Annotated in this window: 46 protein-coding genes; 30 read left to right on the top strand and 16 right to left on the bottom strand. The window is 66.3% G+C overall.

Annotated elements, in window-relative coordinates; all coding sequences use genetic code 11:
* Positions 1-92 precede the first annotated feature (92 nt).
* The 4 genes from ACFQS7_RS26905 to ACFQS7_RS26890 form a co-directional block, all read right to left on the bottom strand.
* Positions 93-1,103 carry a radical SAM protein gene (locus ACFQS7_RS26905; RefSeq protein WP_380070234.1) on the bottom strand — a complete coding sequence of 337 codons (1,011 nt, stop codon included), beginning with the start codon at positions 1,101-1,103 and terminating at the stop codon, positions 93-95.
* A 1-nt stretch (position 1,104) separates the two neighbouring features.
* Positions 1,105-2,160: a spore photoproduct lyase family protein gene (locus ACFQS7_RS26900; protein ID WP_380070233.1), complete on the bottom strand. Its 1,056-nt coding sequence runs from the start codon at positions 2,158-2,160 to the stop codon at positions 1,105-1,107.
* 175 nt (positions 2,161-2,335) lie between these two features.
* Entirely contained in the window at positions 2,336-3,418 is a 1,083-nt protein-coding gene (gene rsgA, locus ACFQS7_RS26895) for a ribosome small subunit-dependent GTPase A (protein WP_380070232.1), read from the bottom strand.
* A 1,038-nt stretch (positions 3,419-4,456) separates the two neighbouring features.
* On the bottom strand, positions 4,457-5,713 hold the full coding sequence (locus tag ACFQS7_RS26890; RefSeq protein WP_380070231.1) for a serine hydrolase domain-containing protein: 1,257 nt from the start codon (positions 5,711-5,713) through the stop codon (positions 4,457-4,459).
* Between the two features lie 504 nt (positions 5,714-6,217).
* On the opposite strand from ACFQS7_RS26890, the gene ACFQS7_RS26885 reads away from it, so the two are divergent.
* The 4 genes from ACFQS7_RS26885 (at position 6,218) to ACFQS7_RS26870 (ending at position 10,441) form a co-directional block, all read left to right on the top strand.
* Positions 6,218-7,099 carry an alpha/beta fold hydrolase gene (locus ACFQS7_RS26885; RefSeq protein ID WP_380070230.1) on the top strand — a complete coding sequence of 294 codons (882 nt, stop codon included), beginning with the start codon at positions 6,218-6,220 and terminating at the stop codon, positions 7,097-7,099.
* A gap of 167 nt (positions 7,100-7,266) precedes the next feature.
* Positions 7,267-8,025, top strand: a complete 759-nt coding sequence (locus tag ACFQS7_RS26880) for an SDR family oxidoreductase (protein WP_380070229.1) — start codon at positions 7,267-7,269, stop codon at positions 8,023-8,025.
* A gap of 239 nt (positions 8,026-8,264) precedes the next feature.
* On the top strand, positions 8,265-9,290 hold the full coding sequence (locus ACFQS7_RS26875) for a hypothetical protein (RefSeq protein WP_380070228.1): 1,026 nt from the start codon (positions 8,265-8,267) through the stop codon (positions 9,288-9,290).
* A gap of 248 nt (positions 9,291-9,538) precedes the next feature.
* Positions 9,539-10,441 carry a DMT family transporter gene (locus tag ACFQS7_RS26870; RefSeq protein WP_380070227.1) on the top strand — a complete coding sequence of 301 codons (903 nt, stop codon included), beginning with the start codon at positions 9,539-9,541 and terminating at the stop codon, positions 10,439-10,441.
* 49 nt (positions 10,442-10,490) lie between these two features.
* Here the strand turns inward: ACFQS7_RS26870 and dinB are convergent, their stop codons facing one another.
* From dinB to ACFQS7_RS26850, 4 genes are all read right to left on the bottom strand, one after another.
* The gene (dinB, locus tag ACFQS7_RS26865) at positions 10,491-11,531 is read right to left on the bottom strand and encodes a DNA polymerase IV (protein ID WP_380070238.1); all 1,041 of its coding nucleotides are present in this window, start codon (positions 11,529-11,531) and stop codon (positions 10,491-10,493) included.
* Between the two features lie 112 nt (positions 11,532-11,643).
* Complete coding sequence (locus ACFQS7_RS26860) at positions 11,644-12,309, bottom strand: SOS response-associated peptidase (RefSeq protein ID WP_380070237.1); 666 nt, start codon at positions 12,307-12,309, stop codon at positions 11,644-11,646.
* 94 nt (positions 12,310-12,403) lie between these two features.
* Positions 12,404-15,709, bottom strand: a complete 3,306-nt coding sequence (locus tag ACFQS7_RS26855; protein ID WP_380070226.1) for an error-prone DNA polymerase — start codon at positions 15,707-15,709, stop codon at positions 12,404-12,406.
* Between the two features lie 13 nt (positions 15,710-15,722).
* Positions 15,723-15,986 carry a hypothetical protein gene (locus tag ACFQS7_RS26850; RefSeq protein ID WP_380070225.1) on the bottom strand — a complete coding sequence of 88 codons (264 nt, stop codon included), beginning with the start codon at positions 15,984-15,986 and terminating at the stop codon, positions 15,723-15,725.
* Positions 15,987-16,177: 191 nt separating this feature from the next.
* Between ACFQS7_RS26850 and ACFQS7_RS26845 the strand changes: the two genes are divergently transcribed.
* From ACFQS7_RS26845 to ACFQS7_RS26825, 5 genes are all read left to right on the top strand, one after another.
* Positions 16,178-17,170: a Bug family tripartite tricarboxylate transporter substrate binding protein gene (locus ACFQS7_RS26845; RefSeq protein WP_380070224.1), complete on the top strand. Its 993-nt coding sequence runs from the start codon at positions 16,178-16,180 to the stop codon at positions 17,168-17,170.
* Positions 17,171-17,232: 62 nt separating this feature from the next.
* Positions 17,233-17,529: a hypothetical protein gene (locus ACFQS7_RS26840; protein WP_380070223.1), complete on the top strand. Its 297-nt coding sequence runs from the start codon at positions 17,233-17,235 to the stop codon at positions 17,527-17,529.
* Between the two features lie 210 nt (positions 17,530-17,739).
* Entirely contained in the window at positions 17,740-18,708 is a 969-nt protein-coding gene (locus ACFQS7_RS26835; protein WP_380070222.1) for a RimK family alpha-L-glutamate ligase, read from the top strand.
* Between the two features lie 321 nt (positions 18,709-19,029).
* Positions 19,030-19,434 (top strand): hypothetical protein, encoded by a 405-nt coding sequence (locus tag ACFQS7_RS26830; RefSeq protein WP_380070221.1) that lies wholly within the window; start codon positions 19,030-19,032, stop codon positions 19,432-19,434.
* A 279-nt stretch (positions 19,435-19,713) separates the two neighbouring features.
* On the top strand, positions 19,714-20,055 hold the full coding sequence (locus ACFQS7_RS26825; protein WP_380070220.1) for a hypothetical protein: 342 nt from the start codon (positions 19,714-19,716) through the stop codon (positions 20,053-20,055).
* Between the two features lie 93 nt (positions 20,056-20,148).
* On the opposite strand, the gene ACFQS7_RS26820 is transcribed toward ACFQS7_RS26825, so the two are convergent.
* Positions 20,149-21,006 carry a KilA-N domain-containing protein gene (locus tag ACFQS7_RS26820; protein WP_380070219.1) on the bottom strand — a complete coding sequence of 286 codons (858 nt, stop codon included), beginning with the start codon at positions 21,004-21,006 and terminating at the stop codon, positions 20,149-20,151.
* Positions 21,007-22,187: 1,181 nt separating this feature from the next.
* Between ACFQS7_RS26820 and ACFQS7_RS26815 the strand changes: the two genes are divergently transcribed.
* The 3 genes from ACFQS7_RS26815 to ACFQS7_RS26805 all read left to right on the top strand — a co-directional run bounded on the left by ACFQS7_RS26815 (position 22,188) and on the right by ACFQS7_RS26805 (position 25,449).
* Entirely contained in the window at positions 22,188-22,391 is a 204-nt protein-coding gene (locus ACFQS7_RS26815) for a helix-turn-helix domain-containing protein (RefSeq protein ID WP_380070218.1), read from the top strand.
* A gap of 107 nt (positions 22,392-22,498) precedes the next feature.
* Positions 22,499-24,304, top strand: a complete 1,806-nt coding sequence (locus ACFQS7_RS26810) for a tyrosine-type recombinase/integrase (RefSeq protein WP_380070217.1) — start codon at positions 22,499-22,501, stop codon at positions 24,302-24,304.
* A 14-nt stretch (positions 24,305-24,318) separates the two neighbouring features.
* Positions 24,319-25,449: a hypothetical protein gene (locus ACFQS7_RS26805; protein ID WP_380070216.1), complete on the top strand. Its 1,131-nt coding sequence runs from the start codon at positions 24,319-24,321 to the stop codon at positions 25,447-25,449.
* A 228-nt stretch (positions 25,450-25,677) separates the two neighbouring features.
* On the opposite strand, the gene ACFQS7_RS26800 is transcribed toward ACFQS7_RS26805, so the two are convergent.
* On the bottom strand, positions 25,678-26,025 hold the full coding sequence (locus ACFQS7_RS26800; protein WP_380070215.1) for a hypothetical protein: 348 nt from the start codon (positions 26,023-26,025) through the stop codon (positions 25,678-25,680).
* A gap of 77 nt (positions 26,026-26,102) precedes the next feature.
* On the opposite strand from ACFQS7_RS26800, the gene ACFQS7_RS26795 reads away from it, so the two are divergent.
* The 6 genes from ACFQS7_RS26795 to ACFQS7_RS26770 all read left to right on the top strand — a co-directional run bounded on the left by ACFQS7_RS26795 (position 26,103) and on the right by ACFQS7_RS26770 (position 29,073).
* On the top strand, positions 26,103-26,345 hold the full coding sequence (locus ACFQS7_RS26795; protein ID WP_380070214.1) for a helix-turn-helix domain-containing protein: 243 nt from the start codon (positions 26,103-26,105) through the stop codon (positions 26,343-26,345).
* A gap of 323 nt (positions 26,346-26,668) precedes the next feature.
* Positions 26,669-27,283: a hypothetical protein gene (locus tag ACFQS7_RS26790; RefSeq protein ID WP_380070213.1), complete on the top strand. Its 615-nt coding sequence runs from the start codon at positions 26,669-26,671 to the stop codon at positions 27,281-27,283.
* A 26-nt stretch (positions 27,284-27,309) separates the two neighbouring features.
* Positions 27,310-27,378: a hypothetical protein gene (locus ACFQS7_RS26785; protein ID WP_380070236.1), complete on the top strand. Its 69-nt coding sequence runs from the start codon at positions 27,310-27,312 to the stop codon at positions 27,376-27,378.
* A gap of 406 nt (positions 27,379-27,784) precedes the next feature.
* Positions 27,785-28,252, top strand: coding sequence for a hypothetical protein (locus ACFQS7_RS26780; RefSeq protein ID WP_380070212.1), 468 nt, complete (start codon positions 27,785-27,787; stop codon positions 28,250-28,252).
* Positions 28,249-28,692 (top strand): DUF2846 domain-containing protein, encoded by a 444-nt coding sequence (locus tag ACFQS7_RS26775; protein WP_380070211.1) that lies wholly within the window; start codon positions 28,249-28,251, stop codon positions 28,690-28,692. Before ACFQS7_RS26780 ends, ACFQS7_RS26775 begins: the two co-directional genes overlap by 4 nt.
* 105 nt (positions 28,693-28,797) lie before the next feature.
* Positions 28,798-29,073 (top strand): hypothetical protein, encoded by a 276-nt coding sequence (locus ACFQS7_RS26770; protein WP_380070210.1) that lies wholly within the window; start codon positions 28,798-28,800, stop codon positions 29,071-29,073.
* Between the two features lie 95 nt (positions 29,074-29,168).
* Here the strand turns inward: ACFQS7_RS26770 and ACFQS7_RS26765 are convergent, their stop codons facing one another.
* A complete protein-coding gene (locus tag ACFQS7_RS26765) occupies positions 29,169-29,858 on the bottom strand; it encodes a recombinase family protein (RefSeq protein WP_380070209.1) in 690 nt (229 codons plus the stop codon).
* Between the two features lie 330 nt (positions 29,859-30,188).
* Here ACFQS7_RS26765 and ACFQS7_RS26760 point away from each other — a divergent pair, with 330 nt between their 5' ends.
* Positions 30,189-31,697, top strand: a complete 1,509-nt coding sequence (locus ACFQS7_RS26760) for a P-loop NTPase fold protein (RefSeq protein ID WP_380070208.1) — start codon at positions 30,189-30,191, stop codon at positions 31,695-31,697.
* A gap of 37 nt (positions 31,698-31,734) precedes the next feature.
* On the opposite strand, the gene ACFQS7_RS26755 is transcribed toward ACFQS7_RS26760, so the two are convergent.
* A complete protein-coding gene (locus ACFQS7_RS26755; protein ID WP_380070207.1) occupies positions 31,735-34,575 on the bottom strand; it encodes a WD40 repeat domain-containing protein in 2,841 nt (946 codons plus the stop codon).
* Positions 34,576-34,765: 190 nt separating this feature from the next.
* Here ACFQS7_RS26755 and ACFQS7_RS26750 point away from each other — a divergent pair, with 190 nt between their 5' ends.
* From ACFQS7_RS26750 to ACFQS7_RS26740, 3 genes are read left to right on the top strand one after another with little or no spacing between them, the layout of a single operon-like run.
* Positions 34,766-35,671 (top strand): hypothetical protein, encoded by a 906-nt coding sequence (locus ACFQS7_RS26750; protein WP_380070206.1) that lies wholly within the window; start codon positions 34,766-34,768, stop codon positions 35,669-35,671.
* Complete coding sequence (locus ACFQS7_RS26745; protein ID WP_380070205.1) at positions 35,661-36,749, top strand: AAA family ATPase; 1,089 nt, start codon at positions 35,661-35,663, stop codon at positions 36,747-36,749. Before ACFQS7_RS26750 ends, ACFQS7_RS26745 begins: the two co-directional genes overlap by 11 nt.
* Positions 36,750-36,759: 10 nt before the next feature.
* Positions 36,760-38,979: a serine protease gene (locus ACFQS7_RS26740; RefSeq protein ID WP_380070204.1), complete on the top strand. Its 2,220-nt coding sequence runs from the start codon at positions 36,760-36,762 to the stop codon at positions 38,977-38,979.
* A gap of 103 nt (positions 38,980-39,082) precedes the next feature.
* Here the strand turns inward: ACFQS7_RS26740 and ACFQS7_RS26735 are convergent, their stop codons facing one another.
* Entirely contained in the window at positions 39,083-39,685 is a 603-nt protein-coding gene (locus ACFQS7_RS26735; protein ID WP_380070203.1) for a tyrosine-type recombinase/integrase, read from the bottom strand.
* A 547-nt stretch (positions 39,686-40,232) separates the two neighbouring features.
* Here ACFQS7_RS26735 and ACFQS7_RS26730 point away from each other — a divergent pair.
* The 3 genes from ACFQS7_RS26730 (at position 40,233) to ACFQS7_RS26720 (ending at position 42,039) form a co-directional block, all read left to right on the top strand.
* Positions 40,233-40,979, top strand: coding sequence for a hypothetical protein (locus ACFQS7_RS26730; protein WP_380070202.1), 747 nt, complete (start codon positions 40,233-40,235; stop codon positions 40,977-40,979).
* A gap of 73 nt (positions 40,980-41,052) precedes the next feature.
* Entirely contained in the window at positions 41,053-41,499 is a 447-nt protein-coding gene (locus tag ACFQS7_RS26725; RefSeq protein WP_380070200.1) for a hypothetical protein, read from the top strand.
* A 204-nt stretch (positions 41,500-41,703) separates the two neighbouring features.
* Positions 41,704-42,039, top strand: a complete 336-nt coding sequence (locus ACFQS7_RS26720) for an H-NS family nucleoid-associated regulatory protein (RefSeq protein WP_380070199.1) — start codon at positions 41,704-41,706, stop codon at positions 42,037-42,039.
* A 345-nt stretch (positions 42,040-42,384) separates the two neighbouring features.
* Here ACFQS7_RS26720 and ACFQS7_RS26715 read toward each other — a convergent pair whose 3' ends face one another.
* Entirely contained in the window at positions 42,385-43,815 is a 1,431-nt protein-coding gene (locus tag ACFQS7_RS26715) for an IS1182 family transposase (RefSeq protein WP_380070198.1), read from the bottom strand.
* Positions 43,816-44,084: 269 nt separating this feature from the next.
* Between ACFQS7_RS26715 and ACFQS7_RS26710 the strand changes: the two genes are divergently transcribed.
* Positions 44,085-46,070, top strand: coding sequence for an AAA family ATPase (locus tag ACFQS7_RS26710; RefSeq protein WP_380070197.1), 1,986 nt, complete (start codon positions 44,085-44,087; stop codon positions 46,068-46,070).
* On the opposite strand, the gene ACFQS7_RS26705 is transcribed toward ACFQS7_RS26710, so the two are convergent.
* Positions 46,059-46,721: a recombinase family protein gene (locus ACFQS7_RS26705; protein ID WP_380070196.1), complete on the bottom strand. Its 663-nt coding sequence runs from the start codon at positions 46,719-46,721 to the stop codon at positions 46,059-46,061. The genes ACFQS7_RS26710 and ACFQS7_RS26705 overlap by 12 nt on opposite strands.
* A 198-nt stretch (positions 46,722-46,919) precedes the next feature.
* Between ACFQS7_RS26705 and ACFQS7_RS26700 the strand changes: the two genes are divergently transcribed.
* The 3 genes from ACFQS7_RS26700 to ACFQS7_RS26690 all read left to right on the top strand — a co-directional run bounded on the left by ACFQS7_RS26700 (position 46,920) and on the right by ACFQS7_RS26690 (position 48,175).
* Entirely contained in the window at positions 46,920-47,210 is a 291-nt protein-coding gene (locus ACFQS7_RS26700) for a type II toxin-antitoxin system ParD family antitoxin (protein WP_380070195.1), read from the top strand.
* On the top strand, positions 47,200-47,514 hold the full coding sequence (locus tag ACFQS7_RS26695) for a type II toxin-antitoxin system RelE/ParE family toxin (protein ID WP_380070194.1): 315 nt from the start codon (positions 47,200-47,202) through the stop codon (positions 47,512-47,514). The genes ACFQS7_RS26700 and ACFQS7_RS26695 overlap by 11 nt, the downstream gene beginning before the upstream one ends.
* 298 nt (positions 47,515-47,812) lie before the next feature.
* Complete coding sequence (locus tag ACFQS7_RS26690; protein ID WP_380070235.1) at positions 47,813-48,175, top strand: GFA family protein; 363 nt, start codon at positions 47,813-47,815, stop codon at positions 48,173-48,175.
* Between the two features lie 193 nt (positions 48,176-48,368).
* Here ACFQS7_RS26690 and ACFQS7_RS26685 read toward each other — a convergent pair whose 3' ends face one another.
* On the bottom strand, positions 48,369-49,007 hold the full coding sequence (locus ACFQS7_RS26685) for an SRPBCC family protein (RefSeq protein WP_380070193.1): 639 nt from the start codon (positions 49,005-49,007) through the stop codon (positions 48,369-48,371).
* Between the two features lie 162 nt (positions 49,008-49,169).
* Here ACFQS7_RS26685 and ACFQS7_RS26680 point away from each other — a divergent pair, with 162 nt between their 5' ends.
* Positions 49,170-49,817 carry a TetR/AcrR family transcriptional regulator gene (locus tag ACFQS7_RS26680; protein WP_380070192.1) on the top strand — a complete coding sequence of 216 codons (648 nt, stop codon included), beginning with the start codon at positions 49,170-49,172 and terminating at the stop codon, positions 49,815-49,817.
* Positions 49,818-50,381: the final 564 nt, after the last annotated feature.

The raw sequence follows: 50,381 nt of genomic DNA, 5'->3' as shown, positions 1-50,381 counted from the left end.
TCGACGCCGGTGATGATCTCCATCCCGCACCCCACCCGCTGCCCTTAACGGCGCTCGAAAGAACGCCCGTAAGATCAGAAGGCAGGTTCAGACTAATCCCGGTAGGCGGCCCTCTGCGGATGGGTACGGAAGACGTACTTGGCCGAGCCGAACTTGGTGAGCTTTCGGCTACGCTGCGCCGGGTCCATCTCCAGGCCGCTGCCGGGATACCAGCTCTGGAGCACCTCCCGTGAGCCCTCGGTGAAGCGGTGGGTGATGAGTTCCACCGTCAGGTCGAGGTCCGGCGCGCCGTCCAGGGCGGCGGCGCAATCAGCCAGCAGGGCGTCGTAGGCCTCCCGCCAGTCCGGCAGGTTTAGGATGGGCGCGATGGTGAGGCCGATGCGGTAGCCCGCCATGGCGGCCTGCCGCATGGCGTGCAGCCGGTTCCGCACGCGCGGCGCCCCGCCCTCGAAGCCCTCCGCCCCGCGCGCATTGACGGAGAAGCGGATGCGCGTTCGGCGGTTATGCGGCAGGTCCAACAGGGTGCCGATGGCATCGTACTTCGTGGTGAAGCGGAGCTGCGCCTCCACCTCCCAAGCGCCGAAGAAGCGGATCGTCTCGGCCAGGCTGCCGGTGATGTGCTCGATGCCCAAGGGATCGGTGTAGCAGGAGCCCTCGAAGGTCGTGCCCTCCGCCGCGCGGGCGGCATTGCGAGAGGTGACCTGACCCTGGCCCAGTAACGGCGGCAGGCTGGCCAGGATCTCGGGCAGGTTGGCATAGGCACGGATGATCGGCGGGCCGGCGAGGGAGCCTGCGAGGTAGCAGTAGGCGCAATGGGCCGGGCAGCCCTCGGCCAGGTCGAAGCGCCAATCGGCGCTGGGCGGGATGGGCTGCGGCTTGCGGCGGCTGGCGGAGGCGACGACGACGGCCATGGTCGTCTTGGCGTCGCGGTAGGTATCGGGCAGGCCGGTCAGGCGGTCGGCCTTCAGCCGCACCACCTCCGCCCCGAGCACCGCGGCCCGCTCCGCCATGGTCGCGCCTTGCGGCCAGGAGAGGGTAGAGGGGGTGATGAGCAGGCGCTTTGGCTTCCAGAGCGGGTGGGCGCGGGCGGGGGCCTCCAGCACGTCAGAAGGCATAGCGCACCCGACAGTAGGGCATGCGGGCGGCCAGCAAGTCCTTGAAGCGCTGCAGCCAGCGGCGCTTCCAGCCGGTGCGGTAGCGCAGGTTCACGCCGCCGCTCTCGGAGACCTTCTCCTCCTGGATGTCCAGGCGCCAGAGCAGCTCCTCCGCCTTCGGGTGCCAGGCGAGGTTGATCTCGTGCAGATCCTTGTTGTGGGTGAGCATGATGATCTCGGCTGCGAGCTGATCCTTCACGGCGGCAGGCAGGATGTCGTCCAGCTCCTCGAACAGCGCGCTCCATTCCGCTTCCCACCCCTCACGCAGCACGACGGGGGAGAAGTTCACATGAACCTCGTAGCCGGCGCTGTGGAGGTCCGGGATAGCGGCGATGCGCTCCGCCACGGGGGAGGTGCGGACATCCAGCAGCTTCGCCAAAGCGGGCGGCATGAGGGACATGCGGATGCGCGTGCGGCCACGGGGATCGTAGGCCAGCAGATCCGGGTTCACCCATTTCGTCGCGAAGCTGCCCTTCGCGTTCGGCAGGGTGCGAAACAGCGAGACGAGGTCCCGCACGTTGTCTGAAATCGCAGCATCGACGGAAAGATCGCCGTTCTCGCCGAGGTCGTAGACCCAGGACTGCGGGTCCACCTGATTCGGCACCGTCTTCGGACCTTGTCGTGCGGCGTGGCGGGCGGTGGCGGCCAGGATCGCTTCGATGTTGACGAAGACGCTGATGGGGTTCGCATGTCCCTTGCGCCTGGCGACGTAGCAATAGGCGCAGGCCATGGCGCAGCCGTTGGAGGAGGAGGGCGCGATGAAGTCCGCGCTCCGCCCGTTGGGGCGGAAGGTCAGGCCTTTTTTCACGCCAAGCACCAAGGCCTGCCGCTTGGCGGCCAGGTAGTCGCCGGGATCGCCGTCCCGCAGTTCCGGGATGCGCCAATGGGAGGCGACCGGGATGCGCTCGGCCTGCGGAAAGCGGGCGAGGATCTCCCGCCCGCGGGCGTGCTCCTCAACGGCGGGTTCGAGGTAGATGCGGGCGATGTCGAGCGGGAGGGTGGTCATCCACGCGGGATGTGGGAGCGCTGCCCCGGCTTCCCAGGGGGCGGGTCAGATTCCAGGCAGCATCATGCTCGGCTTCCCGCCCCGATCGGGTGGGCGCATCGCGGTCAGTCATGCTGGCCGGACGCGGAATGGCGGGTCTCAATCAGATTCGATCATAGCGGCTTTGCGCCCGTGTTCAGGAGCGCGGATCTCGCAGATCTTTCTTCGTCGACCGGTACGCCCTCTGCAGCGCAGTCAGGCGACGGCGTTCAACCTCCTCCGCCGTCCGGTCTTTCGTCAGCTCCAACGCCGCCAGTTCCCGGCTCAGCTTCTGAAAATGCGCCCAGCGGTCGGCGTCGAGGAGGCCCCTGTCGAGCGCGTCGCGTACCGCACAGCCCGGTTCGGTGGTGTGCCCGCAGTCGCGAAAGCGGCAATCCTGGGCCAGGCGCTCGATGTCATCGAAGACCGTGCTGAGACCCGCATCAGCGTCGATCAGGCCCACTTCACGTATGCCGGGCGTGTCAAGGATCAGCCCTCCGCTTGGCAGCAGGACGAGTTGGCGATAGCTGGTGGTGTGGCGCCCTCGGGCATCCCCGGCGCGGATGTCCTGGGTCGCCATCCGCTCCTCACCCAACAGGGCATTGACCAGCGTGGATTTCCCGACGCCGGAGGAGCCGATCAGCACACAGGTCTCGCCCGGCAGGATGTGATCCATCAAGCCGCCGAGGCCAAGGCCTTGTCGCGCCGAGACGATGACCACCGAGCAGCCCGCCGCCAAGGTCGCTATCTCGGCGGCCTGGCCCTCCGGTTGCTCGCACAGATCGGCCTTGGTCAGCACCACCACCGGCCGTGCTCCGCTCTGCCAGGCAGCAGCGAGGAAGCGCTCGAGCCGACGCGGATTAAGATCGGCGTTCATCGAGGTGACGACGAAGACGACGTCGATGTTGGCGGCGACGACCTGCAGTGTCTGCACGCTGTCGGCCGCTCGACGCACGAAGGCTGTGCGACGAGGCAGGACAGCATGGATGATGGCTGTGCCCTCGGCCGCGTTCGCCGACAAAGCAACCCAGTCGCCGGCGGCCGGATGGCCTGCCTCCCGGGCTTCGTGGCGCAGGCGTCCGGAGAGCCTGGCGCTCAGGCTGCCGACATCCGTGACTACCAGATCAGCCTGGCGCCGCTGGACGATGATACGCCCGGGGAGGTAGCCGGCGCGCGCATGCGGCTCGAATGCCAGCCTCCACGCATCGGACCAGCCATACTGTTCGATCAAAAGCGACACTCTCGCATGGGATGGGACTCTGGCAGCGGCCGGGCGGCAAACCGACCCTCTGGACCGTGGCGCGGTAGGCCATTAGCCCAACATTACGCGGGTCATCGTCTATTGCGCCGACGATCACGCGCCGCCATGCCTTGCCGGGGGATTGGCGTCGTCCCGCTGGACAATAGCCCCGTTCGTCGCCTCATCATAATCACTCGTGGCGCTATTCAGGACCAGCGACAAGCCTTTTGCGGCCTTGCGGCTGGCCTTGGTCCGCCACGGTGGGCCTGTCCGGCATCTTCTCCAATCGTCCGGGTTCGAGCAGCCCCTGATCAAGGTCGAGGACCGAGCAGCCCCCGCAGTATGTCCTGCGCGCCACCCTGACTACCGCGCAGCATACCACCGAGCGCCCTGCCCAGGGCACCACCGGTGTCCCCGGCTAAGCCTCCCTGGGGTCGCTGGAAGCGGATCGCGTCCTGCGGCCCGTATGCGATAGCAGTTGCCTCAGCACGGGCCCTGCGGCCCTCCTCCTCGGCGCGCAGCGGCACGCCATCAGCCGTTAGGCAGACACGTACCGGACGGCCCCTGGGCGGCTTCGTCGCTGTCTCCAGACGCCAGACGGTGCATGGCAGGCCCGCGACACGGTCCACCCCTTCACGGGATGCGCGAGCGCCGGCCAGCGCGCGCTCACCCGCCTGAGCCCGGGCAGCAAGTTCGGGCAGGTCGAGCACGAGGCCGGTGCCATCATCCGCGGCAAAGGCGCGAGCGGCACGCAGATTTACCACCACCCATGCACCAGCCGGCAAGGGAACTCCACTCAGAGAGGCAGGCGTACCAGCGGGCAGGTCGGCCCGCAGCGCACGTAGATCAACGGACCACGCCAAGCGTGCGCTGGTAGGCTGGTTGCCGTTCTCCACCCGGTAAGTGACAGTTACGTCTCGGGTCGGCGGAAAGGGCGGCCGCTGCTGCGCCACCGCAGCAAGCGCGGCGAAGCTCGCCACGACCAGGATGGCGAAAGGCACAGCACGGTGCCAGGAGGTCCGCATGCCCGCCGTCCCGCTAGTCGATGATCGCTTGGTAAACGAGGGCGTTCACGAACTGCCTGTAGCGCCGCCGCTGCAGGCCCCGCGTCTGCGCCATGAACACCACAGCCAGCTGCTCCTGCGGGTCGGCCCACCAGTGCGTTCCATATGCCCCGTTCCAGTAGAAATCCCCGGAGCTGCCCATGAGGCTGCCTGCCCGCTCGCGCACGGCAACCGTCAACCCGAAGGCATAGCCATCCGAGAGTAGGTCGACAGCGGAGATGCGGTTCTCGATCCCGGATGTCAGGCGATTCGCTCGCATCATCTCCACGATCTTGCGACCGAGCACACGGGTTTCACCGAGTGATCCTCCATCCAGCAGCATCTGGACAAAGCGGAGGTAATCGGCAGCGGTGGAGGCAAGACCCGCACCGCCGCATTCGAAGCGTAGCGCCTTGCCGCGGTCCGGGACCGTCTGCATCGCGTCAGTGTCAGGGTCGCGCGCCAGTGGACGGGCGAGGCGTTCTAGTTTGCCAAGCGGCACCTGGAAGCCGGTGTCGGTCATGCCAAGCGGGCGGAACAGCCGCTGCTCCAGGAAGCCGCCGAGCTCCTGGCCCGCGATGGCCTCAACCACCAATCCGAGCACGTCGATCGACAGACCGTAATCCCAGACCGTCCCGGGCTGGAACAACAGCGGAGCGGCCGCCAGCCGATCCAGGAACTCTGTAATATCGAGGCTGGCCCCTGCGGCGTCCGAAGAGACGGGGTAGAGCCGGTGCACCGCCGTCGTGCCTCTCCCGCCATACGTGAGACCGGACGTGTGGCGCATCAGGTCTTCGATCGTGATCGAACGCTCTGCCGCCACGGTCTCCACCGGGCCGTGTCCGGACAGAACCGACTCGCTCAGCACCGCGACCCGCCTGGCTCCTAGTTGCGGCAAGTAGCGCTCCCCCGGATCGGCGAGCCCGAGCCGGCCCTCCTCCAGCAGCATCAGCGCGGCAGCACCCACGATGGGTTTGGTCATCGAGGCAATCGCAAAGATCGCGTTCAGCGGCATTGGGATGCTTTGGTCGGCATCGAGGTAACCAACGGCTTCGTGGAATACGAGATGCCCACGCCGCGCGACGGCGAGGACGGCTCCTGGAAGCCGCCTCGCTTCAGCTTCAGCACGCAACACGGGGATGATGCGGGCGACGCGTTCGGATGAGATGCCCACTGCTTCCGGAGCAGCGCGACGGAGAGCGCCCTCGTTGGGCAAGCTGGCCGCCTGACCGTCCTCAGAGGATGCTGCCATGTCGCCTCCTGCAGTGTCAGTTGCCGGCGCGGACCTGCCGCTGTGTCGCTAACTCCGCACAAGGGAGCACGTGGCCAGGTCAGCCGCAAACTCCCCGCATCCAAACTGAGTGACAGAAGTCCGGAAAACATCCGGCCCGACCCAAGCACTTCTCCAAGCAGGAGAGATGATCCGCTCCGATGCCCCGTATCTGGTCGTACACTGCGTGCCCAAGCGGGAAGTTGCCGGACAGAAGCTGCCACGCGGCCCAGGCAAGGACGATCCAGCGCAGAGTGTTGCTGGCGATGCGGTTCGGCTGGCCATCGGATCCTCCCCGCAGGGACTTGGAGGGAGGCAGCGGATCGACTGGACCGACCCGATACTCCCCAGGATGGCCCGAATGAGCTGGTTGTTGCATTATGGCGAGGGTTGGCCGCAAGGCAAAATAGCGCAACGGTGCCGTCGAGGAGCGGCACCTGCGGCGCGTCCGGGTAGACGCCCAGACCAGGACCGGAGACTGCCACGATGGACATGGAACCAGCCGGCCCCACCTCGCACGTCTATTTCTCGCAGCGGCTCCGCTTGCACTACGTGGACTGGGGCAATCCAGATGCCCCGCCGCTGCTCCTCGTCCATGGTGGGCGGGACCATTGCCGTAACTGGGACTGGGTCGCCGGGGCGATGCGACGAGATTGGCACGTCATCGCGCTCGACCTCCGTGGGCATGGCGACAGCCAGTGGTCCCCTGACGGCAACTACTCCATGGCGGCCTACATCTATGACCTCGCTCAGCTCATTCACCAGCAGGAACTGGCTCCTGTGACCATCGTGGCGCACTCGCTGGGCGGGAACATCGCGCTGCGCTACGCTGGCATCTACTCTGAAGCAGTGCGGAAGCTGGTCGCAATCGAAGGTCTGGGACCGGCGCCGGATGTGGCAGCGAAGCGTGCCGAGCGGCCTATCGATGATCGTATGCGGGCCTGGATCGAGGAGCAGCGCTCGCTCGCGGGCCGGATGCCGCGCCGCTACACGTCGGTGGACGAGGCCCTCCGGCGCATGCAGGAGGAGAACAGGCATCTGAGCACCGATCAGGCCAGGCACCTGACCCGGCACGGGGTCAACCAAAACGAAGACGGCACCTACAGCTGGAAATTCGACAACTACGTCCGCTCGCAGCCGCCCTACGACATGACACGGACTGACCTCGAGCATCTTTGGGGCCGCGTCACGTGCCCGACGCTCCTCGTGTATGGCGACGAGAGCTGGGCATCGAACCCCTCGCGGGATGGCCGGGCCCGCCACTTCCGGAACGCCAGGGTCGTATCGTTCGAGCGCGCCGGGCACTGGGTCCACCACGACAGGCTTGAAGCCTTCGTCACCGAGGTCAGCGGCTTCCTTGGCCCTTGACGGCTTGCGGTGTGACTGCCGGTTGGAGCCGGGCTCCAACTCAAATCGGCTTTGCCGCCTTCCGCGCAACTCGCTTTGACACAGGTCATGTGACGCACGCCTGCCCCGTTGATCGCCGGGCCCGACCAGTTCCTAATGGAAAGCTCCAGCATCGGGATTACAATTCCATGGACGCCTCGCTAGGAGACAAGGTGGCCTGGGTCACCGGCGCGGGTTCCGGCATTGGCCAAGCTGCTGCGCTTGCTCTGGCCAAAGCAGGTGCGACGCTGGTCCTGAGCGGCCGGCGCGAGGCGCCCCTCGAAGCGACCGCGTCCGCAATCCGCGAGGCTGGCGGCTCCGCTACCGTATCGCCGGCCGATGTCGCCGATCCGGCGGCGGTCACTGCCGTTGCTGGTCGGATCGAGGCTGAGCTTGGCCGGTGCGACATCCTAGTCAACAGTGCCGGCCTCAACATCCGCCGGCGGAGCTGGGCCGAGGTCGATGCGACAGGCTTCGCCTCCGTGCTGGCGGCTGACCTCGCAGGACCGTTTCACACGACGGCCGCCGTTCTGCCGATGATGCGTGCCAGGCGGGACGGGCTCATCGTCCAAGTCGCCTCCTGGGCTGGTCGCCATGTTCTCCGCATGCCTGGGCCGGCCTACACGGCCGCCAAGCACGGTCTGGTGGCGCTCAGCGAAAGCATCAATCTCGAGGAATGCACCAACGGCATCAGGTCTTGCTGCATCTGCCCCGCCGATGTCGCCACGCCCATTCTCGATGCGCGGCCTGTCCCTGTTCCAGCGGAGGAGAGAGCGAGGATGCTGCAGGTCGATGATCTCGCCGCCGCGGTTCTGTTCGTGGCGCGCATGCCGGCGCGCGTTTGCGTCAACGAAATCCTCGTCAGCCCAACCTGGAACCGCTTCTACACTGGGGCGCAGACGCCCTAGCGGATCAGGCTGGGACGGCACTCAGCCATGCACCGTTCAAAGCCTATGGACGACGGATGCCGCGAGCATAGGACGGTGATTGACATGGAGAACCGCCATCAGACAAATCCGATCAGAAGGTTCTCAGGCACGGCCATCGGGGATCCGTATAGCTGAATTCAATGATGAAGTGCATAGACCGGCGGCGTCGTGCGAGTATGCGGGTGAGCAGGTCCACATTGCGGGGAGGCCCAAAGAAGATGTTGACGGCTGCATCTTCACGAAGCCTCGCCTGGGTGGTGCTTGGATTAGTATCACTCGTTGTCCTCGGCACAGCCGCGCATGCCTATGGACAAGTTCCTTCAGTCGAGCCGCCCCACCCCGTTCGACACAAGATAGGAGCCTTCATCACGGATCTGCATGGCTTCGATCTGAGCCGCGGCACCTTCGGCGCTAATTTTTGGATCTGGGCTGTTGGACCCAATTCGGCGCGCGCGCTGCAGACCATGGAATTTCCGAATGCCGACACGATCGCGGTGCGGCTCGAGAGCACGATGCCACGTGGTGATGTGAGCTGGAGCCAACGGAAGCTGACCGGCACCTTCCACCATCAATGGGATCTCGGAAATTATCCGTTTGACCGGCACGCGCTGGCGATCATCTTTGAGGAGGGAATCGAAGAGGAGCCCGCTGTCTCGTACGAAGCCGATGCAGCAAACTCAGGCTTTGGCCTGGAGGAAGCGGTTGAAGGCTGGCGCATCCGCTCCATGCGTATCGAGGTAGAATCCGCTACCTACGCGACCAACTTCGGCGATCCTGCGACTTCCGGCTCTGCAAGCCGATTTGGCCGACTTCGAGCAGTGCTCGAACTGGAGCGATCAGACTGGACGGGCTTCGCCAAGCTGACAGCAGCGCTTTACGCAGGCTTCCTGATCTGCCTTATCGGTTGCCTCGTGCCGGTGAATGCTACGACTTTCGCGCCGCGGGTCACCCTGCTCGTCGCGTCCCTCTTCGCCATGGTGATCAACATGCGGTCGGCGAGCGCCGCACTCGGCAGCGAACATGGCCTCACACTCATCGACAAGCTCCATGTTGCCGGTCTAGCCTACGTAGTTGCGATTGCGGCAGCGACGGTACTGGTCAGGCTACGGGTCGAGCACGCCGATCGGGGAGAAGGCGATCGCTATAAATTGGCACGGCTAGATCATCGGTCTTGTATTGTCCCTGCTGTGATCTTCATCGTGCTGAACGTAGCACTGCTGCTGCAAGCCGCGATTGAGCGGTAGATTGGGCCGATACCGTCAGGCAGCTCGAGGTGCCTGAGCTTGCAATGCTTCGGCGTCGAGGTGATGTCCTGCAGACTTTGCATGCAGCACTATCGGACCGCCGCAGGCGATGGACCAGGGGCGCCGGCCCGCCTACACCTTTGGTACCACTCCTGCCTGGCATGACCGCGCCGGGGTGCCTCCTTTCTCCTGGTGGCTGTGATGGAACATCCGCGCAAACTCTCCAGCCGGCAATGCGAGCGCGCCGCGTGACCTGGCCGCTGCTGCTCATTGTCTGGCTCTGCTGGGGCTTCAGCTATCCCTTTATGGCCTGGACGCTGGAGGCGGTAGACCTGATCACCGCCCGCCTGCTGGCCAATGCCGGTGCCGGAACCCTGCTTCTGCTGCTCTGTCTGCGTGCGCCGGGTCGGCGTATCCTGCCGCACCGCGAGGAGTGGCGCGGCGTGCTCGCGCTCAGCCTGCTGATCATGGTCGTCTTCCCCTTCGCGCTGATCGCCGGCGTGATGCTGGTCGGGCCGGGGCAGGCTGCCATCCTGAACTACACCATGCCGCTCTGGGCCTCGCTGCTCGCGGTGCCGGTGCTGGGCGAGCGCCTGGACCGCCGCATCCTGATGGCACTTGGCCTTGGGCTCGCTGCCGTGCTGCTGATCCTAGCAGGCACCATGGGGACCGAGGGTCCGAACGGCTTCGGTGTGGCGTTGGGCCTCATGGCGGGCGCTACCTTCGGCGCCGGCACGGTGCTCAGCAAGAAGCTGCGCTTCCGCAGCCCCGTGTTGCTCATCACGACCTGGCAGCTGCTGCTGGGAACGCCGCCGGCGTTCGTGGTGTGGCTGCTGCTGCACGATCACACTTATCTGCACTCGGCAGCGGGGCGCGGGTGGTTCGGCCTTTTCTATATGGTCGTCTTCGCCAATGCGCTTGCCTACGCCGCATGGTTCCCCGTGGTGGGACGGCTGAAGGCCAGCGTAGCCAGCCTCTCGCTGCTGGTGGTGCCCTGTCTCGGTGTCGCCAGCAGCGCGCTACTCGTACAGCGCGAGATTGGTCCGTTCGACGTGGCGGCCCTGGTCTGCGTACTGGGCGCAATCGCTCTCGTAGTCCGGCGGCCTACAGCACCGCTGGCAACGGAGGAGAAACATCGGCAAACCGGCTGAGACGCATGGGATCGTCAACCATGCCCATCTACAGCAGTGCTCTCGATCGCTACACCAATAACCGGAACTGTGCGTCGGTCTCAGCTGAGCTTTCATTGAGAGCGGAAAGCGTGACGCCAAGGAGCCGGATCCCTCTCGGGACCGGAAACAGCGGCTCGAGCAGCGCGAGGCTCACCTGTTCCAACTCGCCATGGCTGGAGACCGGTGCAATGCCCGTCCTGCTCCTCGTGACTTGGCTGAAGTCGGCGTACTTGACCTTCAGCGTCACCGTCCGGCCGCGAATATCGGCACCCTCGCAGTATCGCCAAACCTTCTCGATGATCGGCTGCAGCGCCGCGCCTGCGGCGTCCAGGGTGGCCAGGTCAGTGGCAAAGGTGTTCTCCGCGCCGACGGATTTGCGGATGCGATCCGCCCGAACCGGGCGTTCGTCGACGCCGCGGGCGATCCAGTAATAGTAGGCGCCGGCCTTGCCGAAGTGCCGCTGCAGGAACGCCATGTCCTGCGCCCGCAGGTCGAGGCCATTGTGGATCCCGAGCTGGTTCATCCGGGCCGAGGTGGCCGGGCCGATGCCGTGGAACTTGCCGACCGGCAGGGCTTCGACGAAGGCCGGTCCCATCCGCGGCGTGATAACGAATAGCCCGTCGGGCTTGCGGTGGTCGGAGGCCAGTTTGGCCAGGAACTTGTTGTAGGAAATCCCGGCCGAGGCGGTCAGCGCCGTCGCGGCCTTGATGCTGGCCCGGATGCGCTGCGCGATCTCGGTCGCGGAGGCGATGCCCTGCAGGTTCTCGGTGACGTCGAGATAGGCCTCGTCCAGCGAGAGGGGCTCGATCAGGGCCGTGTGTTCGGCAAAGATCGTGCGGATCTGCAACGACGCTGCCTTGTAGACATCGAAGCGCGGCGGCACGAAGACCAGCTCGGGACATTTCCGCCGAGCGGTGACCGAGGGCATGGCCGAATGTACGCCGAACTTGCGTGCCTCGTAGCTCGCGGCGGCCACCACACCCCGCTCGCGCGAGCCGCCGACCGCGACCGGTCTGCCGCGCAGCTCCGGATGGTCCCGTTGCTCGACCGAGGCGTAGAACGCGTCCATGTCGATGTGGATAATCTTGCGTATTGGCGGAGCATCGGTCGTGGTGATGGGGCTCTCAGCCGCGCCGGCTATCGTCTCCTGGTCGGGATCGGCATCGGACAAGGTCGCACCATCAGGACGCGGCTGGCGCCCCGTCCTGCTTCTCGCCGCGGGCCACGATGACCAGCGAAGCGTCCGGCAGCGGCCGTTGCAGCGCGAGGGCTTCCTCCGTGGGGGCGTTCATCCACACGTCGATCTCCTCCGGCGTGGTCAAGATGACCGGCATGGCTTTCGGATGGATGACGCCGACCTCGCGGTTCGGGTCGGTCGTCAGGAAGGCAAAGAGGTCGTTCGTCGTCTCCCCCTCCTTGATCTTCCGCACCGAGCTCCAGCGTGTCCAGATGCCGGCAAAGCAGGCCAGCGGCCGGCTCTCGTCGAAGGCGAACCAGACCGGCGGACGCGTGCCGTCGGGAAGGACCTCGTGCTCGGAGAAGCTGGTGAAGGGCACGACGCAGCGGTGCTCGACGCCGAGCCAGCGGCGCCAGTGCGGCGACTTGACGTTGCGGACATTGGTGACGCCCGGGTCGGACTTCTTACCCTTCAGCGCGAAGGCGGGCGAGGGCATGCCCCAGCGGGCCCTGGTCAGCTCGCGGCCGTCGGGCTGGTTGCGGACGATCGGCGCGGCATAGTCCGGGAAGACCCCGGGCAGCGGCGGCAGGTTGCCGGTCCGGTCGCTCATGGCGCGTGCCAGTTCGCGGATGGCCTGCTGACCCTTGGTGATGCTGTAGAGGTTGCACATGGGCTGTGGCACGCCCTCCCGGGCTGGCGGTGCGAGGGTGACGAGGATTGGGCCGGCGGCGGTAGGCGGCAAGATGGCCCAACTCCGCCGATCATCAGCGGAAATCCCGGCTGCCCGGCAGCTTGGGCGGCCGACTGCCGGGCTCGGGGCGCCGCACCTCGTCGGCCCGGCCGAGCGTCTTCTCCGTCCAGCCCTGGTCCGTGGTGTTGCCGTCGATCTCGGCCAGCCGGCTGAGCAGGTCGGAGCGGTCGATCAGCCGCTCGACGATGAGGTGGGTGATCGGCACCTCGGCCTGCTCCACCTCGCGCTCCACCCGGCCCTCGGCAACCAGCAGGCGCCCCGAGACCAGCGCCGCGCGGTCGCGCGCCGCGATCCGCTCGAAGACGACGAGGTTGGCCACCCCGTGCTCGTCCTCGACGGTGAGGAAGACCACCCCCTTGGCCGAGCCCGGGCGTTGGCGGATCAGCACCAGCCCGGGCAGGCGCAGCTTTGTTCCGGCGCGCTGGGCATTCAACTGTCGGGTGTCTTGGCAGCCCAGCGCCTCCAGCCGCGGCCGCAGCAGCGCCAGCGGGTGGCGCCGCAGGGTCAGGCCGGTGGCCAGGTAGTCCTCGACCACCGCCTCGCCCTCGGTCGGGTCCGGCAGGGTGACGGCCGGCTCCGGCACCAGCGGCGCCTGCGCCGCCATGGCGGCCGCCTCGGTCCCGGCGGCGACGGCGAAGAGCGGCAGGTCCTGCGGCCCGTTCGCCACGCCGCGGGCATCCCACCCAGCCCGGCGGCGGCTGGGCCCTGTGCCGGCGAAGGCGTCCGCCCCGGCCAGCGCCTCGAGCGCCTGCCGCCCCACCCCGGCCCGCCACGCGGCCTCCTCGACCGAGGTGAAGGGCGCCCCGTTACGGGCCCGCCGGGCCGCCAGGATGGCCCGCGCCTCGGCCTCCGGGAGACCTGCCACCAGCCGCAGCCCGAGCCGGAGGGCAAGGCCGCCGGCGCTGGCTGGCTGCGGCTCCAGCGTGCTGTCCCAGTCGCTGGCGTTGACCTCGATCGCCAAGATGGCCACGCCGTGCTCGCGGGCGTCACGGACGATTTGTGCCGGGGCATAGAAGCCCATCGGTTGGCTGTTCAGCAGAGCGCAGGCAAAGACCGCCGGGTGGTGGCACTTTACCCAGGCCGAGGCATAGACCAGGTGGGCGAAGCTTGCGGCATGGCTTTCCGGAAAGCCGTAGCCGCCGAAGCCCTCGATCTGCTGGAACACCCGCATGGCGAAGCCGCGCTGATAGCCCCGCCGGACCATGCCCTCGACCAGCCGTTCCTGGTGGCGGGTGACGCCGCCCGAGAGCTTGAAGGTGGCCATGGCCCGGCGCAGCTGGTCGGCCTCCTCCGGGGTGAAGCCGGCGGCAACGATCGCCAGCCGCATCGCCTGCTCCTGGAACAGCGGCACGCCAAGGGTCTTGCCCAGAACCCGCTCCAGCTCGTCCGGCGGGCCGTGCTCGGGCGCGGGGGAGGGATAGCGCACCGGCTCCTGGCCCCATTTGCGCCGGAGATAGGGATGGACCATGTCGCCCTGGATCGGCCCGGGCCGGACGATCGCCACCTCGATGACCAGGTCGTAGAAGCGCTCCGGGCGCAGCCGGGGCAGCATGTTCATCTGCGCCCGGCTCTCGACCTGGAAGACGCCGAGGCTGTCGGCCCGGCGCAGCATGGCATAGGTCGCCGGGCAGTCGCGCGGCAGGCTGGCCAGGTCGTGCTCGAGCCGGTGGTGCCGGCGCAGCAGGTCGAAGGCCCGCCGCAGGCAGGACAGCATCCCGAGGCCCAGCACATCGACCTTGAGGATGCCGAGCGCGTCGATGTCGTCCTTATCCCATTCGAGAACGGTTCGCCCCTCCATGGCCGCATTGGTCACCACGGCGAGCTCGACCAGCGGCCCGCGGGTGATGACAAAGCCGCCGACATGGGTGGCGGCATGGCGGGGGAAGTCGAGGATCTCCTCGGTGAGTTCCAGCGCCATGGCCAGGTGGGGGTCGGCGGTATCGAGCCCCTCGGCCGCGGCGAGCGCCGACAGCCCCATCTCGTGCCCCGGGCCCCAGCTGCCCTTGGCCAGCCGTGCCGTGACGTCCTCGGAGAGGCTCATCGCCTTGCCGACCTCGCGGACGGCGCTGCGGGTGCGGTAGCGGATGACGGTGGCGCAGATCGCCGCCCGCTCCCGGCCGTAGCGGTCATAGAGGTGCTGGATCACCTCCTCGCGGCGCTCGTGCTCGAAGTCGATGTCGATATCGGGCGGCTCGCCCCGGCTGGCCGAGACGAAGCGCTCGAACAGCAAATCGTGCTTGGCCGGATCGACCGCGGTGATGCCCAGCACATAGCAGACCGCCGAGTTGGCGGCCGAGCCGCGGCCCTGGCAGAGGATACCGTGGTCCCGCGCAAAGCGGACGATCTCGTGCACGGTGAGGAAGTACGGCGCGTAGCCGAGCTCGGCGATCAGCCGCAGCTCATGGGCGATCCGCTCGGCGATGCCGGGCGGCGTGCCACGCGGCCAGCGCGCGGCCTGGGCCGCGGCGACCCGGCCGGCCAGCGTCTCCTGCGGCGAGCGCCCGGGCTCGAGTACCTCGTCGGGATATTCGTAGCGCAGCTGGTCGAGCGAGAAGCCGCCGCTGGCCTCGAGCGCCGCCAGGCTGTTGGCCAGCGCCTCCGGATGGTCCGCGAAGAGCCTGGCCATCTCGGCGGCCGGCTTGAGATGGCGCTCGGCATTGGCCTCGGCCGCGTAGCCGAGTGCGTCGACAGTGGTGCGCAGCCGGATGGCGGTGAGCACGTCGGCGAGGCGGCGGCGGTCGGGGTGGTGGTAGCGGACATCGCCGGTGGCGAGCAGCCGCGTGCCCGTCTGCGCCGCCAACCTGGTCAGGACATCGAGCCGGTGCCGGTCATCGCCGCGGAAGGTGCAGGCGGCAGCCAGAAGGAGGGGCAGGGCGAGTCGGTCGCGCAGCGCCGCGGCGTCCCGGCGCAGCTGGGCCACATCGACGGCATCGGCCCGGGCCGGCGGGATCGCCGCCAGCACCCAGCCTTCGGCGGCGGCGAGCAGGGCCTTCCGGCTGATCCGGCACTCGCCCTTGGGCGCATGCATGCGGCCGCGGGAGAGCAGGGCGGTCAGCCGGCCATAGGCGACGCGGCTGCCGGGCCAGGCGAGCCACTCGGAGCCGTCGTCAAGCCGGAGGCGGCAGCCGACCCGGAAGGTCAGCCCCACCGCCTTGGCCGCGACATGGCCGCGGACCACGCCGGCGAGGCTGTTCAGGTCGCAGATCCCGAGCCCGGCCAGGCCGAGGGCCTTGGCGGTCTGCACCAGCTCCTCCGGGTGCGAGGCGCCATCGAGGAAGCTGAAGTTGGACCGGGCGGACAGCTCGGCGAAGGCAGCCACGCGGGCCGGCGGGTCAGGTGCTGTGCGGCGGGCGGGGCGGGCGCTTGAGCACCACGAACCGAGCTCGCTCGAGCTGGGCCACGAGTTGCTCGGCCAGCAGGCTGGCGGCCATTTCCCAGGCGGCGCCGCGCCGTGGCCGGCCGCGCTCGTCGAACCGCAGGCCATAGGCCAGGGCGGCGGCGAGCTCCGCCTGCTCGACCGGCAGCAGGGGGCCGGTCAGCGGGGCGGGCGCCTCGGCGGCGGTATCGGGCGGTTCGGGCGCGGGCGATTCGGGCATGGGCCGACGATGCTAGGGCATCATGAACGAATCAAGAACAGAATCGCTGTCCAGCATGCCAGATCATGGGTCAGGTTATCGCGTTGCGGTCAGCGAGCAGCCTGGTTTGGGGCGGCCGCGGGCATGAGGTTGGCACATGGCCGAGGCCCACCCCATCATGCCCTGCAAGAACACGATTTAGGGGAAACGTCATGTGGCATGCCGAGGCGCGTATTGGGCGCCGCCGCCTGCTCATCGCAACCGCCGCGCTGGCGCCCACTGCCACGCGCGCGCAAGACACCGGCGACTGGCCGAACCGGCCGGTCCGCCTCGTCGTGCCTTTCCCGCCCGGCGGGCCGACCGACATCATCGCCCGCCTCTACGCCCAGACGCTCGGTCCTGTCCTGAAGCAAACCGTAGTTGTGGAGAACCGGGCCGGTGGCTCTGGCGTCACCGGCACGGACTACGTGCTGAAGTCCGCTGCGGATGGCTACACCTTCGGCATCATCGACGGCGGCTCGCTCACCATCCTGCCGCACACCCAGCCCAAGATGCCCTACCGTGTGCCGGAGGACGTGACACCGATCTCCGTCGTCACCCGCGTGCCGGAGGCGCTGGTGGCGCACCCGAGCCTTGGCGTGAAGAGCTTGCCGGAACTACTGGAGCTGGCGAAGCGCCAGCCCGGCAGGCTCAACATCGGCACCGCGGGCGCGGCGGGGATCAGCCACCTGACGGCTCTGGTCTTCCGTGCCCAGACAGGCGCGGCGGTGGAGGTCGTGCCCTATCGCGGCGCCGCGCCGGCGGTGACGGACCTGGTCGCGGGGCAGGTTCAGCTGCTCTTTGCCGACTTGCCGCCGCTGCTGCCGCACATCAAGGCCGGATCCATGACCACCCTGGCGCTCGCCGCGCGGCAGCGCAGTCCGACGCTGCCGGATGTGCCGACCACCGGCGAATTCGGCTTTCCGAAGCTGCTGGCGGAGAACTGGTACTGCGCCGTCGCGCCGCGTGGCCTGCCCGCGCCGGTCGCGGCACGGTTCTCAGCCGCGTTGAAGGAAGCAAGCCAAGCGCCCGGAGTGAAGAACGAGCTCGCCGCGCAGGGTGCCGAGGCGGCCTGGACCTCACCAGAAGAGATGCTCGCCCTGATGCGGGAGGATTCGGAGGCTTGGCGGCAGGTGGTCGTGACCTCGGGGGTGAAATCGGAGTAGCTCGCCTGCGGTGGTTTGTACCACAAAGGGCGGTCAAGAGCAGCGGGCCAGGAGGGTAGCGCATGACAATACCCGAAGGGCAGGAAGTCGGAGGCCGGCTGGAACGGGCGCTGGAGGCCTTTCAGAAGGCGCAGGGCCTGCTGCTGACCGCGCATCGAAGGCTGAAAGAGCTATCGGCCGCCGAGGTCGAGCGCTTCTGGGCGGCACAGGGCAGCCGTATTGAGAAGCAGCTGCACGCCACCGCAGCCGAGGCCGTCGCGGCCTTCCAGGCCTTTTCTGCTGCCGGGCTGGTTGCCAGTGCCAATGACCGCCACCTGATCAACGAAGCACAGCGGCATCTCGCCGACAGCGACCGGTGACATAGACCACGTCAGCGGCGGTCCACCGCAGGCCGTCACTGACGTCAGCCGGGTGTCCGAGTTGCCTCGGCATGAGGTTGTCCTGCAGAGCGCGCCCCTCCTCTGCCGCGAGGTCTGCCCGTAGCGCCGGAACTGGTCGCCACGGGCGGCTTTCAACATGTTCCGCGAATCCGAATGCCACCCCTGCGATCCGAGGACTGGTCCAGCGCCATGCACCGCATCCATGTCATCCACGAGAACCCGGACTGGTTGCCGCCCCTCGCCGAAGCATTCGCGCGACGTGGCCTGCCCTGGACGGAATGGAACCTCTCCGGCGGCGTCTTCGATCTCGCCGCCCCACCACCCGAGGGGGTCTTCTACAACCGCATGAGCGCCTCCTCGCACACGCGGGGCCACCGCTACGCTGCCGAGCTCACCGCCGGGGTCCTGGCCTGGCTCACGCGCCATGGCCGCCGCGTGGTGAACGGCCCCCGCGCCCTCGACCTGGAGATCAGCAAGGTGCGGCAGTATGCGGCGCTCGAAGTGGCCGGTGTCGCTGTGCCACGCACGGTGCTGGTGCTCGGCGAACCCGAGCGCATCCTCGCCGCGGCGCGCGAGCATTTCGCTGGTGGTCCACTGATCCTCAAGCCCAACCGTGGTGGCAAGGGTCTAGGTGTGCGGCTATTCCCGGATTTGGATGCGCTGGAGGTCTACCTGCACGCTCTCCCGGATGACGAACATCCTGCCGATGGGCTCTGGCTCCTCCAGGAATATGTGCGTGCCGAGCGGCCGGTCATCACGCGGGCGGAGTTCGTCGGCAGCCGCTTTCTCTATGCTGTCGAGGTGGACACCTCGGCGGGCTTCGAACTGTGCCCGGCTGATGTCTGTGCCGTGGACGTCGGACCGAGCCCGGCGGAGATCTCGGCACCTCGGTTCCGCGTGCTCGAAGACGGCATTGACGCTGGGCTGCGTAGCAGGCTGGAGGGTTTCCTGTCGGCCAACGGTACCGAGGTGGCCGGCATTGAGTTCATCCGCGGAAGCGATGGGCGGCGGCTGGTCTACGACGTCAACACCAATACGAACTACAACCCTGAGGCGGAAGCCAAGGCCGGTTTGGCCGGAAGCGACCGATCGGGTCCCGGTGCCATCGCGGCCTTCCTCGGCGCTGAACTGGCCGCCTCGACGACGCGGGCCGCGTAGGCGGTTGCCAACGCGGCTTCCTGGAATGGAGTGCTGCCCTACGGCGAGAACGACGTCTCATTCTGATCGCTCGGGACCTTGAGGGTGCCGTCCCTCAGGTCGCCCGGATCAGTAACGGCCGCAGGGCCGTGGTGTTGGAGTACTCGGCCTGAATGCGGACCGTGACCGGCGCGGGAGGGGCGAACATGACACGCTTGGGCAGCGGCATGGTGGGCCAGCCGAAGATGAGGCGAACCTGGTGCCGGACGGCAGGTGTAAGCACGACCCGCGGTGACGCGCTGCGCATCGCCTCGTGAGGATTGCGCCGTGGTCAGTCCCGGTATGCTGCAGAACCCAGCGGTCAGGACGTGGCTCGGCGGCATCGAGCCGGCCTGGACCCTCCTGGGTCAGGCAAGCTTCGATGCCTTGCGTCGGCCGCCATCGCCGACGGCCGGCCCGGTTCGGCTTGCCGCCGATCTGACATGGGATGAACTTCAGCAATCTGCCGCCGCCTCGAACGCCCTGGTTCTCCTGTGCAGCGCCTCGATGGGAGCCGGACTGCAACTTACGGCCACGGGGAACCTGTCGCGCAGCGTCGTGGCAGAGATGGTCGACCGCTTCACCTGGCCCGGGTTCGACAAGGCCGACGCCTTCCGCTTCCACAAGGTGATCAACGAGCCCGACTTCCTACCCGTCTTCTTCCTGCGCCACCTCGCTCAGTGTCCGTCCGGGAACAATTTGGCGTAGATCAAGCGCTTAACGAAGCAGCGCAGTGGCGGCCACCGTTCCCTCAATCCAACTCTGGCCTGCGTTGGACGGTTTTCGATATAAAAATGTGGGCCTACAAGCCCCTGGATCTGGGCCATTTGTTCCCGGACGGACACTCAGGCGGCCGGGCTTCTCCGAAAGACCCGTGGGCATCTCAAGACCACACCGCGCGGCCGAGCCCTGCTCGAGGCACCGCAGCTTTCGGCGCTGCAGGCTATCCTCTTCCACGTCGCGCTGTGGCATCTCGATCTGGGCTATTTGAGCCGAGGCGCGCACGGTCATTGGCCGCAGCAGGACGCGGGCATCGTTCTCTGGTCGTTGTCGGTGGCCGCGAGCGAGTGGCAAGCGCCGGACCGCCTGACCCGCCTCTGTACGATCCCTATCAACGGCGTGCTGAATACGCCGTGGGACACGGCCTCCTTTGCGATGGAGGCCAGGATCCTGCGGCCGCTGCTGTGGTTCGGCCTTCTCGAGCACAGGCAGGAGGAGATCGAGGGAAGCCGCTTCGGGATGCGCCACTTCTATCGCAAGACAGGGCTGTTCGACCGCTTTCTCGCCTTCGACGTCCAGCTCGAGGCGGCACCAGCGCTGCGCCACTGACATGGCGCCCGGAAACGCGAAAAGCCCCATGACCTCGGTCTGAGGTCATGGGGCTCTTGCGTTCCCTCCAGTCGGGAGGGCAGCGGATGGCGGCTAGTCCGGCGTGTTGCCGGCGCGGGCTCGCTCCTGCCGGCGGCGCTCGAATACGGCGCCCTGGAAGGCGCGGAACTCTGGCATTCGCAGGAAGCGCACGAGGTAGCCGCCATAGGTCAGCTCGGCATGGCAGGCCAGGCAGATCAACCATCCATGCTCCGGCTTGTTCAGGCCGCGATGGAAGAAGTGGTCGAACGCGGCGCCAGGGGCTGGCTGGCCGGTCGGGGTGAGGACGGGTTCGCGGTGGCAGCAGGGGCACTGGCCGTCGAAGGGCTCGGCGGCCGCCGCCTTGACGATGATGGTCCGGGTCAGGGGCGTGAACTCCAGCCGGCCGCCCAGCATGATCTCCTGGGTCGAGAGAACCAGGAACATCAGGTCCGCCGCATGCCGCTCGGCGTCATCGAGCCGGCGGTGCAGGTCGCGGAACTGCTGGGTGAGGTGCAGCCGCAGCGGATCGGGGTCCGTCGCGGGCGGGCCGGCATGCCACGCCAGGGCGGCGCGGACGACGGTGTTGCACCAGAGATGGAAGTCCGGCGACAGGTAGCGGGCATAGGACAGCGCGAGCTGCCAATGCGCCCAGGTGCCGCCGTTGCGGCCACGCAGCGTGGCGACGAAACCATCGGGGTCGAGGCGGATAATGTCCTCCAGGAGGACATTATCGCTGGCCGGCTCTTCGAGCGCGGCCCAGTGCGTCCCGGCATGCGCGCGAAAACGCATGGTCTCCTCGAGGAACAGCCATTTGGCCGGCCGGCGGTACTCCGGACAGCCTGCTGCCCGCCACATGTCGGTCAGGTTCAGCATGGTGCCGCGGAGGCGGATGGGCCTGCCCTGGTAGCTGAGGGTGCTGGTGGGGGTCATGGTGATCTCCAACAGGGTTTCGGCCTTGCTCAAGGGGCCGCTGCGGTCGGCTTGGAGCTGCCGAGACGGTCGGAGGAGGTTTGGGCAGGCGTTCAGCTTGGCGGTCTGCGAGGGGTCGCCAGGCTGGTGTGGCTCGCTGGTGATGCCAGGTCGGTTGCCACTGGGCGGCGCCACGGGGCGCCGTCCGAACGCCGCGGTGCTGTCCCGCTTGGGGGCAACGCCGCACACGGCGGGCCAGACATGATGGCCAACGGTCCGCCGTGATGTCGGGCGCGGCCACGGCTGCGCCGGCGTCGCGTCGGGCACGGCGCGCCGGCACATCGGCCTGTGGGATCGAGGGGTGCCGGAAAGGTCTCGTCGTCGCCCCACCGTGCCACCGCTGGCAGGGTCAGGGTTCGCAGAAGCGGCCGGCTCAGTGCCGGATGCGCGGTGCCGGGCGCCGGCTGCGTCGCTGAGGACGCTGCGGACACCCGCCCAGGGGCGAGGACGAAGCGGACGAGAGACGACTGGCCCGTTCCCTGGGTCCGGGCAGGGACGGTGCGGGATGGATGCCGGGCATCGTCGCTGATGCCCGGGCGAAGTCCTGCGTTCGGCCGGCTTTGGCTCGACCCTCTGGGGAGGTGGACTGCGGTGCTGTTCAGGGGAGCGGGGCTGCCGGCGGGACCGTGCCTCTCGTCCAACATAAATGGGGATGGCACGTCGGATTTTCAATACGTATTCAACACAAAAAGCCTGCACAGGCTCGATCAGCTGGTAGATAGAAATCGCTGGTAGAATCGCAGCGGTCAGTATCTGTTGTCCCCGCGATGGAGAGTGGCCGAACAGGCCTCGCTGTCATCCCCGCTCGTGAAGCAGCTTCCAACGGACGCTGCGTGCTGGACCTGAGCAAGCCAGCCTCCCGGTAGCCTCGCGCTGCCGGGCCACCCCGTCCATCGCCGCTGGGGTGCGGCGCTGCTGCCCGACGTCGTCGGGCATACGTAGGCGTACGTCCATGCTCCAAAGTACGACCACGCAGCCAGCGGCTGCGTTTTTTCCCTTGCTCGCCCGCAAGGCCGACCGCGGTCGGTTGACACTCCTCCCACCCGGTGCCTTCGCGCGTCTCTCAACGACGCCGAACCTGCAGGCGTGTGTCGCCGCCACCTCACAGCATGCGGCCTCCATCGTCACGGCGGAGCTGTCGCATGCGCACGGATGACAACCGCCTGTTCACCGTCGCCGAAGCCTGCACCTGGCTCGGCATCAGCGACCGTACCTTCCGCCGTCTCCGGCAGAAAGGCGTCCTGCAAGCCGCCAAGATCGGCGGCTCGGTGCGGATCCGCGAGTCCGAGCTGCTTCGATTGGTCGCTGATCCAGTCAGCGAAGATGCAGAGGAGTCAATGCCTTGAGCCGGGTCCCCGCAACCGCCGCACCGCTCTTGCCAGTAGTCAACCCTGATACGGTCTCACGAACGCCGGTCGTGACCGGCGCTGACCGCCCAAACCCCGAGGCCATCATGAACGCGATTCCCGAGTGCGTTGCAAACCTGTCGAACCCATCCGCGTCCTTCCGCGTGAAGCTCACCTTCGCCGACCTCATCGTCGTCGTGCGCGGATCCACCACGCTGACCGAGACGCAGAAGCGCGACCTGATCTCCGACCTGGAGGCGGCGGCGCAGATACTCGGGCTGCTGACCAGCGCCGTGCCCTGCGACGTCGTCTGGCTGAACCAGCACCTGTTCCGGAAATCGGCCGCGGCCTGCGGCAAGTCGAACTACCGCTTCCGCAATATCCTGTCGTCGGTGCGCAAGGCCTTGCGCCTCGTCGGCCTCCACCAGCCGCGCCGCTGTGGCGAGAGTGAGCTCACCCCCGAATGGATCGAACTGCTGGACGCGGCCACGTTCCAGCCGCAGCGGGCTGGGCTGCGACGCCTGTTCCGCTACTGCGCCGTCCGCGGGCTCCCGCGGTCCGCGCTGACCAACTTGGTGTTCGAGGCGTTTCTCGACGAGGAAGGCGCGACGCGGCTCTCGGCCAGCACAACCCGGCGCGGTGCCGCGGTGGCCCGCGCCTGCAATCGAGTTATCGCCAGCAGTCCGCGTTTCAGCGATTGCCAGCCACTGCAGGCGCCGCGGCGACGGCAACCCTATACCTTCTCCCTTAAGCATTTCCCGGACCTCCAGGCCGAGGAGGCGGTCTTCCAGGAGTGGCTGAGCCCGAGCCAGGGCAAGAGCCTGTTCAAGGCAAAGGGCAGCAAGCGCCGGGCACGACCGGCCACCGTCAAGGCACGCTGCTTCGCGGTGCGGCAGATGGCGGCCGCCCTGGTCCATATGGGGCATGACCCGACGGCCATCACCAGCTTCGCCTACCTCGTCGAGCATGCCAGTGACATCCTCGACTTCTTCGACGCGCGCGCCCGGGCCAAGCTGCCCGAAGAGGAACGCGCGGAGGCCGAGATCGTCGGCGGCCAGCTCGCGGTGATCGCCGAAACCCTCTTCATCATCGGGGCGCACTTCCTCGGGCTGACCGGCGAGCCGCTCGAGCAGCTTCGGGCCATGCGCAAGCTGGCGCAGCCGCGTCGCAAGGTCGGACTCACCGGCAAGGTGCGCGAGCGGCTGCTGCGGCTGATCCAACCCTACAACCGCAGCCGCCTGCTGCTGTTGCCGGAGGAGGTGGAGAAGGCTGCCCGCAAAGCCGACAGGACCGACACGGCGATGGCGCGTCGGTTCATGCTCGCGGTGGCCATCCTGATACTGCTGGTTTGTCCGCTGCGGATGAAGAACCTGGCTGGCCTCCGCCTCGACCAGCACCTGCAGCGCCTCGGCCCGGGCGGTCGGTGGATCACCCACATCGTCATCGCCGGCACCAAGATGAAGGGCCATGCCGACCTGGAGTGGCCGGTGCCGCCCGCGGCCGCCAGGCTGCTGGACACCTGGATCCGCGTCTGGCGCCCCCTGATGGCCGGCGAGACTGGCGGCAGCCCCTATCTCTTCCCGGCCTTTGGTAAGGCTGACTCCAAGAGCCAGGCCGCCCTCGCCGAGGGCATCAAAAAGCTCATCAGGCGTGAGATCGATCTCGAGGTGCACCCGCACCTGATGCGGCACTTCGCGGCCTGGCGGCACCTGAACCGGCACCCCGGCCAGTACGAGATCGTCCGGCGCGCCCTGGGCCACGCCTCGGTCGAGACCACCATCGCAACCTACTGCGGCCTGGAGGCGGAGAACGCGGCGCGGCTCTTCCATGGTGGGCTGGAGGACGACACGACCGAGGCGCGGCGCCTGGTCCGCGCCAAGCAGCGCGGCAAGGCCGCGGCGCAGCGGCGCTGAGAGGGGGACGATCCATGCCACGCATCATCGACCCGCGCCGCAGCTGCCTCGACCCGGAGGACTGGCCCGAGCCCGACCGGCAGGCCCTGGCGGCGGCAATGCGGGCCCGCCGAGGACGTTTCTCGGCGCGCGGCTTTGTCGCGCGCCTCAAGGTCCCGAGCCTCGAGAAGGCGTTCGAGGGCTATGGCCGCTATCTTGGCTTCCTGCTGTACCACGGCTGGCTCGACCCAAATGCCCTGCCGCTCGCGCGGGTAAGCGAGGAGAGGGCAGCGGCCTACTTCGACGAGCTCGTCGCACTCGGCAATGCCGACTACACCATCGTCGGTCGGTTCCAGGAGCTGCAGACAACCCTGCGCATCCTGGTGCCTGGCGCTCAGGTCGACTGGCTGAGCCGCCCGGGCGGCATCCCGCTGCGGCACCGCCTCGCTATGGAGAAGCGCCACTTCCAGGTGCACCACAGCGCCACCCTCTACGCCTGGGGGCGGGAGATGATGGAGCGCGCCCTGACCCTCCCAGGGCCCTGTCGGCGGCGGGTCATGCTGCGCGACGGCCTGCTGATCGCCCTGTTGGCCGCATCGGGCCCGCGCCTCGGCTCGGTCAAGCTGATGCAGCTCGGCCAGCACATCCGCTTCGACGGAGAGGAGTGGTGGATGTCGCTCGACGTCCCTGATATCAAGACCGACGAGCCGCATCGGGTCCCGCTGCCCGCCAGCCTCACGCCCTGGTTGGCGCGCTACGTCGAGGTCGAGCGGCGCGAGTTGCTGGACGGCCAGGTCAACGATGCGATGTGGGTGAACTGGGGTGGTGCGGCGCTCGGCGAAGCCGGCATCGAGAAGCGCATCCGCTGGTGGTCGGCCAAGCGCTTCGGGGCGGAGCACGCCTTCGGGGTGCACCGCTTCCGGCACTGTATCGGCACCACGGCGCCACTCATGGCACCCGACACGCCGGGGATCGGCGCCACGGTGCTCGGCATCGGTGGCCGGGTGCACGAGAAGCACTATGATCGTGGCGAGCGCGCCGCGGCGGGTGCCGACTATCTCGCGGGGCTGGATGCCGACCTCGAGGAGGCCCGGGCCTACTTGCGGAGTATGGAAGGGCGTCCGCCGTCTGATACCGATGAGGATGGATCCTCCGAACCGTCGTAGGCCATGTGCGAGGGGTGGCGTGCGCCACCCCCCGACCGTGCCCAGCAACATTGGAAGGCTCTCGCCCTTGTCATAACGAACCTTATGCGGCGAAGTCGGGGCATAATAACATGCCAGGGAAAGCTGCCCTCCCCCGTCCCCGAGACTTCCAGCAGTCAGGGTGAATGCTTCGGCTGTGCAGGCAGAGACTGCCATGCCGGCCCCTCTCCCGGCAAGCGCCGGGCCCGGTCAAGCCCGCGGCCGCCAGTTCGGCCGGTCCCTGAGGTCGACCGGGTGAACGGCGACGCCGGCGCCCGCCAGCAGCTCGGCAAGGAACTGCCGCTGCGTCTTACCGGCCGCCTTGGCGGCCCGGGCGATGGCTACGGACGTCGCCTCGGTCAGCCGCACGGAGAACATCAGGGTTTCGGGGGTGGGCGGCACGGGCCCATCCGCCGCGCCCGGCCTGTCCAGAGGCTCACGAAGATCGGCCTGTTGCGCAGCGCTGCTGCCGGCCCCTCCCGTCGGCGCCTTAGCACCGGCCCGCGGCGCCTGCCGCCCGGCGAGGAAAAGGTAGAACTCGGAACCTGCCTCCTCCATCGCTGGATCCCCCTCCGGCCAGTAATGTAGAGTATACTCCGTGGGAAAATGCTCCACAAGGCGGTGCCCTGCCGCCCGTGGAGATACGCGCAGTCCTGGCCCAGAACCTGCGTCGCCAGCGCCAGGCCCAAGGCCTGTCGCAGGAGGAACTGGCGCACCGCGCCGGGATCGACCGCACCTACGTCAGCGCCCTCGAGCGCTGCGTCTACGCCGCCAGCATCGACGTCGTCGACCGGCTCGCCCGCGAACTCGGCGTCGACGCCGCCGACCTGCTCAGGAAGCCAGCCCAAACCAGCAAAGCCAAGAAAGCGTCTGCCTGAACGTTGGTGGCAGCAGAGCTGCCGTATGTGCACCGTGAAAATCAGGCCAGGCAGGATGGACTGCCCAGCCTGGGCAACGGCGGGGCCTATTTAATGCAAAATTGAATCGACCAATATTAGGCAGGCATGCTTAAAGCCTGGTCGGAATGGGCGGGCGACAGTCACGGAACAACCGTCCGACGACCGCTGGAACGCGGTGAAACGGTCCGACCCATTCCAGCTACAGCATGCCGCCTTGCAGACAAGATGCTGCCCCATGCGCTGCGCATCTGGGTGCGCCTCACCAAGCCCGCGCCGGCGGCCGCCGAATGACGGAGAGGGATGTGACGACGACCACCAGCCCAGTCGCGCTCCGCACCCTGCCGAACGAGCTGGCCCGGCGCTCCGCCCGGGTCGTCACCATGCTGGGCGAGCTCCACAAGGCCGGTTTCCAGCGGCTCCGCGGACTGCCCTACATGTCGCCCAGCGGCCACCACTGGCGCCTTGAGATCGGCCCGGCATCCCTGTTCCTGCGGAGCCACGGCGCGCTCCTGGTGTCGTCCGACGCGCTCCACCCGTCGCTCAACAGGAACATCGTCGCCATGCTCGAGGGCACCGCGCGCTACACCAGCGGGCAGGCAACGGAGGCCGAGTTTTTTGGCTGGACCGACGCCCGCAACGACGGCGCCCGCGAACTCGCGGCCAAGTTCCTCAACCGCTTCCCCGCCCTCGCAGAGGCCGGGAAGGGCTGGGACCACGCCTACGCGGGCTGGTGGGTAAGGGTCATGGGCGCAGTTGAGCAGGGCGTCTTCCCGATCGCGTTCGATGACTGGAACCCTCCATCGCGGCACGGCCTCGGGATGACGCTGATGCGTCCCGCGGAGTGGGCCGAGGCGCCCGTGGACGCGATCCCGCTGCCGCCACCCGGCGAGTTCGACGACGGAGAAGCCCGAGCGTGAACGGCAACTAGAAGGAAGACCTCCGCATCTGCGTCACGGGCCTGTCGGGCGCCGGGAAGACAGCCTTCATCATGGCCTTCGTGGGCGCGCTCTGAGTCAGAGCCCCAGTTCAACGCCGATTGACAGGCAGCGGCCAGGCCAGGCCCGCCGCGGCCACCCGGCCCAGACATAACCGTACCGTGCTGCGCGCTACGTCGACCGAGTGGGCAATCGCCCGGTCGGAAGCGGGCGCCTCGCTCTTCAGCCGCAGGATCGCTCGCACGCGTCGCATCGACACTCTCTCAGCCGGCATCCCGTCCCCCCTCGCGCAGAACGCGAAGGAGGACCGGGCCTGCCCAAGGGTCGAGCAACACCCTACCTCCGCAGGGGGTGGCCGACATGCTCCGGAATCCGCCCACACAGCGACAAATGCAACCGAACAGGATGCAATATTATATGGTTTGATATGGCACTGATTTACGTTATGGATTCGGCATGAAAACGGCTGCTCCTGCCCGATCCATGGGCCTGCACAGCATGCGCCAGAGGTCTGCTCCGGGCGGTACTGCTGAGCCTGCCCCGAAGCCATCGGGATACCTGGCCGGCCGCCCCTCGACCCGGTCGGCCCTGGCCATCTCGAGCCTGCTCGCGCTCCTGGCCTGCGCTCCGGCGCTGACCACCCGGCCGGCAACCGCGACCATCGGCGAAGGCCAGCCAGACCGGACGGTGACAGCACCCGCCAGGGGCACGAGCTCTGCCAACTTCAGCCGCACCATCCTCCCTGGTAGCCGGCTACGCTACGCGGGCAGCATTCCCGAGGGTCAGATCTGGCGGCCTGTCGGCTGGGTCCTCCTCGCCGAAGGGCGGCACATGCACGAGGCCTACGTCGTCGAGCGCGATGGCCAGTGGATCGGCTTCTACCTGCCTGTCGAACGCGCCTTCTCGCCGCTCGCCTCTCCCCCAACCCTTCGCACGGAGACCTCGTCATGAATCGCCGCTCGTTCCTGGGCACGTCCACCGCCCTGCTGGGAGGCGGCATGCTTGCCGCATGCGCCACGGGTCCCCGCCTGAGCGAGATGGCAAGCCGCATCCCGGCCGTGCCGCAGGACAAGGGACGAATCTGGTTCTTGCGCTCGTCCTCACCGGTCGGAATGGCCATGCAGCCCGCGATCATGCTGAACGGGCGGAAGGTGGGAGAGTCCATCCCTGGCGGCGCCTTCTGGCAGGATGTCGTGCCCGGCAACTACGAGGTCTCGACCGCCACTGAGATCGACAACAGGCTCACCTTCACTGTGACTGCCGGCGAGGAGCGCTTCGTCCGCACCTATGTGGCTCCGGGCCTGATGGTCGGCCGCGTGGTGCCGGAACTCGTGGACTCGACCGAGGGGCGGGACGCGTTGGCGTCGAAAAGCCTCACCGCTTCGATCTGAGGCGCGGCGACAAGTGGATCTGTGCAACCGGAAACACCGTTTCGTCGAGAATCTGCAGGTAAGGTGGAGGGAATGACTACTTCATTTCGCTTGTTACCCTTCCTGGTGACGATCATGCTGGTGGCGGGAGTCCAGACGGCGTCGGCCCAAGGCCAAGCTGCATTCTGCCGCAGCAGTCTCGCGTCGATGATGTCTGACGACGATGAGGCTCAAATCGCGGAGGTTGCTCGCATCTGCAAGCCTGGCGACATCATCGGCATCCCGCCGGGTGGCCGAGGTGGCTCTCGAGCGGTCCCGCGGCTTTGCGATTTCACAAAATCGATGCCGGTCGTCAGCGGGATGCTCTACTGCGTCATGGCAGCCCCTCGCCCGTTCCGCTGATCTGGCCGCAGAGCCTGATTGCTGCCGCGACGTTGAAGCCCAGCGTAGCGGTCAAGGCATGGCAGCCAAGATTGTCCGCAGTGCCATGCTGTGACTCAGTTTTGCAGTAGACGGTCCAGCACGCGCCGCACCTGCCAGGGCCGCCATGCTTCCCCGCCGCGTGGCGTGCGCACCCCGCGCGCGGTGAGCGCGTCGGCGAGCTGCTGCAGGGTGGTCGCGCCCGCCCGGCGAGCCGCGTCAAGGTAGGGTGTGACCTCCACCACGCGCCGCGCTGCCTGCGCCGACCAAGCCGCGCGCGCGTCGGCCGCCGCCGCCGCGTCGCCCGGCCTCAGACGCGGGTTGCCGAGCTTCACCCCCCTCGCCTTAGCTGCCGCGAGTGCGGCCCTGGTGCGTGCGCTTGTGGCGAGGGCTTCTTCCTCGGCCACGAGAGCCATGATGCCGACGGTGAGCCGGTTGGCGTGTGGCATGTCGGCGGCGAGGAACTCGACGCCGGCCTTCTCCAGGCCGAGCAGGAAGTGGGCGTCGCGCGCCAGGCGGTCGAGCTTGGCGATCAGCAGCACGGCGCGCCTGAGCCGGCACTCGGCGAGCGCTAGGCCGAGCTGCGGCCGGTCGCCGCGTCGGCCGCTCTCCACCTCCTCGAAGGCTGCGGCGACCACGCCGCCGGCTGAGGTCGCGTACCGGGCAACGGCCTCCCGCTGGGCGTCGAGGCCGAGGCCGGAGCGGCCCTGCTTGTCGGTGGAGACGCGGTAGTAGGCGACGAAGCGCGGGCCGGCGGGAACGGTCATGGGCCTTCATGGGCGGTCGTAGGGCAGCAAGATGCCCCCGGCACTGCCGTTTCACAATCTGAAAGGAGGGTTTCGCGGGGCAGCAGAGTGTGTGTATTTTCAAGCGTCTAAGACGGCCGGCAAACCAACCAATTCTGGAGGCTCTCGGCGCTCCACGTCAGGCTTCCACTCATGCGCACACTGGTGGCGGGTCTAGGACAAGCACAGCAAGTTGCGGCGTCCCGAACGCGCACACGACGGATGACAGGCCGGGCAAACAGGGGTGAACTGGGCAGACGCATGCACCGTGATGCGGCGGCCGATAGCCGCCTAGCCACAGGAGTTAACGCCATGGCGCTCTCAGACGGGCCCCTCGACTTCGGGGACGACGGCAGGGACCTGCTCCAGCGGCTCCCGACCGTCCACGCCCTCCAGCGCCTGCTCGCCAGCCCGGCGCTGGAGACCCCGCTCGTCGTCGGGGTCTACGGCGGGTGGGGGACCGGCAAGACCAGCGTCATGCGTACCCTGCGGGAAGCGCTCGCCGGGCCCGAGCGCATCCACCTCTGGTTCGACGCCTGGGTCTACGCACGTCAGGAACAGGTGCTGTGGCGCGCCCTCCTGCTGCGGGTAGTCACCGCTCTCCGGGAGCGCGCCGAGAAGCCCGATGGCGGCCGGCTGCAAGGCGCCCGGTACGACGCCGCCCTCCGCGCCTACAACGCCCTCTGGATCTCCGAGGACGACGCGGCCAAGGCCCGGTCGGCGTTGGACGAGGCGCGGGACCGCCTCTACCGCAGCATGACGGTCGTTACCCAAGGGGGGGTCCGGGTGAATTGGTGGGGGGCCTTGCCGCTCGCCGCGGACGCCGCGCTCACCGCCCTCACCGCGGGCCTTAACTCCACCGTGGCCAAGGCGATCGCCGGCGAGAAGACGGAGGGAGGCGTGGCGACCGCGCTGGCCAAGTGGTTCAAGGGCGGTGACACGAAGGAGGTGGCGAAGCTCATCGAGCGCGAGGCGAGCGAGCAGTACGTCGAGCAGGTCACCTCGCTCGAGCAATTCCAGGAGCTCTTCCGCGGGCTCCTCGACCTCTTCGGCATCGGTAAGACCCGGCGCCTGTTCGTGTTCGTCGACGATCTCGACCGCTGCCTACCCGAGGACGCCGTCGCGGCCCTGGAGGCGATCAAGCTGTTCCTCGACCTCGAGGGCTGCGTCTTCGTGCTCGGTATGGACCGGGAGGTCGTCGAGCAGGGCATCCGCGTCCGCTACAAGGACCTGAAGGAGGCCGGTTTCGACGCCCGCGCCTACCTCGACAAGATCATCCAGGTGCCGTTCAACCTGCCGCTCCTCGGTCCGGGCCAGATCACCGCGTACCTGGAGGGGCTACAGGGGCCCGCGGCCGGTGCCTTCGCGGCGTGCGCCGACCTGTTCCGGGAGGTCGCGCCGCCGAATCCTCGCACGCTGAAGCGCGTGCTCAATTGCCTGCTCCTGGCGCTCTACCTTCGGGGCTTCAGCGACGCAGATCTGGCGAATGCCGGATCGGACGCTGCGCGCCGTGACGAGGTGCGGAGGCTCGCCAAGATCGTTCTGCTGCAGGTCTGCTTTGGCCGTGCTTGGTGGGCTGTCGTCGACGGTCGATGCTCTCTGCGGCAGGCCGAAAACATCGGGCGAGGACGAGATACAAAGAACGAGGTGGACTCGGAGACCCGCAAGCTTTTCGAAGGCCATTCTATGGAGCGGCTATTTCGGCTAGATCCGGAACTCAATAAAATGTCGGACAAAGACTTACAAGATTTGATTAGTTTGACACAAGTAATGCAAGAAAATTCGGTTTTGAGTCAAGACAATCATGTGCAGAAATCATAGTAAAAAATTCCGCAAAATGAATGAAAATTGGCGATTTTTAATCTCTTGTTCTACATGATATCACAACCGGTTTTCCGTCGCTCCCGAAGCCGACACCTCGTAGGGTACTGGTCGCTTTAGCCAGAACTGCATAGCGTTTTGGATTGTCTGTGTACCACAATCTTGTCGTGCCATCTTCGCCTGCTGTCGCTATTAGCCGTCCGTCTGGGCTGAAAGCGATTTGCCGCACTTCGCCTCCGTTTCCCTGCAGGACGGCGCGCCCGCGGCCCGTCTGCGCGTCCCAAAGTCGGGCGGTGCCGTCCGCGCCCGCAGTCGCCGCCAGCCGCCCGTCCGGGGAAAAGGCGACGTGCCCCACTCTGCCCTCGTGTCCGCGCAGGACGGCGCGCTCGCGCCCCGTCTCCGCGTCCCACAGCCGCGCCGTGCCGTCGCTGCCCGCGGTCGCCGCCAGCCGCCCGTCGCGGGAGAGGGCAACGTGCTTGACGGCGCCCTCGTGCCCCTCCAGGACGGCGCGCTCGCGCCCCGTCTCCGCGTCCCACAGCCGCGCCGTGCCGTCGCTGCCCGCGGTCACCGCCAGCCGCCCGTCGCGGGAGAGGGCAACGTGCTCGACGGCGCCCTCGTGCCCCTCCAGGACGGTGCGCTCGCGCCCCGTCTCCGCGTCCCACAGCCGCGCCGTGCCGTCGTCGCTCGCGGTCGCCGCCAGCCGGCCGTCGGCGGAGAAGGTGGCCATCCACACCCTGCCCGCGTGCCCCTCCAGGGCGGCGCGCGGCGCGCCGGTCTGCGCGTCCCACAGCCGCGCCGTGCCCTCGCCGCCCAGGGTCACCATTGATCGTCCGATCGAGTCAAGGGCCACGTAGGAGACTGCCCTTCCATGCCCCTCCAGGGCGGCGCGTGGCGCGCCGGTCTGCGCGTCCCACAGCCGCGGCGCGCCGGTCTGCGCGTCCCACAGCCGCGCCGTGCCGTCGTCGCTCGCGGTCGCCGCCAGCCGGCCGTCGGCGGAGAGGGCGAGGCCTAGTACTTCGCCTCGGTGCCCCTGCAGGACGGCGCGCTCGCGCCCCGTCTCCGCGTCCCAAAGCCGGGCGGTGCCGTCCGCGCCCGCGGTCGCCACCAGCCGCCCGTCCAGGGACAAGGCGACGCGCCGTACGCCACCTTTATGACCGCGCAGGACGGCGCGCTCGCGCCCTGTCTCCGCGTCCCACAGCCGCGCCGTGCCGTCGATGCCCGCGGTCACGACCAGCCGCCCGTCGTGGGAGAGGGCGACGTCCTCGACGGCGCCCTCGTGCCCTCGCAGGACGGCGCGCTCGCGCTTCGTCTCCGCATCCCACAGCCGCGCCGTGCCGTCGCCGCCCGCGGTCACGACCAGCCGCCCGTCAGCGGAAAGATCGCTGGTCAGCTTCGCTGTGGTCCCGTGCCCGCCGCGCAGGACGGCGCGCTCACGTCCCGTCTCCGCGTCCCACAGCCGCGCCGTGCCGTCGTTTCCTGCAGTCAAAACCAGCCGACCGTTCGGTGAAAACCTAACTATCCAAATTCGGCTTCTCAGAGAACGCAGGACTGTGCCGCTATTATCTCGTAATAAATCGCTCCCGTGCCCCTCCAAGACGGCGCGCTCGCGTCCCGTCTCCGCGTCCCACAGCCGCGCCGTGCCGTCCCAACCCGTTGTTGCCAACAATCGCCTGTCGCGGGAGAGAGCGATGTCTCGTGCTGCGCCTTCACGCACCTTTAGGACGGCGCGCTCGCGGCCCGTCTGCGTATCCCACAGCCGGGCAGTGCCGTCCCAACCCACGGTCGCTGCCAGCTGGCCGTCGGCGGAGAGGACAACGTCCCATACGCCACCTTCATGACCGCGTAAGACGGCGCGCTCGCGTCCCGTCTCCGCGTCCCACAGCCGCGCCGTGCCGTCCTCACTCACCGTCGCCAGTAGCTGGCCGCCCTCCGAAAAGGCGATCCACATAAGTGGATATGGCCCCGTGTCTGCCCCGAGAGGTTGATCGAAATGGGGCCAGTTAAGTGAATACTGACCTGCAGAATTCTCACCAGATAAAAGCGTATTATTGTGTTTTTCGCTAGCGATAGAGGACATTATTTCGGGAATACTGCACGAACCGAGTCTGTAATGCAATACACTCAGCCGCTCATACGGCGCTATCATGATTGAGCTGGGAAACAACAGATAGGTAAATGCTACGAGCCCGGTAGATACAGCGCTTGCTAAGGAAAGCACTAACAGTCGGCTGGGTACCGTTAACCAGCGCCAACCTGGGCCGAGCTGGGACCGCCATTGCGCGAAGCGCAGCGCCAAGCCACGCGGCCGAACGCCCTGGAGCACGAGGTCAAGCAGCGCGTCGCGGCCCAGATCGCCCTCCGGCACCCGTTCGAGCACGTACCGCACCGTGAGCGCGGACTCGGTCCTCGCGTTGGCCGGGCGCCTCGTCGGCCGACGGGATCCGTGTCCCTGCCGGACGACCTCGTCCAGCACCTTCCGCAGTACGGCCTGGATCGCTTCCCAGTCGCGCTCGGGCAGCGCGTTGAGCAGGGCGGTGCGCACCAGCGGCGGCATCCGGCCGACGCGGAACCAGGGGATCCGGCCGACGGCAAGATGCAGCGCCTCGTCAACCCGCCCAAGCCCCATATCGGCCGCCAGCCCCAGCCCGATCGCCACCGTGACCTGCCACCGCAGCACCGGCAGTGCCGCGCAGGCCGCGACCCACCGCCGGCAGAAGGCGCGACCGGCCGGGTCGGCGGGCAGCGCCTCGGCCAGGTACCGGTCCAAAGCCTCCAAGATAGCCGCAGCATCGGCCTCCTGGTCGGCGAGGATCACCTCCGGTCTGCCCAGGGGCAACCGCGGATCGGGTGGACGCAGGACGGCGGCTGTCTCGCTCATTCTCGGCAGAACACCATGCCCTTGCGCCGGCTTCAAACTGCTTCGAAAATGCGACGCGAAGGGGAGACCTTCGCCTGGACGACGAAATGCGCCATATGGCCTCATCCAAGTTGACGATGTCCGAACCGGCCGACCGCCGCTATGGCGGCTTGGTCCGTCCGGAATGGCCGGGCCGTGGCGGTCCCATTCGATGATCGAGCGCGGCGGTACCTACCCGGAGAGCGACCTCGACCCGCTCGATGCGGCCCTCTGCTTCTTGGACCGGGAAAACTACTTCCGGGCGCTCAAGAAAAAGGTGGAGGCCATCGCCGCCTCGCGGCACGGGAGCGCGGTCGTCGTGGTGCCGGGGGTCGCCGCGGACATGCCCGACCGATTCGCGCTGCGTGTGGCCGACCGCGAGCACGGCGTGTTCAAGGACGCCCAGGACCTCGACATCTACCCCTGGCCCGAGGATCCGGTGCCGCAGAATGGTCTGGACGGGTTGATGGTTTCGCTGGCGGAAAACCTTGTCTCTACCGTCGGCACATCCGGCCGAAGGGAACAATCCGATCGGCAGGAGGCGGCACGTGGCGAGGACGTGTCTCCAGGACCCTTTCCGGGCCGCAAGGCGCTCGAGGGCACGTTGAGGGCGCAAGACGGCTACTTCGTCTTCCGGCATTCTTTGTCGAGCGTCCGCCTCCGACGGGATCCGCTGCTGGAGGCGACGCTCCGCGAGTGGCTCGACTACTTCGCCCGTGACTGCGTCGGCCCCCGCAGCGGCATGCTGCTGGGCCTCCTGCTCGTCGAGTACAAGGAAAAGCCGACCGCCGACTGCGAAAAGCTCCAGGAGATCCTCCGGCGGCTCTGCAGCAGCCACGACCGCGCGGTCCTGCTCGAGCCCCTGCCCCACGTCTACGTCGACGAGGTGAAGGGTTGGGTCGACGCCGTCACGCGCCGGCCGCCACTGTCCCAATGGAAGCGCGCCCTCGAGAGCGTGCACGCGGAGCTCTGCGAGGTGGAGGATCAGTTCCGCCTGCTGCCGGTCCGCAAAGCGATCCTGAAGTATGCCCAGGAGTCCCCGATGAGGCCGCGCTGGAGTGCCACCCATGGCGCTTGACCACCCCGGCGTACCGCGCCGGCCCGCGCCGCGGCCCTGGTTCATCCCGTCGAGGAGGTGGGCCGCCGGCGACGCTGCGGCCGAGGAGGCGCGGCGGACGCGCTGGACGCACCTGCCGAGCGCGGCCATGGCCGCGCCGCGGATGCTCGACCCCCGCGAGTACGACGCCGACCCGCCGCTGCTGGACGCGGTCCACTCCGCCATCCTGCTGGGGCAGCCCCTGCTGGTCACCGGGGAGCCCGGCTGCGGCAAGACCGAGGTGGCAAACTTCATCGCCTTCCACCTCGGGCTTGAGCGGCCGGACGTCGCCACCGGCCGACCGGAGTACGCCCTGCGCTTCGACACCAAGTCGACAACGACGGCGCGAGACCTTTTCTACAGCTTCGACACGGTCGGCCGCTTCCACGCCGCGCGGAGCGACGACCCGGGCGCCGACGACCCGCGGCGCTTCATCACCTTCAACGCGCTTGGCCGCGCCGTGCTCGACGCCTGTCCGCCCGACCGTGTCGTCGGCCTGTCCGGCCGGAACTGGACCGCCCCGGAGGGCGGGCCGCGCCGCAGCGTCGTGCTGATCGACGAGATCGACAAGGCGCCGCGCGACGTCCCGAACGACCTGCTCATGGAGGTCGAGCGGCTCGCCTTCTACGTCCCGGAGCTCGACCGCCACGTCCAGGCCGACGACGCGCTCCGCCCGATCGTAGTCCTGACCAGCAACAGCGAGCGCGTGCTGCCGGACGCTTTCCTGCGGCGCTGCGTCTTCCACACGATGTCGTTCCCCGACGAGGACCGGCTGCGGCGCATCGTGCGCCGCCGGATGGCGGGCCTGCCGGCTGATGGCCCCTTGCTGGACGACGCCGTGCGGCTGTTCCTGGCGCTGCGCGAGGAGGGCCTGCGCAAGCCGCCCGGCACGGCGGAGCTCCTCGGCTTCCTGGCCGCCCTGCGCGACCTCGGCTTCGATCCGGATGCCGGGCTGAGCGGACAGGCCGGTTGGCAGGGGGCGGCGCGCGCCACGATGCTCAAGACAGTCGAAGACCAGCGCCAGTTCGGGGACAAGGCGCTCGGCGACTTGGCCGGCTAGCGGCGCGGCCGTGTCCGCGCCGCAGGCCCCCGCAGACCTGCCGCTGCCAGGCGAGGACCGGATCCTCGCCCTCTGGCACGCGCTGCGCGCGCAGGGCCTGGCGCTCGTGCCCGACCAGCTGGCCGCGGCCATACGCGTGCGCGACCACGTCGCGGCGACCCTGCCCGACGAGCCGCTGGAACGGCTGCGGTCCATGCTCTCGGGCGTCCTGGCGAAGAGCGCCGGCGACCGGGCGGTGTTCGAGCGCGTCGCCGGTGATCTGCTCGGCCCGATCCCGGCGGGGGTCGCCGCGAAGCCGTCCAGGTCGGGAACCGGGGGCACCGCGTCGCGGCGGAGGCGCTCGGCGTTGCCCGCAGTGGCCGTCGCCTGCGTGGTGCTCCTCGGCCTCCTCTTGGTCGTGTCGCTCTACTTGTGGCGGACGCGCCCGGTCGTGGAGGCGCCCCGTCCTGCCGCGGCCGATGCGCCGGCGGCCTCTGTTCCCGCCCCGCCAACCAGCGCCGGCGCGGCGTCCGCCGAAAACGGCTTCCGCCTGCGCGTCGAGACGATTGAGCGCGACGACCCGGTGCCGGTCGTCGATGTCGAGCCGCTGCCCCTGATGCCGCTGGTCGCCGCGGGCTTGGCTTCGCTGCCGCTGCTCGGGGTCGGCGCGTGGCTCGTCCTCGGCTGGCGCCGCGCGCGGCCCGGGGCGGACGATCCGCCGGTGTCGCTGGGCGAGCGGCTCGACCGCTACGCCGTGCCGGACGGCGAGGTCGGCGCCTTCGACACGCCGGACATGCGGGGCGTGCTCCGCCGCCTGCGCGGCGCGCCGCCGGACCTGGAGCACGCGCTGGACCTCGACCGCACCGTCCAGGCCACCGCCGGCCAAGCGGGGCTGTTCACGCCGGTGCTCGCGCCGGAGCGCGGGCGGATGCAGACGCTCGTCCTCCTCGAGGAGGTGGCCGTCCACGACCACGTGGCGCACCTGTTCCTGCACGCGGCGCGGCGGCTGCGGGGCGACGGGCTGCCGATCGACCTCTTTGGGTGGTCCGGCACGCCGGACCGCCTGGTCTCGGAGGCGGGCGAGGTGCAGAGGCTCGCCGACCTCTCCACGCGGGCGCACCGGGACCGGATAGTGCTGGTCGGCGACGCGGACCGGCTGATCAGCCCGTTGGGCGGCCTGCGCACTTCGCTCGCCGCCGAGCTCGGCGCCTGGCGGCGAAAGTACCTCCTGAACACGCGCCCGCTGTCCACCTGGGGCTGGGCGGAGATGACGGTGTTCGAGGCGGGCATCTCATTGGGCACGGCGACACCGCGCGGCTTCGCGGCGCTGGCGCGGGCGGCCGAGACGCGGCTCGAGGTGCCCCAGCTCCTGGACGTGCAGGCGGAGATCCCGCCCCGGTCGCCGAGGGCTGTCGTGGAGCGGCCAAGCGGTGCACAGCAGCCCGCGGAGGAAGAGCAGCGGGAAAGTGCGCCAAGCACTGCAGGTCAGATGGCCGTCGACGGCGACGGGTTGAGGAGCAACCGGCTAGTCGAGATCTTCTCGGCCGGCCCGCCGTACGAAACGTCCGGCAGCTACGGGACCGGTTACCTGTTGGGCGAAGGCCTCGTGCTGACGGCACGGCACGTCCTCGTGCCCCATGCATGGGAAGCAATGGCTGAGCCCCCGGCCGTCTTCGCACGCGCCATTGCCGAGGGCGACGCGGCGAAGCTGCGACCCGCCACCATCGTCTGGCCCACGGATCCGGCGCTGCTCTCCGACCCCGCGCAGCCCGACGTGGCGGTGTTGCGCCTGCCCGACGTGCCCCCGGCCTGCGGGGCGAAGGTGCCGGTCGGCTGGGCCGACCTCGAAGAGGCGCCGGAGCCGACGCTGGAGGTCCGGGCTGCCGGGTTCACCTCCTTTATGGATAAGGGAGGCAGGCGCGACACGACGCAGCTTACCGCCAAGGTGGACCTGCTGGCCGGTCTCACGTCAGGAACCTTCGTCCTGACCAACGCCATGCCGCAGAGCCGCGACCCGGGGCGCCCGCTTGAATGGACCGGCTTTTCCGGGGCGCCACTCTTCGCGGAGCGGCGCTTGGTCGGCGTCGTCATCGCCCAAGCGTCGAACACGTTCTATGACTTCCACGCGGTGCGCCTTGGGCCGCTGCTGCTGCGCCACGACTTCGTGGAAGCTATCGCCGCCGGGGTCGAGATCGACACGCCGGCCACCGGGCCAAGCGCGGCACCGCCAGAACTCGACCGGCACATCTAGTGCAGCGACACAGACGAAAGGTGCGTTTGATGAAACGTGAAAGCTTGACTGCACGTCAGAACACCGTCTTACGCGGGGAGGCACCGACCTGTAGCGTCCGCCATCACCACATCCTGGCGGCGATGCTTTGCTCTTCCTCGCCGACGGCGTTGGCGTAGATCGCGGTCGTGGTGAGCTGGGCGTGGCCGAGCCACTTCTGCACCATGTTGAGGGCAATGCCCTTGCTGACGGCCTGCACGCCGAAGCCGTGCCGCAGGCCCTTGGGGCAGGCGTGCGGGCCGGCCGGGATGCCGGCGGCGGCGATGACCTCCTGCACCCGCCGGAAGCCCGTCATGCGGCTCCAAGGCCAGAGCAGGGCCTTGGCTTGGCCGCGCCGCTGCGCCTCGCGCAGGCCGTGCACCAGGTCGAGGGTGTCGAGCAGTTCGGGCGGTACCGGGACCGCCCGGTAGACCCCGCGGCGGCGCTTCTTCAGGCTCTCGAGGACGATCAGCCGGCCGGCCAGGTCGACCCGGTCGGTGGTCAGCGCCAGGGCCTCGGAGATCCGGCAGCCGGTGGCCTGCAGCACGCCGCAGAAGGAGCGCACCTCGCGCGGCGCCAGGGCGGCCGCTTTGAGGAAGGCGCGGCGCTCGGCCTCGGTGAAGTAGAGCCGGCGGCCCTCCGGATCGTACAGCTGCATGCCGGTCTGCGGCGGTTTGGGACCGTTCATCCGAATTCTGTATCAGGCGGGCGGCGCCGGAGCCAGGTTTCCGGCACTTTGCCGGCCGATGGCGGGGTCTGGCGGGCGCTGGCTGAGACAGAATTGGCCATAGTGGATCACCGCACCTACCTAGTAGAGGACCTGTCGCGGCTGCCGATGAATGGCGGGCGCCGTCCGACAATGGTGTGGTCTTAAAGAAAGTCGCCGGGGAAGCTGATGTGTTCCCAGGTGAGCAGCGACATGTGGGCGAAGCGCCATAGCAGGACCAAAGAGGTCACCGTGCTGGCGCGGATCAATGGCGGCTTGGTGCGCACTGAGGATTGCTGATCCCCCTTGTCACGTCCATCCCTGTGAAGCGACCATGGCGCGGCATTCCGGGACAGGGAACTTTGGCTCTTTGATGCCGAGGGCAAACCCACGGATCGGATGGCCACCTTCCATGCGCGTCATCCGGATGGAAACCGGGTATCGGCCGAGCATGGAACTCGTGAACGAGGCGCTAGCGGTCTGGAAGCGCTGAACGCGCGCCGCGACACTTGTGACGGAGGACGCCAGAATGGATCTAATCGAGGTCACAAGAGCCCTCCCGCCGGCACTGGAACGGCGCAAGGAGTGGGCGGTCCGCGAACACGCCTCGGTAACTGCCCGTGTGCTAAAGAGATCCCTGCTCGAATGCCTGGTCTGCACACGCATGGCGTCGCAGCGTTACCTCGCGTTCGTTCCGGAATTCGAGCAGGCGGGAGCCTACCTCCGGTCGCTTCTGGACAGGGTCGCACAGATTCAGTCCGACCAACTGACGCGGTTGGAGGAGACGAACTCCGAAGAGGTTCTGCCCCCCGCTTTCCACCAATTCCTCCTACGCGTCGCTCAGACCAGCCTCGCCGCCAACAACACCCAAGTGGGGATGATCCTCAACTTGGACCGGTTCAGGATGGAAGCCTCCACCCTGCTGTTCCTGAACCTGCTAGCAGTGCTGGAAGAGCAGGACGAGGAGCCGACGCGAGCGTTCCTCTCGGCGGCACGGACCAGTGTGGTGGACCTGCTCATCGGTCTGATCCCAGGCGCCGACCTCGTCATGGTGGCGGTGCGGGCAGCGGAGGCGGCCATTAGGGCCCGAAGCACCCAACGACAGAGCGCCGACGCTTACCTGGACTATGTCGAGAAGCAGAGAGACGCGCTGCTCGCCTGGGTTAACGCAGCCGATATCTTCATCGACGGCCTGCGGACTATGCGGGGAGCGCCGCCCATCCATCGCGGCGGCCCCGACGATCCTTACGCACCGCCGCCCGCTTGGAGTTCATAGTGTATCAGGCCTGAGCGCCCTGATTTTGATGCGCGATCGATACGCGTCCAGGGAACACCGGAGAACACGCGAGATGCCGACTGGAATGAATTCTGATCCTTCACCGAACCCGCCCAACTCATACTTTGCCTACATGACGCCAGTCCATAAAGCCGTCTTCTGGCTCTCCATAATTGGCGCACTTGCAATCTTGGCTGCAATGCTCTTCGGCGCGAGAACTAGCCTCGAAAGCACGTTGGATATAAACAGGACGCTCCGGGATGTCGCTATTGCACTTTGGGCATTCGCCCTGCCTGCCTTTTTCGTCCTTGAAGAGACATTATTTGCACCGCGAGATCCCGTAAAGCTTGCCATCTTTATGGAAGACCAACGAAAGGCACGTGCGGTTTGGCTTTTTGTCGGTGGCTTAGTGGCCGTGATGATTGGCGCGACTGCACCAGATGCCAATCGCTTTCGCAGCGAAGTGACTGGCAATCAGCCGACGGTTACACAGCCCGCACAAAACACTCCGCAGCGATAGTCGGTGCAGCGCCCGCTGGGCAGACCTTTGGGTGAGGGGAAGTAGCAGAAGCGATAATATTTTATGAAACGCAGCGTTCCACTTTAAATTTGTTCAAAGCTTTTCATACTACACATTATCGCACGGGCTACTGATTAAGATGGCCCACTTTGCATAAATATTGAAAATGACCTAGGCCATGCGCTGTTAACGGGAGCATACGCATTGTCCGAATCGAAACCGCCCTTTGATCTCGACCGTCTGACTGTGCCTGAGTTGGCCGCCCTGATTGAGGCGGCTCAGGCCAAGCGCCAGGAGAAGATGGAAGGTGCTAAGACGGCCCTGCTGGCGGAGTTCAGGGACAAGGCTGCCGAACTGGGCCTGTCGCTCAAGGCGCTGATGTCGACGCCGCAGCCCGCCCCGGAGCGCAAGCCCCGCCGCAGCAAGGGCGAGAAGGTTTCCCCCAAATATCGCAACCCGGAAACCGGCGACACCTGGACCGGCCGGGGCCGGGAACCTGGTTGGATCAAGGGCAAGAACCGGGATGATTTCGCGCTGTAAGGCTAGGCCGCAGCGCTTGGGCGGTCTGCTGATGTTGGCGGGCCTCCCTTGCCATAATGGCGGATTATGCGACGCCTAAACCAATATCAATTAGCACGTGATAATCAGGTTTATCACGTGCGCCGCCGACCAATGTTGTGCCCTGCCCTATCAGGACGCGAGTATGCATAAATCAAGCAGACCGTGTGGAAACGCGCTTGCGCTGTAACGCTGGTGAAGTCGACCATCGGATGCGCACGGCGCACGCTGGTGAAGCATGGAGGCGGCTGGACGGAAACGCTGGTTTCACATCGCAACCTCAGGCGATGCGCCGGTCAGTCTAGCAAACCAGCACGCATGCGTCGTTCAGGCCGCCACCGCGGCCATCAACTCGGAGAACCCGACAATATTGAGCGCCCGCCTGAGATTGTAGGCGAGCGCGGTCAAACTGAATTCGGCGCGGACGTTCTCTAAACCACGCGTCAGAAACGCTCCTTGGTTCATCCACTGCTTGATCGTGCCGAATGGGTGTTCGACTGTCTCGCGGCGGCGGTCGAGGACATCTGGGCGCTTTGCCAGTCGAGCCTGCATCCGGTCCAACACGCCTTCGTTCTCGAGGCGAGATACCGTGCGAAACTGACCGCTCGTGCATTGTGAGCGGACGGCGCAATCGTCGCACGCCAGTTTGTTGGTGTAGTTGATCTTCTCCAGCCCACGCAGCAGCGACGATGAGTAGGGATGAAGACGCTGACCCGCTGGGCAGACAAAACTATCGCTGGCCGCGTCATAGCTGAACTCATCTTTGCGGAATAGACCCGCTGCCACAGAGGGGCCTCGCTGGAGCCGCGGCACATACGCCTCGATCCCGGCCTTCTCGCAGGCTTCGATGTCCTCGATTTTGAAGTAACCCTTGTCGGCCACGACAGCGATCGTCTCGACGCCGAGAATCTCCTTCGCCGGCGCGGCGGTCTGCGTCAGCTGACCCATGTCGACGACTTGGTTGGTGACCTGCTGTTCGACGATCAGCTTGTGCTTGGCATCTACCGCAATCTGCGCGTTGTAGCCCACGGCGACACGCGTGTGAGCCGCCATCGCTCGGCTATCGGGATCGGTCAGCGAGATTTGGTCCTCTCCGGACCGGTCTAGTTCTGCCAGCATGGCCTTGCAGCGCGTGCGCCGCTCGCGGATTGCGGCAATCTTCTCGGCGAGGTTCTTGACCCGCGAGCCGGCCGTTTTGCTCTCGCTCACATCGCCCTGGTCCAAGCGCTGCAAATAGTCGTCGAGCTTGGCGTCAGCCACTTCGATGAACTTTGTCAGAGACGCACGGGTGAAGTTGCGATCCTTGTTGTTGACCGCCTTGATCCGCGTGCCATCCACGGCCACCAACTCCCGGCCGAACAGATCCAACTGGCGGCAGAGCAGCACGAACTGACGGAAGATTGGGCGAAAGGCTTTGCGGTTGTCGCGCCGGAAGTCGGCAATGGTCTTGAAGTCAGGCTTCAGGTGTCGCAGCAGCCAGATCACCTCGATATTTCGATGAGTTTCGGCCTCCAGCCGGCGGCTCGAGCGAACCCGGTTGAGGTAGCCGTAGACGTAAAGCTTCAACAGATCCTTCGGGGCATAGCCCGGACGGCCGGCTTCCTTTGCCGTCACGCGGACGAAACCTGCCGCCGCCAGATCTAGCCCATCAACGAAGGCGTCGATGAACCGGACAGGGTTCTCCGGACCGACGTAATCGTCCACGCTTTCTGGCAGAAGCAGTGTCTGGGACCGGTCATGGCCAGCAATGTGAGACATGCCGGATTCTACCAACTCCCACGCCGCGTCGGAATCCCGTTGGACGGTGTTTCCACACGGTCTGCAAGAGATTCGCATGGCGCATCGGTCGCCGACGCAGCAGCACTTCTGGGACGCGAAAGACTGACACAGGAGTGTCAGCGTCAAACGCTGGTGCTGTCGCTTTCAAAAGGATTCTTTCCGAAATGCACTGCTTTTGCGTCCCAAACATGTGTTCGCTATGTTATATGAGACAAAGCTGCAAAATACGAATTGGGTGAGACTGTTACATGTACGTTACGAAACTCATTTTGACAAATCTTGGGCCAGTCGAAAACGCAGTAATACAGCCTCTTTTTCATGAGGACGGCCGCCCAAAGCCGATTATTTTAGTTGGACGCAATGGGTCTGGCAAAAGCTTAGCTTTGTCAGTGATTGTCGACGCTATGCTTGAGAGTCAAAAAAAGCTTTGGGAAAAAATACCAGAGCTTGAACATAATCAATTTCTGCGATTGATGACCGGTCGTTACATCAAAAGCGGATCAGACTACAGTTTAACGGAGGTATCGTTTGGAGACAAAACAATTGGCTTTAGCCAAGTTGAATTTGTCTCTAGCATGAAGCGAAAAGATTTTCTTTTGAAGTACCCAGGTTTTGCCATCGACGGCACGGTGCTTAACGAGGAGGATTCTGACCGAGATCGCTTTTTCAAAGACTTTAAAGCTTATGGTGAGACTAAGCCTGAGTTGATGAAAGACATATATTTATATTTCCCATATTTCCGGTACGAGAGTCCTTCGTGGTTAAATGATGTTGTTGCTCCAGAACTAGATGTCAAAAGCCATATCACTGGCGTAAGCGCGCACAGAACCATCCAAACGGGAATTGTCGGTGAAATTAATCGCTGGCTGCTAGACCTCGTTCTCGATAGAGAAATTTATGAAAAACAGATTGTGGCTCTGCCCTTGGAAGGCGCAGACGTCAAACTCAATGTCCATATTCCCGGCAAATATATCGGGCCAAACGCTACGACTGTTTCGCTGATACAGAGTATACTGACTGAAATTCTGAGCTCCAAAGATAGCAGTATTCAGAATGTCAGATTTGGCATTAGTAAAAAAGGCTCGCGATCAATCGCGGTACATGCAATCCGCAATGGAATAGACACACAAGAAGTTCCTGGATTGTCTCAAATGTCATCCGGCGAGCTGATGATTTTGTCATTGTTCTGCACCATTATTCGGTTCTTCGATATTCGTAATGGGCGACCGCCAGAAACTCTTGAAGAGATTAGAGGCGTAGTTTTAGTGGATGAAATAGATTTGCATCTTCATATCGGATTACAAAAAGACCTGCTGCCAAAAATAATTTCAATGTTCCCCAACGTTCAATTTATCATCTCTAATCATTCACCATTTTTCAATATGGGGATGGCCGAGAAAAATGGAGATGATCTGTCCATTGTCGATATGCCGCGCGGCATTCCTATAGATGCCACAAGTTTTTCAGAGTTTCAGACCGGATATGACGCATTTATTGGTGTGGATCAGCAGTACAAACTCGGATACGAAAAGATATTGAAGAAACTAAATGGCGCATCGCGACCTCTGATTATAACTGAGGGAAAAACGGATTGGATGCATTTTAAAGCAGCTCTCTCGGTTTTAAAAAGCGAAGGCCTTTTTGAGTCGCTGGACATAGATTTTCTAGAATATGGCGAAGAGATCGAGATGGGCGACGCGAGGCTAGCGAGTATGTGCAAACATTTCGCAGATGTTCCGCAGGGACGCAGCACTATTTTTGTTTTTGATAGAGATAATCCACAAATAATCAAAGACATGGCGGGCGATCAAGCTTCAAAACACAAAAAGTGGAGTAAGGATGTTGCTTCGATGTGCATTCCGATCCCACCTCATAGAACCCAATACACAAATGTATCGGTGGAATTTCTCTATACGGATGATGAAATACGAACGGTTGACGCCAAAAGTGGCAAAAGGCTATTTTTCGATAATGAAATCGAAGAATACGGGCTTCCGAAAAAAAGAAAAGATAAACTGAGAATCCTGAAACAGGCAGATCAAGACGAAGAATTTACAAAGAAAATCTTTGATACTCAGTGTGAACGGATAAAGGACGAGAATGGAGTGGCTGTTGCTCATTCAAAGACGGTCTTTGCCACCAATATCTTGAACAAAGAAGAGCCGTTTAAAGAGTTTTCACGTGATCACTTCAAAGAAGTGTTCGCCGTTTGGGAAAACATATTAAGTAAATGAGTTATTCTTAGTATCCACAAGAAGTTTTCTTATAGTTTCAGGGTGCCATGCTTGTCCACGTAATGGTGGAACTCCCTCAGTTTTTAGTGCGGTCGCAATCGTCCGCAGTGTTGCGCCTGTTTCTCGCATTTGTCTAATGATTGGTAAGGCCATTGCACGCACAGGCGCTTCTTGCGCTGCCAATACTGCCCGGCCACGGGCAGCTGCAGCAGCAGGATTAGGCCCGCCCAGCTTCACGCCACGAGCCTTGGCAGCAGCGAGCGCGGCTTTCGTGCGAGCACTGATCTGGCGCTGTTCGTGTTCGGCAAATGCCGAGAGCATATGAAGCATGAGCTTGTCGGCATGAGGATTGTCGACAGCCACAAACTCCACGCCGCTTTCCATCAGCGAAGCGACAAAGGCCACGTTGCGCGCGAGCCGGTCTAGCTTGGCGATCACCAGCGTTGCCCGCTGACGGCGGCACTGATCGAGGGCGGCCGATAATTGCGGCCGGTCATTCTTCCGGCCGCTCTCGACCTCTACGAACTCAGCTGACAACTCGCCTCGCCCGACCATGAAGGACGCAACAGCCGCGCGCTGCGCATCAAGCCCAAGCCCGCTTCGGCCTTGTCTGTCAGTGGATACTCTGTAGTACGCAACGAATCCTGTCATCTACGTTTGGTAGCGGAATGAAATCTGTTTGTCCACTCTTCAACGACCGTTGGAGAGTGGACAACAGAGCTGATGAGCTCTCAGCAACTGATAGCTGGAGTCTATATATGATAATGTCCTTTATCAGTCGTACTGGTGGGCTCGCGGCCCGACCCCATGGTGTGATACCTTCACACTGACCACTTGGGAGCCGTCGCCATGTCTACCGTCGAGAAGCGCACTGTCAGTCTGCCGGCCGACCAGGCCCGCTATATGGACGAACTGGTCGCCGGCGGCGGTTATGCCTCGGCCAGCGAGGTGGTCCGCGCCGGCCTCCGTGCGCTGCGCGAGCGCGACGCCGCGGTCGAGCGTTGGCTGCACGACGAGGTTGCCCCGGTCTACGACGCCATGCAGGCCGACCCCGGCCGGGCGATCTCCGCCGACCAGGTCGGCGCCGCCCTGCAGGCGCATCACGCGGCCCGCCTGAAGGCCGGCCGGCGTGGCGCGTAGCGTCGTCTTCGCCCCGGAAGCCCTCGCCGACTTGCGCGACCTCTACGACCTCATCGCCGACGCCTCGTTGCCCGCCCGCGCCCTCACCTATGTCGAAGGCCTGCGGCAATACTGCCTCGGCTTCGCCGACTTCCCCGAGCGTGGCACGCGGCGGGACGTCATCCGGCCGGGCCTGCGCACCCTCGGCTATCGGCGCCGGGTGACGGTGGCCTTCCACGTCACCGAGCGGGAGGTGGTCATCGACCGCCTGCTCTATGGCGGCCGCGACCTCGAGGGCCTGCTGCGGGAGGACGATGATGGATGATGTCGCTACGACCGCCGGTGCGACGAGATCAGTCGCGACGAACTGGAACGGATTAAGGTGTGAGCGAGCAAGCTGAAGCCTCGATCTACTGGCTGATATAAGGTAGTATTTTCAATCAGATACAGTCTCCTAAAAACCAACGAATTCTGGAGATCGCCTTGTTGCTGAACGGCGCGGCTCGGATGTGCCGACGCGGCGTAACCTAATGGTCGCAGAAGGGCGGGGACTGGACTTTGAGCGGTTGATTGTGAAGGTCACCGTGGATGAGATGCGGCCTGTGTAAGAGGAGCCGACCCGCATCTATGCGTGCCACTGCACCGACTGCCAGCGCGCAACGACCAGCGCGTTTTCGATTGGCGTGTCGGTCCCGGGCGAGGCTTTTCGGGTGACGGGGAAGGAACTGCGGCCGGTTCCGGGCGGCGTCACCGAGGGCGGGCGCGCCAAGACGCGGTGGGTCTGCCCGGATTGCGGGATTTGTCTCTGCGGCGGTGTGAAGGTTGGAACGGAATCGCCGGGCTACACGCGCAACATCCGCGGCGGCACTCTGGACGACACGTCGTGGCTGCGACCGACACTGCACCTGTTCACGCGGAGCAAGCAGCCCTGGGTGATCCTGCCGGAGGACGCCAAAGTCTACGAGGCCTCGCCACCGAGCGCGTGATGCAAGGATGGACAAGCGCTTCGCCGGCGGAGAGCCAAAGTCCGCCAAACCCGGGGCGTCTTCATCAGGCGGGGAACGGACATCTGCGATCCGGCATCTCCCGGGATTGCGCCGCCCGATTGCCGCAACGAGCAGGAGCTGCGGGCTACCTGATGCCGAGCAGGACGGCCCCGGGAAGGCAGCGGGTGCAGGTTCAGCGCAAGGCGGCGGTCCTGTGTCCGCGCAGGGCCTGCTCGGCGGCGCCGTCCAGCTCGGCGATGGCTCTCTTACCAATCGCCCGCATGCCCGAGGCCATGAAGCGGCTGTAACGCGTGTCGAGGAACGCAAGCCGGAACAGCCCGCGGCCCAGCGCGCCGAGCGAGCCGGGGAAGCGATCCTCCTTCAGCGCGAAGGAATAGGTCCAGTGGACCGCAGTGCCCTCGGCCGCGTCGGCGAAGCGGAACTCGCCCACGCCATACGCGATCGGCGCAGCCGCTGGCGTGGTGTAGCCCCAGACGATGTAGCGCAGACGCCGCCCCGGCTCGTGCTCCAGCACCTCCTCCATGGCGGTGCTGCCATCCGCCAGGCAAACCAGGCGGCGCGAACCCGGCTTTGGGAAGGGCGCGGCGGAGAGTGGTCGCGTGCCGGTGACGGCGGGAATTCCCGCCGCGCCCGGCAGAAGCGTCTCGAGCGGGGCCGCGACGAACCACGGCGCGAAGCGCTCCCGCACGACGGGGACGAAGGCTTCTTCCGGACGGGACAGGAGGGACAGTGCGGCGGCATCGGGCGTCGGCGCCTCGCCGGCCTCGACGGTGATGGAGGGGCAGGCAGGGGACGCAGCGTATCGAGCCATGGGTGCCTCAGCGTTGGGAAGGGAGCAGGCGGCGACGCCAAGCCCGGCGGCGACCATGCATGCGAGAAGCGGCAGCCTGGCTGGGAGGGGGCGTGACATGGCGTCTCCGATCATGCGACACCCCAAATGTGAGGCTTTGTTCAGCTTTCGGGTATTCGCATCATGGGTGCCACGACGACGGCAGCGCTGAAGCCAAGGAAGAAGCCGGTCCAGGCGCGTTCCGCGGCGACGCTGGCAGCCATCCACGAGGCAGGCATTCAGGTTCTGCTGGCCGGCGGCTACGCGCGTTTCACGACGATCCGGGTCGCCGAGCGCGCCGGCGTCTCGGTCGGCAGCCTGTACCAGTACTACCCGAACAAGGGCGCCCTCCTGGCCGCCCTGCTGGGCGAGCATCTCGACGTGGTCGTGTCGAGCGTCGAAGGCGCGTGCCAAGCCGGGACCGGCCGCGGGCTTGAGACCATGGTGGACGGCCTGATCACGGCGTTCCTGGACGCCAAGCTGCGTCGGCCGGAGGTGTCGCTCGCGCTCCATGCGCCCATGGCCGAGGCGGACGGCGCCGCCCTGGTGCGGGCAGCCGGCATGCGGGCAGCGGCCGCGATCGGCGACATGCTGGCGGGCTGCCGGGATGCGCATATCCCGGCGCCACATGCGGCCGCGGGCATTCTGGCGACGGCCTTGTCAGCGGTCATGCAGGCGGCGCTCGAAGCCGGGCCTGAGCGGCTCGATGTCGGATGGCTGCGGATGCACCTGCGCAGCCTCGCCATCGGTTACCTGCACCGCCTCACGCAGGCGGATCCCACGAAGGGCTGACTGCCCGTAGGGGCTCGTAGAACATCGCCACAGCTGAGCACGAGACCCCAAATTCGAAGGACCGCTCCGGGTCGAACTCTGCTGTAGCGGATCGCTGTGGCACCTTGCCGGTTTGTCCCACCGAGGCTGATCCCGCTCCGTCTCATCCTGGCATTCTCGATCGCGCTGCTAAACGCGATAGAATTTCGAAGCTCCGAAATTCGGCCGAATTCCGGAGTGCTGTGATGGTCGCGGTCCTGCCGGTCTCCAACCATACATTCTTCCATCCGGAAACTTACTCCGGAAACCAACTCCGGATAGTCCCGGCATTACGGCTTTTGAGATGGCGATCGCAGTCGAGGTCATGGGCCCCTCCCCTGCCGCACGGCCAAGCCGAGGCCCTCCAGCGACACATCGAGGTCGAGCCGGTCGGCGATCGCCTTGAGCGCCGCGACGTCGGTAATTACCCACCCCCTGACTTCTGCGACGTAGCGGTCAGGCCGTGACAGTCGTCAGGATGGCGCCAAAGACGCTGGTGTTCGGCGCGAGGCGGGCTGTGGCGACTACGGTGCGCACGTCCGCCTC

Source organism: Dankookia sp. GCM10030260 (assembly GCF_042666655.1).
In the GTDB taxonomy this organism is placed as follows: Bacteria; Pseudomonadota; Alphaproteobacteria; order Acetobacterales; family Acetobacteraceae; genus Paracraurococcus.
Note: the sequence above shows the minus strand (reverse complement) of the source record. Positions and strands in the feature narration are given on the sequence as shown.

Excerpts from the sequence above, each read along its gene's own strand:
- ACFQS7_RS26900 (WP_380070233.1), bottom strand. The coding sequence starts at position 2,160 with ATGACCACCCTCCCGCTCGACATCGCCCGCATCTACCTCGAACCCGCC.
- ACFQS7_RS26890 (WP_380070231.1), bottom strand. The coding sequence starts at position 5,713 with ATGGCAGCATCCTCTGAGGACGGTCAGGCGGCCAGCTTGCCCAACGAG.
- ACFQS7_RS26885 (WP_380070230.1), top strand. The coding sequence starts at position 6,218 with ATGGACATGGAACCAGCCGGCCCCACCTCGCACGTCTATTTCTCGCAG.
- ACFQS7_RS26880 (WP_380070229.1), top strand. The coding sequence starts at position 7,267 with ATGGACGCCTCGCTAGGAGACAAGGTGGCCTGGGTCACCGGCGCGGGT.
- ACFQS7_RS26875 (WP_380070228.1), top strand. The coding sequence starts at position 8,265 with ATGTTGACGGCTGCATCTTCACGAAGCCTCGCCTGGGTGGTGCTTGGA.
- dinB (WP_380070238.1), bottom strand. The coding sequence starts at position 11,531 with ATGGACGCGTTCTACGCCTCGGTCGAGCAACGGGACCATCCGGAGCTG.
- ACFQS7_RS26860 (WP_380070237.1), bottom strand. The coding sequence starts at position 12,309 with ATGTGCAACCTCTACAGCATCACCAAGGGTCAGCAGGCCATCCGCGAA.
- ACFQS7_RS26850 (WP_380070225.1), bottom strand. The coding sequence starts at position 15,986 with ATGCCCGAATCGCCCGCGCCCGAACCGCCCGATACCGCCGCCGAGGCG.
- ACFQS7_RS26845 (WP_380070224.1), top strand. The coding sequence starts at position 16,178 with ATGTGGCATGCCGAGGCGCGTATTGGGCGCCGCCGCCTGCTCATCGCA.
- ACFQS7_RS26840 (WP_380070223.1), top strand. The coding sequence starts at position 17,233 with ATGACAATACCCGAAGGGCAGGAAGTCGGAGGCCGGCTGGAACGGGCG.
- ACFQS7_RS26835 (WP_380070222.1), top strand. The coding sequence starts at position 17,740 with ATGCACCGCATCCATGTCATCCACGAGAACCCGGACTGGTTGCCGCCC.
- ACFQS7_RS26830 (WP_380070221.1), top strand. The coding sequence starts at position 19,030 with ATGCTGCAGAACCCAGCGGTCAGGACGTGGCTCGGCGGCATCGAGCCG.
- ACFQS7_RS26820 (WP_380070219.1), bottom strand. The coding sequence starts at position 21,006 with ATGACCCCCACCAGCACCCTCAGCTACCAGGGCAGGCCCATCCGCCTC.
- ACFQS7_RS26815 (WP_380070218.1), top strand. The coding sequence starts at position 22,188 with ATGCGCACGGATGACAACCGCCTGTTCACCGTCGCCGAAGCCTGCACC.
- ACFQS7_RS26810 (WP_380070217.1), top strand. The coding sequence starts at position 22,499 with ATGAACGCGATTCCCGAGTGCGTTGCAAACCTGTCGAACCCATCCGCG.
- ACFQS7_RS26805 (WP_380070216.1), top strand. The coding sequence starts at position 24,319 with ATGCCACGCATCATCGACCCGCGCCGCAGCTGCCTCGACCCGGAGGAC.
- ACFQS7_RS26800 (WP_380070215.1), bottom strand. The coding sequence starts at position 26,025 with ATGGAGGAGGCAGGTTCCGAGTTCTACCTTTTCCTCGCCGGGCGGCAG.
- ACFQS7_RS26780 (WP_380070212.1), top strand. The coding sequence starts at position 27,785 with ATGGGCCTGCACAGCATGCGCCAGAGGTCTGCTCCGGGCGGTACTGCT.
- ACFQS7_RS26775 (WP_380070211.1), top strand. The coding sequence starts at position 28,249 with ATGAATCGCCGCTCGTTCCTGGGCACGTCCACCGCCCTGCTGGGAGGC.
- ACFQS7_RS26765 (WP_380070209.1), bottom strand. The coding sequence starts at position 29,858 with ATGACCGTTCCCGCCGGCCCGCGCTTCGTCGCCTACTACCGCGTCTCC.
- ACFQS7_RS26760 (WP_380070208.1), top strand. The coding sequence starts at position 30,189 with ATGGCGCTCTCAGACGGGCCCCTCGACTTCGGGGACGACGGCAGGGAC.
- ACFQS7_RS26755 (WP_380070207.1), bottom strand. The coding sequence starts at position 34,575 with ATGAGCGAGACAGCCGCCGTCCTGCGTCCACCCGATCCGCGGTTGCCC.
- ACFQS7_RS26750 (WP_380070206.1), top strand. The coding sequence starts at position 34,766 with ATGATCGAGCGCGGCGGTACCTACCCGGAGAGCGACCTCGACCCGCTC.
- ACFQS7_RS26745 (WP_380070205.1), top strand. The coding sequence starts at position 35,661 with ATGGCGCTTGACCACCCCGGCGTACCGCGCCGGCCCGCGCCGCGGCCC.
- ACFQS7_RS26735 (WP_380070203.1), bottom strand. The coding sequence starts at position 39,685 with ATGAACGGTCCCAAACCGCCGCAGACCGGCATGCAGCTGTACGATCCG.
- ACFQS7_RS26730 (WP_380070202.1), top strand. The coding sequence starts at position 40,233 with ATGGATCTAATCGAGGTCACAAGAGCCCTCCCGCCGGCACTGGAACGG.
- ACFQS7_RS26725 (WP_380070200.1), top strand. The coding sequence starts at position 41,053 with ATGCCGACTGGAATGAATTCTGATCCTTCACCGAACCCGCCCAACTCA.
- ACFQS7_RS26715 (WP_380070198.1), bottom strand. The coding sequence starts at position 43,815 with ATGTCTCACATTGCTGGCCATGACCGGTCCCAGACACTGCTTCTGCCA.
- ACFQS7_RS26710 (WP_380070197.1), top strand. The coding sequence starts at position 44,085 with ATGTACGTTACGAAACTCATTTTGACAAATCTTGGGCCAGTCGAAAAC.
- ACFQS7_RS26705 (WP_380070196.1), bottom strand. The coding sequence starts at position 46,721 with ATGACAGGATTCGTTGCGTACTACAGAGTATCCACTGACAGACAAGGC.
- ACFQS7_RS26700 (WP_380070195.1), top strand. The coding sequence starts at position 46,920 with ATGTCTACCGTCGAGAAGCGCACTGTCAGTCTGCCGGCCGACCAGGCC.
- ACFQS7_RS26685 (WP_380070193.1), bottom strand. The coding sequence starts at position 49,007 with ATGGCTCGATACGCTGCGTCCCCTGCCTGCCCCTCCATCACCGTCGAG.
- ACFQS7_RS26680 (WP_380070192.1), top strand. The coding sequence starts at position 49,170 with ATGGGTGCCACGACGACGGCAGCGCTGAAGCCAAGGAAGAAGCCGGTC.